32 protein-coding genes are annotated in these 44,498 nt (G+C 61.2%); 18 read left to right on the top strand and 14 right to left on the bottom strand.

Annotated elements, in window-relative coordinates:
- Nucleotides 1-35 precede the first annotated feature (35 nt).
- The 4 genes from K9857_RS12995 to K9857_RS12980 all read right to left on the bottom strand — a co-directional run bounded on the left by K9857_RS12995 (nt 36) and on the right by K9857_RS12980 (nt 4,621).
- Nucleotides 36-785: a FadR/GntR family transcriptional regulator gene (locus K9857_RS12995; RefSeq protein ID WP_224536315.1), complete on the bottom strand. Its 750-nt coding sequence runs from the start codon at nt 783-785 to the stop codon at nt 36-38.
- Nucleotides 786-980: 195 nt separating this feature from the next.
- Nucleotides 981-2,708, bottom strand: a complete 1,728-nt coding sequence (locus K9857_RS12990) for an ABC transporter ATP-binding protein/permease (protein WP_224536313.1) — start codon at nt 2,706-2,708, stop codon at nt 981-983.
- Between the two features lie 97 nt (nt 2,709-2,805).
- Nucleotides 2,806-3,366: a response regulator transcription factor gene (locus K9857_RS12985; protein WP_224536312.1), complete on the bottom strand. Its 561-nt coding sequence runs from the start codon at nt 3,364-3,366 to the stop codon at nt 2,806-2,808.
- Nucleotides 3,359-4,621: an ATP-binding protein gene (locus K9857_RS12980; RefSeq protein WP_224536310.1), complete on the bottom strand. Its 1,263-nt coding sequence runs from the start codon at nt 4,619-4,621 to the stop codon at nt 3,359-3,361. Before K9857_RS12980 ends, K9857_RS12985 begins: the two co-directional genes overlap by 8 nt.
- A gap of 331 nt (nt 4,622-4,952) precedes the next feature.
- On the opposite strand from K9857_RS12980, the gene K9857_RS12975 reads away from it, so the two are divergent.
- From K9857_RS12975 to K9857_RS12935, 9 genes are all read left to right on the top strand, one after another.
- A complete protein-coding gene (locus K9857_RS12975) occupies nt 4,953-5,669 on the top strand; it encodes an SIMPL domain-containing protein (RefSeq protein WP_224536309.1) in 717 nt (238 codons plus the stop codon).
- Between the two features lie 467 nt (nt 5,670-6,136).
- Nucleotides 6,137-7,762, top strand: a complete 1,626-nt coding sequence (locus tag K9857_RS12970) for an ABC transporter substrate-binding protein (RefSeq protein WP_224536307.1) — start codon at nt 6,137-6,139, stop codon at nt 7,760-7,762.
- A gap of 307 nt (nt 7,763-8,069) precedes the next feature.
- The gene (locus K9857_RS12965; protein WP_224536306.1) at nt 8,070-9,671 is read left to right on the top strand and encodes an ABC transporter substrate-binding protein; all 1,602 of its coding nucleotides are present in this window, start codon (nt 8,070-8,072) and stop codon (nt 9,669-9,671) included.
- Between the two features lie 174 nt (nt 9,672-9,845).
- Nucleotides 9,846-11,279, top strand: a complete 1,434-nt coding sequence (locus tag K9857_RS12960; RefSeq protein ID WP_224536304.1) for an OprD family porin — start codon at nt 9,846-9,848, stop codon at nt 11,277-11,279.
- Nucleotides 11,280-11,357: 78 nt separating this feature from the next.
- Nucleotides 11,358-12,953, top strand: a complete 1,596-nt coding sequence (locus K9857_RS12955) for an ABC transporter substrate-binding protein (RefSeq protein WP_224536303.1) — start codon at nt 11,358-11,360, stop codon at nt 12,951-12,953.
- Between the two features lie 73 nt (nt 12,954-13,026).
- A complete protein-coding gene (locus tag K9857_RS12950; protein WP_224536301.1) occupies nt 13,027-14,037 on the top strand; it encodes an ABC transporter permease subunit in 1,011 nt (336 codons plus the stop codon).
- An 11-nt stretch (nt 14,038-14,048) separates the two neighbouring features.
- A complete protein-coding gene (locus K9857_RS12945) occupies nt 14,049-14,978 on the top strand; it encodes an ABC transporter permease subunit (RefSeq protein WP_224536300.1) in 930 nt (309 codons plus the stop codon).
- A 10-nt stretch (nt 14,979-14,988) separates the two neighbouring features.
- Nucleotides 14,989-15,957, top strand: a complete 969-nt coding sequence (locus K9857_RS12940) for an ABC transporter ATP-binding protein (RefSeq protein WP_224536298.1) — start codon at nt 14,989-14,991, stop codon at nt 15,955-15,957.
- Nucleotides 15,957-16,925, top strand: a complete 969-nt coding sequence (locus tag K9857_RS12935; RefSeq protein WP_224536296.1) for a peptide ABC transporter ATP-binding protein — start codon at nt 15,957-15,959, stop codon at nt 16,923-16,925. Before K9857_RS12940 ends, K9857_RS12935 begins: the two co-directional genes overlap by 1 nt.
- Nucleotides 16,926-17,120: 195 nt before the next feature.
- On the opposite strand, the gene K9857_RS12930 is transcribed toward K9857_RS12935, so the two are convergent.
- Complete coding sequence (locus tag K9857_RS12930) at nt 17,121-17,378, bottom strand: hypothetical protein (protein ID WP_224536294.1); 258 nt, start codon at nt 17,376-17,378, stop codon at nt 17,121-17,123.
- Between the two features lie 564 nt (nt 17,379-17,942).
- Nucleotides 17,943-19,526: a peptide chain release factor 3 gene (locus K9857_RS12925; RefSeq protein ID WP_224536293.1), complete on the bottom strand. Its 1,584-nt coding sequence runs from the start codon at nt 19,524-19,526 to the stop codon at nt 17,943-17,945.
- Between the two features lie 315 nt (nt 19,527-19,841).
- Between K9857_RS12925 and K9857_RS12920 the strand changes: the two genes are divergently transcribed.
- The 5 genes from K9857_RS12920 to K9857_RS12900 all read left to right on the top strand — a co-directional run bounded on the left by K9857_RS12920 (nt 19,842) and on the right by K9857_RS12900 (nt 25,100).
- Nucleotides 19,842-20,558: an ABC transporter permease gene (locus K9857_RS12920; RefSeq protein ID WP_224536291.1), complete on the top strand. Its 717-nt coding sequence runs from the start codon at nt 19,842-19,844 to the stop codon at nt 20,556-20,558.
- A gap of 20 nt (nt 20,559-20,578) precedes the next feature.
- Nucleotides 20,579-21,472, top strand: coding sequence for a glycine betaine ABC transporter substrate-binding protein (locus K9857_RS12915; RefSeq protein ID WP_224536288.1), 894 nt, complete (start codon nt 20,579-20,581; stop codon nt 21,470-21,472).
- A 12-nt stretch (nt 21,473-21,484) separates the two neighbouring features.
- Complete coding sequence (locus tag K9857_RS12910) at nt 21,485-22,138, top strand: ABC transporter permease (RefSeq protein ID WP_224536287.1); 654 nt, start codon at nt 21,485-21,487, stop codon at nt 22,136-22,138.
- Nucleotides 22,135-23,292 (top strand): betaine/proline/choline family ABC transporter ATP-binding protein, encoded by a 1,158-nt coding sequence (locus K9857_RS12905; RefSeq protein ID WP_224536285.1) that lies wholly within the window; start codon nt 22,135-22,137, stop codon nt 23,290-23,292. Before K9857_RS12910 ends, K9857_RS12905 begins: the two co-directional genes overlap by 4 nt.
- 644 nt (nt 23,293-23,936) lie before the next feature.
- Nucleotides 23,937-25,100 (top strand): type III PLP-dependent enzyme, encoded by a 1,164-nt coding sequence (locus tag K9857_RS12900; protein ID WP_224536283.1) that lies wholly within the window; start codon nt 23,937-23,939, stop codon nt 25,098-25,100.
- Nucleotides 25,101-25,266: 166 nt separating this feature from the next.
- Here the strand turns inward: K9857_RS12900 and K9857_RS12895 are convergent, their stop codons facing one another.
- Nucleotides 25,267-26,022 (bottom strand): tetratricopeptide repeat protein, encoded by a 756-nt coding sequence (locus tag K9857_RS12895; RefSeq protein WP_224536281.1) that lies wholly within the window; start codon nt 26,020-26,022, stop codon nt 25,267-25,269.
- A gap of 10 nt (nt 26,023-26,032) precedes the next feature.
- The gene (locus K9857_RS12890; protein WP_224536280.1) at nt 26,033-26,713 is read right to left on the bottom strand and encodes a Fe2+-dependent dioxygenase; all 681 of its coding nucleotides are present in this window, start codon (nt 26,711-26,713) and stop codon (nt 26,033-26,035) included.
- Between the two features lie 207 nt (nt 26,714-26,920).
- On the opposite strand from K9857_RS12890, the gene K9857_RS12885 reads away from it, so the two are divergent.
- Nucleotides 26,921-29,245, top strand: a complete 2,325-nt coding sequence (locus tag K9857_RS12885; RefSeq protein WP_224536277.1) for a TonB-dependent receptor — start codon at nt 26,921-26,923, stop codon at nt 29,243-29,245.
- 408 nt (nt 29,246-29,653) lie between these two features.
- Entirely contained in the window at nt 29,654-32,179 is a 2,526-nt protein-coding gene (locus tag K9857_RS12880) for a PepSY domain-containing protein (protein WP_224536317.1), read from the top strand.
- A 131-nt stretch (nt 32,180-32,310) separates the two neighbouring features.
- Here the strand turns inward: K9857_RS12880 and K9857_RS12875 are convergent, their stop codons facing one another.
- The 4 genes from K9857_RS12875 to ptsP all read right to left on the bottom strand — a co-directional run bounded on the left by K9857_RS12875 (nt 32,311) and on the right by ptsP (nt 39,586).
- On the bottom strand, nt 32,311-33,852 hold the full coding sequence (locus K9857_RS12875) for an alkaline phosphatase D family protein (protein WP_224536275.1): 1,542 nt from the start codon (nt 33,850-33,852) through the stop codon (nt 32,311-32,313).
- A gap of 180 nt (nt 33,853-34,032) precedes the next feature.
- Nucleotides 34,033-35,772 carry a PTS fructose-like transporter subunit IIB gene (locus K9857_RS12870; RefSeq protein ID WP_224536273.1) on the bottom strand — a complete coding sequence of 580 codons (1,740 nt, stop codon included), beginning with the start codon at nt 35,770-35,772 and terminating at the stop codon, nt 34,033-34,035.
- 11 nt (nt 35,773-35,783) lie between these two features.
- Nucleotides 35,784-36,725, bottom strand: a complete 942-nt coding sequence (gene pfkB / locus K9857_RS12865; protein WP_224536271.1) for a 1-phosphofructokinase — start codon at nt 36,723-36,725, stop codon at nt 35,784-35,786.
- Nucleotides 36,725-39,586 carry a phosphoenolpyruvate--protein phosphotransferase gene (gene ptsP, locus K9857_RS12860; RefSeq protein ID WP_224536269.1) on the bottom strand — a complete coding sequence of 954 codons (2,862 nt, stop codon included), beginning with the start codon at nt 39,584-39,586 and terminating at the stop codon, nt 36,725-36,727. Before ptsP ends, pfkB begins: the two co-directional genes overlap by 1 nt.
- Before the next feature lie 304 nt (nt 39,587-39,890).
- Here ptsP and cra point away from each other — a divergent pair, with 304 nt between their 5' ends.
- Together cra and K9857_RS12850 are read left to right on the top strand one after the other, a co-directional pair.
- Nucleotides 39,891-40,886, top strand: a complete 996-nt coding sequence (gene cra, locus K9857_RS12855; protein ID WP_224536266.1) for a catabolite repressor/activator — start codon at nt 39,891-39,893, stop codon at nt 40,884-40,886.
- 3 nt (nt 40,887-40,889) lie between these two features.
- Nucleotides 40,890-41,666 carry a TatD family hydrolase gene (locus K9857_RS12850; RefSeq protein WP_224536265.1) on the top strand — a complete coding sequence of 259 codons (777 nt, stop codon included), beginning with the start codon at nt 40,890-40,892 and terminating at the stop codon, nt 41,664-41,666.
- Here the strand turns inward: K9857_RS12850 and K9857_RS12845 are convergent, their stop codons facing one another.
- The gene (locus K9857_RS12845; RefSeq protein ID WP_224536262.1) at nt 41,667-42,056 is read right to left on the bottom strand and encodes a hypothetical protein; all 390 of its coding nucleotides are present in this window, start codon (nt 42,054-42,056) and stop codon (nt 41,667-41,669) included. It abuts the gene before it with no gap.
- A gap of 256 nt (nt 42,057-42,312) precedes the next feature.
- The gene (locus tag K9857_RS12840) at nt 42,313-44,343 is read right to left on the bottom strand and encodes a methyl-accepting chemotaxis protein (RefSeq protein ID WP_224536260.1); all 2,031 of its coding nucleotides are present in this window, start codon (nt 44,341-44,343) and stop codon (nt 42,313-42,315) included.
- Nucleotides 44,344-44,498 lie beyond the last annotated feature (155 nt).

Genomic DNA, 44,498 nt, shown 5'->3' with positions numbered 1-44,498 from the left:
GATCTGTCAGAAAACAAACAACCAGAGGCCAAACACTACCCCCGCTGCGCCTCAGCCTCTTCATGGGCATGACGCAACCGCTCGCGGCTGTTGGTCAGGTGCAGGCGCATGGCGGCGCGGGCGGCATCGGAATCCTGGCGGGCGATGGCCTCGTAGATTTCCTCGTGCTCGCGGCTCAGGCGATTCATGTAGTGCTGCTGATCGTCATGGGCCAGGCGCGCGGAGTTCAGGCGGGTACGCGGGATGATACTGGTACCCAGGTGGGTCATGATGTCGGTGAAGTAGCGGTTGCCGGTCGCCAGAGCGATCTGCAAGTGGAACTGGAAGTCGGACGCCACGGCATCGCTGGCGTGGGCGACGCTTTCGTTCAGCGCATCCAGCGCCGCGCGCATCAGGCCCAATTGCTCGGCGCTGCGGCGTTGCGCGGCAAGGCCGGCGGATTCGGTTTCGAGGCTGATGCGCAGCTCCAGAACGGCCAACACGTCACGCAGCGTGACCACGGTGGCCGGATCGATGCGAAAGCCGCTCGGGCTCGGCGTGTCGAGCACGAAGGTGCCGATGCCGTGGCGGGTTTCCACCTGGCCGGCTGCCTGCAGACGGGAAATCGCCTCGCGCACCACGGTGCGGCTGACGCCATGGGCATCCATGATCGCCGACTCGGTGGGCAACTTGTCGCCGCGCTTGAGGTGACCGTCGCGGATCTGCTCGGACAGCACCGTCACCAGTTCCTGAGCGAGGCTGCGGCGCTTGCGAGGGAGGCGTGGTGCGTCGTTCGGGTTTTCCATGATGAACATCTGTCTCGAAGAATCGGATGAAATCGCATCATAGCTCAACGCGGTTGTACGATCACCACTGTGCCACCCCTCTCCCTGTAGGAGCGAGCTTGCTCGCGATGGATTCCAGACCACCGCGGGGTGTCAGGATGCCAGCGTCATCGTTGGCGACCATCGCGAGCAAGCTCGCTCCTACAGGGGTTCGAGCTATGCAGTCACGGTCTGATCTACCAAATGCCCGTTGTCGATCCGCACATGCCGCGGGTGGAAGCGCTTGAGGCTGCTGCGGTGGCCGACGCTGACGATGCTCAATCCCGGCAGCTCGTCTATCAATGCCTGGTACAGCGTCGCTTCGTCTTCCTCGTCCATCGCCGAAGTCGCTTCGTCCATATACAGCCACTGCGGTGCGTACAACAGCGCACGGGCGAAGGCCAGTCGCTGCTGCTCACCCGGCGACAGCATGCGCTGCCAGTGATTGGCCTCGTCCAGGCGCCCGATCAGATGCGGCAAGCGACAGGTTTCCAGAACCTGCTCGTAACGCTCGTTCGGGTAGGTGTCGCCGGCTTGTGGATAACTCAACGCCTCACGTAACGTTCCGATCGGCAGGTAAGGCTTTTGCGGCAGGAACAGGTATCGCGCCGCCGGCAGACGAATGCTGCCATGCCCCGCCGGCCATAGATGCCCCATGGCCCGCAACAGCGTCGATTTGCCGCTGCCGGAACGACCGCTTAGCATCACGCGCTCGCCCTCCTCCACGGTCATGTCGGCATTGGTCAGCAGATGACGACCATCGGCCAGATCCAGGCCCAGGTTGTGCACCTTCAATGCATCGCCCTGATTCTGCACATCGATGGCCGGTGCCCGTTGCTCATTGTCGGTCATGGCCTGGCGGAAGCTCAGAAGACGATCGCAGGTCGCGCGCCACGAAGCGAGGCTCTGGTACGCGCTGATGAACCAGCTGAAGTTGTCCTGGACATTGCCGAACGCCGAGCTGATCTGCATCAGCTCACCCAGTTCGATCTTGCCGGCCAGGTATCGCGGCGCAGCCAGAATGAACGGGAAAATCACCGCGGCCTGTTCGTAGCCGGAAGTGAAGAACGTCAGGCGCTTGGACACCCGCATGATGTCCCAGAAGTTGTGCCAGACCATCGAGAAGCGATTGCTCAAGCGGCGATGTTCATTGGGCTCGCCGTTGTACAGCGCGATGCTTTCGGCATTCTCGCGAATGCGCACCATGGAGAAACGCAGGTCCGCTTCGAAGCGTTGCTGGCGGTTGTTCAAGCCGATCAGACGACGACCGATCAGGTGAGTCAGCCAGCTGCCCACCACGGCATATAGCAGAACGCCCCAGAACATGTAGCCGGGAATGGTGATACCGAACAGTTCGATGCTGCCCGAGACACCCCAGAGGATGATCGAGAAAGACACCAGACTGACGATATTGCGCAGCAGACCGATGCCCAGGCTCAGGGTGTCGCTTGTGAAGTTGTTGAGGTCTTCAGAAATCCGCTGGTCCGGGTTATCCGTGTAGCCGCCTTGCTCCAGCTGGTAGTAGTTCTTGTCCGCCAGCCAGCGACCAAAATGCTTCTCCGTGAGCCAGGCACGCCAGCGGATCGTCAGCATCTGCGTCAGATAAAGCCGATATACCGCGCCGAGAATCGCCACGGTAGCAATGCCGCAGAAGTACAGGATCAGCTTCCAGAACGCCGCTTCGTCCTTCTGCTGCAGCGCGTTGTAGAAATCCTTGTACCAGCTGTTGATCCACACCGAAATCGCCACGCTGAACAGCGACAGCGCGATCACCGCGATCAGCAACGTCCAGGCCTTGCCCTTCTCTTCGCTGCGCCAGTAGGGCGTGATGATCGCCCAGACCTTGCGAAAAAACTGCCCGCGCACAGCATCGTTGACCGCGGAATATTCAGCGTTCTGATTCATGGATAAGGCTCGATAGGAAAAAGTACAGGCACGAACCGATCATAGATGATCGGTTCGGATTGTCGCGAGGAACGACCCGCATCTGTTCAGCGCAGGTTCAGCGGCGAACGGGACGTTTCTGCAGTTTGCGCTGCAGTGTGCGGCGGTGCATGCCCAGGGCGCGGGCGGTGGCGGAGATGTTGCCTTCGTGCTCGGTCAACACGCGCTGAATGTGTTCCCACTGTAGGCGGTCCACGGACATCGGGTTTTCCGGCACCAGACTGTCGAGGTCGGCATGTTCGGAGAGCAACGCAGCGAGCACGTCGTCGGCGTCGGCCGGCTTGCAAAGGTAGTTGCAGGCGCCGCGCTTGATCGCCTCCACAGCGGTGGCAATGCTCGAATAGCCGGTGAGAATCACCACGCGCATTTCCGGGTCCATTTCCAGCAGCTTGGGCAGCAGCACCAGGCCGGAATCGCCGTCCATCTTCAGGTCCAGCGCGGCGTAGTCCGGCAGGTCGCCCTGGGCCAGGATCAGGCCTTCTTCGGCGGAACTGGCGGTGCTCACGCGAAAACCGCGGCGAGCCATGGCGCGGGCCATGACCCGGGTAAAGGTCGCGTCGTCGTCGACCAGCAGCAAATGCGGCAGCTCTTCGCCTTCAACCTGGATGTCGTCACTCATGTTCGTCTCCTCGTGCGCCATGGGGCAGACGCAGCTCGGTGAGCGTGCCGCCTTCCTCATGACTATAGAGTTTCACTGAGCCGCCGGCGCGTGTCACGCTGGCCTTGCTCAAAAACAGGCCCAGGCCGAAACCTTTGCCCTTGGTGGTAAAAAACGGCTTGCCGATCTGCTCGGCGATGGCCAGCGGCACACCGGCACCGTGGTCGCGGATGCTGATGGTCAAATCTTCGGGATTCCAGTCCAGGGTAACTTGCAGCCCTTCGGGACAGGCGTCGGCGGCGTTGTTCAAAAGATTCAGCAACGCCTGGGTCAGGTCCGGCGGCGGCGCCATGCGCGGCACCGTGCCCTGGCCCAGGCGCTGGAAGCGGTAACTGGCCTCGGGGCGCATCAGGTGCCAGCGATTGAGCGCTTCGTCGAGCCAGTCGGTAACGTCCTGCATTTCCACCGCCAGACGGCGATTGGCCTCGGCGGCGCGCACCAGCTGCTGCAAGGTCTGCTTGCAGAGCTTGACCTGATCCTGCAGCACACTCAGGTCATCCTGCAGCATCGGGTCGTGATGGTCCTGGCGCATCTCCTTGAGCAATACGCTCATGGTCGCCAGTGGCGTGCCCAACTCGTGGGCGGCGCCGGCGGCCTGGGTCGCGACGGCCAGCAACTGCTGATCGCGCAGGCCTTCTTCGCGGCGAATGGCCCGCAGTTCTTCCTGACGTCGCAATTCTTCGGCCATGCGCGCGGCGAAGAAAGTGATCACAGCCGCCGCCAGGGCGAAGCTCAGCCACATCCCGTAGACCTGCAGGTTTTCCCGGGCGATCGGGAAGGTTTGCAGCGGATAGAAGCGCGCCAGCAGGAGGGTATACATCGTCAGCGCGATGCCCGACAGAATCACCGAATAGCGCCAGGGCAGCGTCACCGCGGCGATGGTCAGCGGCACCAGGTAATAAGAGACGAATGGGTTGGTCGAGCCACCGGAGAAATACAGCAAGGCGCTATGGATAAACAGGTCGCAGGCCAGTTGCACGGCGTATTCAAGCTCGGTGACCGGCCAACTGGTGCGCAGGCGAACCGCCGTGAAGGCACACAGCAGCATCGAGCAAGCCAGGGTCGCGGCCAGCTGGAACCACGGCAGCGGCAGCAGTTCGAGCCAGTAGGCCAGGCCCACGGAGCCAGCCTGAGCAGCCAGGACCAGGATGCGGATGAATGTCAGCCTCCAAAGGTTCTGGCGAGTGGCGGAAGTGATTTGAAGAGGGACGAGCATGAGCTCTCCTGATGAGCGCTCCAGGCGAATCGCTGGGAGTATAACCAAGCACGGGGGCTGACAGGCAAAAGTGCGGCAAAGCGCCACACGCCCCGTTGGTGCCGCCCAACCCACTGTAGGAGCGAGCACGCTCGCGATGGTCGTCAACGATGACGTTGGCTTCCTGACACCCCTCGGTGAATGGGAGCCCATCGCGAGCGTGCTCGCTCCTACAGGGGCCATATACACATGTATAGAAGTTGTAACTGTGCGAACCGGATCAATAAAGCTAGAGTCTGATGGTTTCACGCAGGCACGGACTATTTCCTGCGTATCATCTTTAGGAGCCTTCATGCACACATTCCGCCGCAGCGCCGCCCTTCTCGCCCTGAGCCTTGGCACCGTCGCCAGCCTCCCGGCCCTGGCCGCCGACGAACTTCATTACAATCAGATTTCCCTGCGCGCCGAAGTCAGCCAGGAAGTGGCTCGCGACCTGATGATCGTGACCCTCTACACCGAAGAGCAGAACACGGACCCGGCCAAACTTGCCGCAGACATCAGCACCACCATGAACAAGGCGCTGGCCCAGGCAAAACAGGTCAAGGACATCACCCTGCGCCAAGGCAGCCGCAACAGCTACCCGATCTACGATGCCAAGGGCCAGAAGATCACCGGCTGGCGTGAGCGCGCCGAACTGCGCATGGAAAGCACCGACTTCGCCGCCCTGTCGAAACTCACCGGCGAACTGCTCACCGACCTGAAAATGGGCGGCATGGACTTCGCCATCGCCACGCCAACCCGCAAGGCCAGCGAGGACACCCTGCTCAAGGAAGCCGTGACCGCGTTCAAGGCCCGCGCCCAACTGGCCACCGACGCTCTGGGCGGCAAGGGCTACAAGATCGTCAATCTGAACTTCAACAGCAACGGCTTCCCGCAACCGTACATGCGCGCACCGATGATGATGAAGGCCGCCGGCATGGATGCGGCTCCGGTAACACCGGAAGTCGAAGCCGGCACCAGCCAGGTCTCGATGACAGCTGACGGCTCGATCGAAGTGCTGATGCCCTGATTCGGTAGCGGCATACAAAAAAGGCGATTACCGCAGGGTGATCGCCTTTTTTTCTGCAGACTGCGTCTATGCTCAATCTCGGGACGGGCAGTTCAACCCCAAAAAACGACATTAGTTGCACTTGGTACAACCCACCGGCAAAGACCGGAATTGGTGCAACGATAACCACTCCGATTCAGCCCCACAGGACCGGGTTTAGATAGGTAACACCCACGCCCCGCCCACGGGCAACCCAATGCTTTTTCGCACCAAAAACGTGCACTGAAAGCACCGCAAAAACGCCTCGCAAACGGTCAAATGCGTCAAAAATTACACATATGCGACATTAAGGTACGTCCGTGCCACCGTTTAAGGCTTATAAACGCTCTGCGACTTGCATTGGGTATGGCCCCTGCATAAGTATCCGCAGGCACGACTCACGAGGTCGTCCTCAAAATCAAAAAATGACAACAAATCATGAGGCCACCATGCTCAAACAAGCGGTCATTCCGTTTTTAGTCGGCGCCAGCCTGTTGGCTAGTGCACCGTTCGCTCAAGCTGCGACTAACCTGGTGTTCTGCTCCGAAGGGAGCCCGGCCGGTTTCGATCCAGGTCAATACACCACCGGAACCGACTTCGACGCCTCTGCAGAAACCATGTTCAACCGCCTGACTCAGTTCGAGCGTGGCGGCACCGCCGTTATTCCTGGCCTGGCAACCAGCTGGGACGTCTCCTCCGACGGCCTGACCTACACCTTCCACCTGCGTGACGGTGTCAAGTTCCACACCACCCCGTATTTCAAGCCGACTCGTGAGTTCAACGCCGACGACGTGCTGTTCACCTTCAATCGCATGATTAACAAGGATGACCCGTTCCGTAAGGCGTACCCGACCGAATTCCCGTACTTCACCGACATGGGGATGGACACCAACATCACCAATATCGAGAAAGTCGACGACAAGACTGTCAAATTCACGCTCAAAGACGTCGATGCCGCGTTCATTCAGAACATGGCAATGAGCTTCGCCTCGATCCAGTCCGCCGAGTACGCAGCGCAGCTGCTCAAGGACGGCAAGGCTGCGGACATCAACCAGAAGCCGGTCGGCACTGGCCCGTTCGTGTTCAAGAGCTACCAGAAAGACTCCAACATCCGCTACACCGGGAACAAGGACTACTGGAAGCCTGATGACGTCAAGATCGACAACCTGATCTTCGCTATCACCACCGACCCGTCGGTTCGTATTCAGAAGCTGAAGAAAAACGAGTGCCAGGTCACCCTGTTTCCTCGACCAGCCGACCTGAAAGCGCTGCGCGAAGACAAAGCCCTGAAGCTGCCTGACCAGGCCGGTTTCAACCTGGGTTACATCGCCTACAACGTGATGCCGCAGGTCAAGGGTCAGACTGTTCCGAACCCGCTGGCCGAACTGAAAGTGCGTCAGGCGCTGGACATGGCGGTCAACAAGCAGCAGATCATCGACTCCGTGTACCAGGGCGCCGGCCAACTGGCTGTCAACGCCATGCCGCCGACCCAGTGGTCTTACGACACCACGATCAAGGATGCCAAGTACGATCCTGAGAAAGCCAAGGAGCTGCTCAAGGAAGCCGGCGTTAAGGAAGGCACCGAAATCACTCTGTGGGCGATGCCGGTACAGCGTCCTTACAACCCGAACGCCAAGCTGATGGCAGAAATGCTGCAGTCCGACTGGTCCAAGATCGGCCTGAAGGTCAAGATCCAGAGCTACGAGTGGGGCGAGTACATCAAGCGTTCCAAGGGTGGCGAGAACCAGGCGATGCTGATTGGCTGGAGCGGTGACAATGGGGACCCCGATAACTGGCTGAACGTGCTGTTCGGCTGCGACTCGCTGGAAGGCAACAACTTCTCCAAGTGGTGCTACAAGCCGTTCGACGACATCGTCAAACAAGCCAAGCGCACTTCGGATCAGGCCAAGCGCACCGAACTGTACAAGCAGGCGCAACACATCCTGAAAGATCAGACTCCAATGACACCTATCGCGCACTCGACGGTGTTCCAACCCATGCGCGCCGAAGTGCAGGACTTCAAGATCAGCCCATTTGGCTTGAACTCCTTCTACGGCGTCGGCATCAGCAAGTAAGGTATTGCAACGGCGACGTTTCTGACGTCGCCGTTGCTTTTATCTACCGAGAAAGCAGGAAACCGCCTACATCCTAATCGTCTGTTGCCTACAGCAGCGAGCTAGGACACGTCGTCTTTTCCCACACGTCTTTCGGACTATTCGTATTTACTGCCGAGCTCACGGTTCTTACCGTCGAGACCCGACCAGCTCATGCGTGGGTCATCGGTCACTACTGCTGTACGTCAATGGCTTGAAACCAGTGAGGCCTGCACGTTCCCGGACGGGACGAAGGCTCATTGTCAAAAACTGAACAAGAGGGAGCGTCATGCGCCATACCTTGGTTTTATCCGCATTGCTGGGCACCGGCCTGTTGGCCGCCACCTCCATGAGCCAGGCCGCCAACAACAGCCTGGTGTTCTGCTCCGAAGGCAGTCCCGCCGGTTTCGATACCGCGCAGTACACGACCGCGACCGATAACGACGCCGCCGAGCCGCTGTACAACCGCCTGGCAGAGTTCGAAAAGGGCGCGACCAACGTAGTACCTGGTCTGGCGACCAGTTGGGATATTTCCGAGGACGGCCTGCAGTACACCTTCCACCTGCGTCCAGGAGTGAAGTTTCATACCACCAAGTACTTCACCCCGACCCGCGACTTCAATGCCGATGACGTGCTCTTCACGTTCAATCGCATGCTCGATCCGCAGCAACCTTTCCGTAAGGCCTACCCGACTGAATTTCCGTATTTCAACGGCATGAGCCTGAACAAGAACATCGCCAAGGTCGAAAAGACCGGGCCGCTGACCGTGGTCATGACGCTCAACAGCGTGGACGCCGCGTTCATCCAGAACATCGCCATGAGTTTCGCCGCCATTCTCTCCGCCGAGTACGCCGACAAGCTGCTGGCGGAGGGCAAGCCGAGCGATATCAACCAGAAGCCGATCGGCACCGGGCCGTTCGTGTTCAAGAGCTATCAGAAAGACTCGAACATCCGTTACACCGGCAACAAGCAATACTGGGATCCGAGCCGCGTGAAGCTCGACAACCTGATTTTCGCCATCAACACCGACGCCTCGGTACGTGTGCAAAAGCTCAAGGCCGATGAGTGCCAGATCACCCTGCACCCGCGCCCCGCCGACGTGCCTGCGCTGAAGAACGACACGGCCCTGCAACTGATCGAGAAACCCGGCTTCAACCTCGGCTATATCGCCTACAACGTGCGCCACAAGCCGTTCGACCAGCTCGAAGTGCGCCAGGCGCTGGACATGGCGGTGAACAAGCAAGGCATCCTCAACGCCGTTTACCAGGGCGCCGGCCAACTGGCGGTCAACGCCATGCCGCCGACTCAGTGGTCCTATGACGACACCATCAAGGACGCCGCCTACAACCCGGAAAAGGCCAAGGAACTGCTCAAGGCCGCCGGCGTCAAGGAAGGCACCGAAATCACCCTGTGGGCCATGCCCGTGCAGCGCCCGTACAACCCGAACGCCAAGCTGATGGCTGAAATGCTCCAGGCGGACTGGGCCAAGATCGGTCTGAAGGTAAAGATCGTCAGCTACGAATGGGGCGAGTACATCAAGCGCACCAAGAACGGCGAGCACGACATCAGCCTGATCGGCTGGACCGGTGACAACGGTGACCCGGACAACTGGCTCGGCACGCTCTATAGCTGCGATGCCATCGGTGGCAACAACTACTCCATGTGGTGCGATCCGGCTTATGACAAGCTGATCAAGCAGGCCAAGGTCGTGACTGACCGCGAGCAGCGCACCGAGCTCTACAAACAGGCGCAGCAGTACCTCAAGCAGCAGGTACCGATCACGCCGGTCGCCCACTCGACGGTTAACCAGCCGTTGAGCGCCAAAGTCGAAGGGTTCAAGGTCAGCCCGTTCGGCCGCAACGTTTTCTCGGGTGTCAGCATCGAAAAATAACAAAACCGTGTAGCCAAACGCTGGGGGCGCAATGCGCCCTCACGCAAGCTTGTTGCCGTAATTCGCCTATTCGGCGCAGAGCAAACGTTTGCAAAGCGTAAATGAGTTCCAAAGCAAATAGCCGGATCACCCAATAAGACCGGCATTAAAAAAAGAAAGTAAGGAGCTTCACCCATGAAACTGAGCAGCACTGCGATACTGGCCCTGGCCATCAGCAGCGTGACCGCAACGGCTTACGCTGAAACCCAAAGCCAGGCGTTTACGCCGGTAACTGTTAACGAGAAAAGTGCCCAGGCGGAAGCGACTGGCTTCCTCGAAGGCCAGTCGATCAGCGGCACTACCCGTAACTGGTACGCCAACGAACAACTGAAGCGCGGCGGCACGTTTTCCTACAAGAAAGACGGCGTATCGACCCCGACTGATCGTCGTATCAACTGGGTTCAGGGCACCATCGTCAAGTACAACTCGGGCTTTACCGAAGGCACCGTCGGTTTCAGCACCGAAGTGGCGGCCTACAACGCCATCGCCCTGGATCAGGACCGCAAGGACCTGGCGTCCAACAACGGTGGCGCACCGGGCACTCGTCCAGGCGCTGGCAACAACCGTACCCTGACCCGTGAAGGCGGCGACGCTGTCGGCCAGTGGAGCAAGCTGGGCCTGGCCAACGTCAAGGCTCGCATCTCCAACACCACGCTGACCGCCGGTCGCATGAACTTCAGCAGCCCGATGGTCGACGTCATCGGTAACCGTGCGCTGCCTTCGAGCTTCGAGGGTGTGGCGATCCACAGCGAAGAGCTGAACAACCTGCAATTCGACCTGGCCACCTTCGACCGCAACTCACCGCGTACCGAAGAAAGCCAGCGTAAATTCCGCACCGAATACGCCAACGGCATCGTCGAGACCGATCACGTCTACACCGGCGGTATCACCTACACGCCGTTCGCCAGCCTGACCACCAGCCTCTGGGCCACCCAGGCTGAAGATATCTGGAACCAGTACTACTTCGGCGCCACTCACGTACTGGGCGACAGCCAGGTACTGAGCCTGACCACCGGCCTGAACTACTACAAAACCCAGGACGAAGGTAAGAAGCTGATCGGCGACATCGACAACGACACCTACTCCCTGTCGCTCGGTCTGACCCATCAGGCTCACAGCCTGACCTTCTCGTATCAGGAAGTGAACGGTAACGAGTACTTCGACTACCTGCACGAAACCAACGGTATCTACCTGGCCAACTCCCTGCTGTCGGACTTCAACGGTCCGAACGAGAAGTCCTTCCAGATCGCCTATGGCCTGAACATGGCCGAATACGGCGTCCCGGGCCTGAAGTTCAACATCTATCAGGCTCGCGGCTGGGGCATCGACGGTACTCACTACACCGGCAACGGTGGCGTGGCCGGCAAAGGTTACGACGGCATTCAGTCGATGGATGGCGAAACCCACTACGAATACGGCATCGGTACTTCGTACGCCGTGCAGAGCGGTCCGCTCAAGGCCACCACTATTCGCGCGACCTACACCGCTCACCGCGCCAGCGACAACCAGGCTGATGGCAGCATCAACGAGTTCCGTCTCGTGACCACCATCCCGTTCAACATCCTGTAATGCACCGGCCGAACGGCTGATTCCACGAGGAATCGGCCGTTCGGCTTTTGTCCTTTAACCGATTGCAGAGGGTTCTTGATGAAAATGCTTCCCCTACGTGCGGCCATCGCGGCCGCCTTGCTGAGTGTCGCGGTTGGCGTATCGGCCAAGCCGCTGGTGGTTTGCACCGAGGCCAGCCCCGAAGGCTTCGACATGGTCCAGTACACCACTGCAGTCACAGCCGACGCGGTGGCCGAGACCATCTTCAATCGCCTGGCGGACTTCAAACCCGGCACCACCGATGTGATTCCGGCGCTGGCCGATTCCTGGGACATCAGCGATGACGGCCTGAGCTACACCTTCCACCTGCGTAAAGGCGTCAAGTTTCACACCACCGAATACTTCAAGCCGACCCGCGACATGAATGCCGACGACGTGGTCTGGAGCTTCCAGCGCCAGCTGGACCCGAACCATCCATGGCACAAACTCTCGAGCGTGGGCTTCCCGTACTTTGAAAGCATGGGCTTCAAGGAACTGCTCAAAAGCGTCGAGAAAGTCGACGACAACACGGTCAAATTCACCCTGACCCGTCAGGAAGCGCCGTTCCTGGCAGACATCGCCATGGCGTTCTCCTCGATCTACTCCGCCGAGTACGCCGACCAGTTGCTCAAGGCCAACAAGACCGGCGATCTGAACAGCAAGCCGATCGGCACCGGTCCATTTGTCTTCCAGCGCTACAACAAGGATGCCCAGGTTCGCTTCAAGGCCAACCCGGACTACTTCCGCGGCCAGCCACCGGCCGACTCGCTGATCCTGGCCATCGCCACCGACAACAACGTGCGCCTGCAGAAGCTCAAGGCCAACGAATGCCAGATCGCGCTGTATCCCAAGCCCGATGACATTCCGAGCATCAAGAAAGATCCAAAGCTGAAGGTCGACGAACTGAACGCGATGACCGTTTCGTACATCGCTATGAACACCACGCACAAGTACATGAGCGACGTGCGGGTGCGCAAAGCCATCGACATCGCCTTCGACAAGGAAGCCTATGTCAACGCGCTGTTCGGCAAGGGCAACGCCACCGTCGGCGTCAACCCGTACCCGGACACCCTGCTGGGCTATAACACCGCCCTGAAAAACCCGGCCCGCGACCTGGACAAGGCACGCGCCCTGCTCAAGGAAGCCGGCGTTCCGGAAGGCACCACTTTCACTCTGTTCACCCGCAATGGCGGCGGCCCGACCAACCCCAATCCGATGCTCGGCGCGCAAATGATGCAGGCGGACCTGGCCAAGGTCGGGATCAAGATCGACATCCGCGTGATGGAATGGGGCGAAATGCTCAAGCGCGCGAAAAACGGCGAGCACGACATGGTTTCCGCCGGATGGGCGGGCGATAACGGCGACCCGGATAACTTCCTTACGCCTATGCTCAGTTGCGAAGCGGCCAAGAACGGCGAAAACTATGCACGCTGGTGCAACGACAAATTCCAGGCCCTGATCGATCAGGCCCGGGAAAAGACCGACCCGGCCGAGCGTGCAGCACTGTACGAACAGGCTCAGGTTATTTTTAATCAGGACCAGCCATGGATCAGCATGGCGCACACTAGAATGTTCACCGCAATGCGCAACAACGTAGAGGGCTATCACATTAGCCCTCTCACCACGAATAACTTCGCCACCACCCAGGTGAAGTAAATAAGAAAACTCCCGGCACGCCTGACCCAGGCCTGCCGGGCACGCCTAACCGGCTGATGAGGTACAACCCACGATGTTTAGTTTTATTGCCCGCCGACTGGGGTTACTGATCCCCACGTTCTTCGGCATTACGTTGCTGACTTTCGCGTTGATTCGCATGATCCCGGGCGATCCGGTGGAAGTCATGATGGGAGAACGTCGGGTCGATCCCGAAATGCACGCTCAGGCAATGGAACGCCTTGGTCTGAATAAACCGCTGTATGCCCAGTATCTGGACTACGTCGGCAAACTGGCCCACGGCGATCTGGGTGAATCCCTGCGTACCCGTGAAAGCGTGTGGACCGAGTTCACTTCCCTCTTCCCCGCGACCCTGGAACTGTCCATGGCCGCTCTGCTGTTCGCCGGCATCTTGGGCCTGCTGGCCGGGGTGATCGCGGCACTCAAGCGAGGATCACTGTTCGACCACGGGGTGATGGGCATCTCCCTGGCGGGCTATTCGATGCCGATCTTCTGGTGGGGCCTGATCCTGATCATGTTCTTCTCGGTGTCCCTGGGCTGGACCCCGGTATCCGGGCGGATCGACCTTCTGTATGACATCGAGCCGCGCACCGGCTTCATGCTGATCGACACGCTGCTGGCTGACGAGCCAGGCGCGTTCGCCGACGCCCTGCACCACCTGATCCTGCCGGCCATCGTGCTGGGCACCATTCCGCTGGCGGTGATCGCGCGGATGACCCGTTCGTCGATGCTCGAAGTGCTGCGCGAGGACTACATCCGTACCGCCAAGGCCAAGGGCCTGTCGCCGGCGCGCGTGGTATTCGTCCACGGCCTGCGTAACGCACTGATTCCGGTATTGACCGTGGTCGGCCTGCAAGTCGGCACTCTGCTGGCCGGTGCGGTCCTGACCGAAACCATCTTCTCCTGGCCGGGCATCGGCAAATGGCTGATCGAAGCCATCGGCGCCCGTGACTATCCAGTCGTACAAAACGGCATCCTGTTAATCGCTTGCCTGGTGATCCTGGTCAACTTCGTAGTGGACATCCTCTACGGCTTTGCCAACCCACGCATCCGTCATCAGCGCTGAGGTCAATATTCATGAGCACTCCAACTACTTCCTCAGTAGCCACCGCCGCACCTGCCGCGGATCAAAGCCTGCTGTATCCGTCACCGTACAAGGAATTCTGGCAAGCCTTCGCCAAGAACAAGGGCGCCGTCGCCGGCCTGCTGTTCATGCTGCTGGTGATTTTCTGCGCCATCTTCGCCCCATGGGTTGCCCCCCATGACCCGAGCGAGCAGTACCGCGACTTCCTGCTGACCCCGCCAGCCTGGCTGGAAGGCGGGCAGATTCAGTTCCTGCTGGGTACCGATGAACTGGGTCGTGATTTGCTGTCGCGTCTGATCCAGGGCTCGCGCCTGTCGCTGCTTATCGGTTTGTCGTCGGTAGTGATGTCGCTGATCCCGGGGATCCTGCTGGGTCTGTTCGCCGGTTTCTTCCCGAAAATGATCGGCCCGACCATCATGCGTCTGATGGACATCATGCTGGCCCTGCCCTCTCTGCTGCTGGCCGTGGCGATTGTCGCCATCCTCGGCCCAGGCCTGATCAACACCGTGATCGCCATCGCCGTGGTGTCCTTGCCGTCCTACGTACGTCTGACCCGCGCCGCGGTGATGGGCGAGCTGAACCGCGACTACGTGACCGCAGCGCGCCTGGCCGGTGCCGGCCTGCCGCGCCTGATGTTCGTGACCGTGCTGCCCAACTGCATGGCGCCACTGATCGTTCAGGCCACCTTGAGCTTCTCCTCGGCGATTCTCGATGCCGCCGCCCTGGGCTTCCTCGGCCTTGGCGTACAACCGCCAACCCCTGAGTGGGGCACCATGCTGGCCTCGGCCCGCGACTACATCGAACGCGCCTGGTGGGTAGTGAGTCTGCCTGGTTTGACCATTTTGCTCAGCGTGCTGGCAATCAACTTGATGGGTGACGGCCTGCGCGACGCGCTGGACCCGAAACTCAAGAACGCCGCCTGAGGAGATTCCAATGTCATTGCTAGAAATCAAGAATCTCAACGTTCGCTTCGGCGACAAGAACGCCACGCCAGTCGTCGACGGTCTCGACCTGAAAGTGGACAAGGGCGAAGTCCTGGCCATCGTTGGCGAGTCCGGTTCCGGCAAGTCCGTGACCATGATGGCGCTGATGGGCCTGATCGAGCACCCGGGGATCGTCACTGCCGATTCCCTGAGCTTCGACGGCCAGAACATGCTCAAGCTCAGCAACCGTCAGCGTCGTCAGATCGTCGGCAAGGACCTGGCCATGGTGTTCCAGGACCCGATGACCGCGCTGAACCCGAGCTACACCGTCGGTTTCCAGATCGAAGAAGTGCTGCGCCTGCACCTGAAACTGTCCGGCAAGGCCGCGCGCAAGCGTGCCATCGAACTGCTGGAAAAAGTTGAAATCCCGGGCGCCGCCAGCCGTATGGACGCCTACCCGCATCAACTGTCCGGCGGTATGAGCCAGCGTGTCGCGATCGCCATGGCGATTGCCGGTGAACCGAAACTGCTGATCGCCGACGAACCGACCACTGCACTGGACGTAACCATTCAGGCGCAGATCATGGAACTGCTGCTGGCGTTGCAGAAAGAACAGAACATGGGCCTGGTGCTGATCACCCACGACCTCGCGGTCGTGGCCGAAACCGCCCAGCGCGTGTGCGTGATGTATGCGGGCCAGGCCGTGGAAGTCGGCCAGGTGCCGCAACTGTTCGACATCCCGGCGCATCCGTACAGCGAAGCGCTGCTCAAGGCGATTCCGGAGCACAGCCTGGGCGCCTCGCGCCTGTCGACCCTGCCGGGCATCGTGCCGGGTCGTTACGACCGTCCACAGGGCTGCCTGCTGTCGCCGCGCTGCCCGTACGTGCAGGACAACTGCCGCGCGCAGCGTCCAGCCCTTGACCCGAAAAGCAACAGCCTCGCCCGCTGCTTCTACCCGCTGAACCAGGAGGTGGCGTAATGGCCGTCGTACTTACCGCCCGCGACCTCACCCGTCACTACGAAGTGTCCCGTGGCCTGTTCAAGGGCCACGCCACCGTGCGCGCCCTCAACGGCGTGTCGTTCGAGCTCGAAGCCGGCAAGACCTTGGCGGTCGTGGGCGAATCGGGCTGCGGCAAATCCACCCTGGCCCGTGCTCTGACCCTGATCGAAGAACCGTCCTCGGGCTCCCTGAAAATCGCCGGCCAGGAAGTGGCCGGCGCCGACAAGGCCCAGCGCAAGCAACTGCGCAAAGACGTGCAGATGGTGTTCCAGAGCCCGTATGCGTCCTTGAATCCGCGGCAGAAGATCGGTGATCAACTGGCCGAGCCACTGCTGATCAACACCAGCCTGAGCGCTGCGGAACGTCGCGAGAAAGTTCAGGCGATGATGAAGCAGGTGGGTCTGCGTCCGGAGCATTACCAGCGTTATCCGCACATGTTCTCCGGCGGTCAGCGCCAGCGGATCGCCCTGGCTCGCGCGATGATGCTGCAACCCAAAGTGCTGGTGGCGGACGAACCGACCTCGGCGCTGGACGTGTCGATCCAGGCGCAGGTGCTGAACCTGTTCATGGACATGCAGCAGGAGTTCAACACCGGTTACGTGTTCATCTCCCACAACCTGGCCGTGGTGCAACACGTGGCTGACGATGTGATGGTGATGTACCTCGGTCGCCCGGTGGAAATCGGTCCGAAAGAGGACATCTACGCCCGTCCGCTGCACCCGTACACCCAGGCCTTGCTCTCGGCGACGCCGACCATCCACCCGGATCCGTCCAAGCCGAAAATCAAGATCGTGGGCGAACTGCCCAACCCGCTGAACCCGCCACCGGGCTGCGCGTTCCACAAACGCTGCCCGTACGCGACCGAGCGTTGCAGCGCTGAAGTGCCGGAACTGCGCCTGCTCGACAACCGCCAGGTGGCTTGCCACCACGCGGAGCAGTTCCTGTAACACGGACTGAATATGGTCTGAAAAAATGTGGGAGCGGGCTTGCTCGCGAAAGCGGTGTGTCAGATGACACAAATGTCGACTGACACGACGCCTTCGCGAGCAAGCCCGCTCCCACACTAGATTTGCGTACACCCCGCCCCTTCCAATTCGATTGCGCATCAATCAAGGCAGAAGGGGTTTTCTTTTACCTGCTACCTACGTCTGGCTATCGCCTTCATCCGGATCATCGGAATCCGGCTCATCGGTGGTCGAGTCATCATCACCCGCGCTGCCACCCTGCCCCTTGTCCCCCGCCTCGGAATCGGACGCGGCAATAATCATCCCCGCCTGCCCCACCGACCCGCTCGATGCCTGCGTCTCGTGATCCTCACATTCCGCCCACGCCATCGACGTCCCGAAAGACAGCATCACCAGCACCTTCAACATCAACAAAACCCGAAACAATCTGTTCATCACCGATTCCCTCCTACCAAGGCATGCCAGTCCGGCGCTGAATAAAATCTAGTTCCGAACAGCGCGGTTCTCCAGATAGGACGCTAACGGCCCAGCGGAAATGCCCTGCTTGCAGAGATTGCTTTCGAATAACGATTATTCCAATTTGCACGCAACCAATCTGTAGGAGCCGAGCTTGCTCGCGATGGTGGTCAACGATGACGCTGGGTGCTTGATGCCCCGCGGTGTTCTTTGGTTCATCGCGAGCATGCTCGCTCCTACAGAGTTTTGTGTCGTTCACAGATTTTGTGGCCGGCAAAGGAACCTGTGGGAGCGGGCTTGCCCGCGAAGGCGGTGGCACATCCAACATCCATTCAACTGACATTCCGCATCCGCAGGGCAATGCGATCACCTGTAGGAGCGAGCATGCTCGCGATGGTGGTCAACGATAACGCTGGGGGCCTGATGCCCCGCGGTGTTCTTGCGTTCATCGCGAGCATGCTCGCTCCTACAGAGGATTGGAGTCAGCCAACAAAAAGCCCCGGCGCTTTCGCTACCGGGGCTTTTGGTGTTTCTGGTCGAAGCTTAGTGATGTTCACGCGTTGCGCGGAATTTCACGTCTGGCCAGCGTTCTTCCATCAGGGCCAGGTTGACGCGGGTCGGGGCGAGGTAGGTCAGGTGACCGCCGCCGTCGACAGCGAGGTTTTCCACAGCCTTGTTGGAGAATTCCTCGAGCTTCTTCTTGTCGCTGCAATCAACCCAACGAGCGGAGTACACGGTGATCGGCTCGTAGGAGCACTCGACCTTGTATTCCTCTTTCAGGCGGCTGGCCACCACATCGAACTGCAGCACACCGACGGCACCGAGGATGATGTCGTTGCTGCGCTCGGGGAAGAACACCTGGGTCGCGCCCTCTTCCGCCAACTGCTGCAAACCCTGACGCAGCTGCTTGGATTTCAGCGGATCGCGCAGACGCACACGACGGAACAGTTCCGGGGCGAAGTGCGGAATGCCGGTGAAGCCCAGGGTTTCGCCTTCGCTGAAGGTGTCGCCAATCTGGATGGTGCCGTGGTTGTGCAGACCGATGATGTCGCCTGCATACGCCTCTTCCAGTTGCTCACGCTCGGAGGAGAAGAACGTCAGGGCGTCGCCGATGCGCACGTCCTTGCCGGTCCGCACGTGGCGCATCTTCATGCCTTTTTCGTACTTGCCGGAGCAGATACGCATGAAGGCGATGCGGTCGCGGTGCTTGGGGTCCATGTTCGCCTGGATCTTGAAGATGAAGCCCGAGAACTTCTCTTCCACCGGCTCCACGGTGCGCTCGTTGGCCACCCGTGCCAACGGACGCGGCGCCCAGTCGACCACGGCGTCGAGTACATGATCGACACCGAAGTTGCCCAGCGCGGTACCGAAGAACACCGGAGTCATCTGGCCGTCGAGGAATTCCTGCTGGTTGAACTCATGGCAGGCGCCCTGAACCAGCTCCAGCTGCTCAAGGAAGCGCTCGTACTCATCGCCCAGGTGCGCGCGCGCCTCGTCGGAGTCGAGCTTCTCGATGATCTTGGTCTCGGTGCGCTCGTGACCATGACCAGGGGTGTAAACAATGATGTAGTCGCCAGCCAGGTGATACACGCCCTTGAAGTCGCGGTAGCAACCGATCGGCCAAGTGATAGGCGCCGCCTTGATCTTGAGGACCGCTTCGATTTCGTCGAGCAGTTCGATCGGGTCACGGATATCACGGTCGAGTTTGTTAATGAAGCTGACGATCGGCGTGTCACGCAGACGACAGACATCCATCAGGGCGATGGTCCGTGGCTCTACACCCTTACCGCCGTCGAGCACCATCAACGCCGAGTCCACCGCGGTCAGGGTGCGGTAGGTGTCTTCGGAGAAGTCTTCGTGGCCCGGGGTGTCGAGCAGGTTGATCATGTGCTCGCGATACGGGAACTGCATGACCGACGTGGTAATCGAGATGCCCCGCTGCTTTTCCATTTCCATCCAGTCGGAGGTGGCATGGCGGTCGGACTTACGGGACTTCACCGTACCGGCTACCGCAATCGCCTTGCCCATCAGCAAAAGCTTCTCGGTGATGGTGGTTTTACCGGCGTCGGGGTGGGAAATGATGGCAAAAGTGCGGCGCTTCGCGACTTCGGCGGCCTGTCTGGTCATGGGAAATCGCCTGGCGGTGATCAAAAAAGGGCGGCGAGTATAGCGCAAAGCGGCCTCCACGAACCACCGTTCGCCCGGGGTCAATCGCGATCAGGGGTGGCCAAACGCTTACAAATATGGAACCTTTTAAAAGGTGAAGACGTCCACTCCCCTGTTACGACCACTCGTCAGGGAAGCTGCAACATCCGCAATTCAGCCTGACGAGGCTGTGCTCATGGCTCATTGAGCCGCTTCTCGCGAACGCCCTGCCCGGCAGCCAATGACGGCCTGCCACACGGGACTGCGTTCGCCGACAAAGAAAAAAGGAGTCCGCCTGTGGCTATCCACTATGGCAAAGGGCTGATAGGAGGCGCGTTGGTGATCGCCCTTCTGGCCCTGCTGATCCACTGGATCGGCGTCGATACGATCGAACATTACCGCGACGATTTGCTGTTTTACCTGCAAGCTCATCTGCTGCTTGTCCTCGCGTCCATGCTGGCCGCTCTTGTCGTGGGCCTCCCCGCCGGCATCCTGCTCAGCCGTCCGGGCATGATCGGCCGCGCCGAACGCTTCATGCAGTTCTTCAACATCGGCAACACCGTGCCCCCTCTCGCCGTCCTCGCCATCGCCCTCGGCATACTCGGCATCGGCAGCGGTCCGGCGATCTTCGCCCTGTTCCTCGCCTCGTTATTACCCATCGTGCGCAACACCTTCGAAGGCCTGAAGAACGTTCCGGCCTCGCTCAAGGAAGCCGCCACCGGCATCGGCATGACCCCGCGCCAGGTGCTGTGGAAAGTCGAATTGCCCAACGCCGTGCCGATCATCGTCGGCGGCGTGCGGGTGGCGCTGGCGATCAACGTCGGTACCGCACCGCTGGCGTTCCTGATCGGCGCCAACAGCCTGGGCAGCCTGATATTCCCCGGCATTGCCTTGAACAATCAGCCGCAACTGCTGCTCGGCGCGGCCTGCACCGCGTTGCTGGCATTGCTGCTCGACGGTCTGGTGACAATCGCCAGTCGACTTTGGCTCGAACGCGGTCTGCGCCCGTCTTAAGCCTGAGCAAAGGAATAGTCATGAAAAAAATATGCTTGATTCTAGGCGGCATCCTGCTGCTCGCGGGAATTGCCCAAGCGGCTGAAAAGCCCCCGATCCGCATCGGCGCCCGGGTGTTCACCGAACAGACCCTGCTGGCGGAAATCACCTCGCAATACCTGCGCGCCAAGGGCTACGACGTGCAGGTGACCGGCGGCCTGGGCAGCAACCTGGCCCGCAGCGCCCACGAAAGTGGCCAGCTGGACATGCTCTGGGAATACACCGGGGTGTCGCTGGTGGCCTACAACCACGTCACCGAAAAACTCGACAGCGAACAGTCCTACGCCCGGGTGAAAGAACTCGACGGCAAAAAAGGCCTGGTCTGGCTGACCCCGTCGAAATTCAGCAACACCTACGCCCTCGCCCTGCCGAAAAACGTCGCTGACGAATACCCGCAGATCAACAGCATCAGCGACTTGAACAAGGTGCTGCGCGAGCAAGACAAGGCCAGCAACCTGGTGGCGCTGGACACCGAATTCGCCAACCGCTCCGACGGTCTCGACGGCATGGTGCAGCTGTACGACATGAACCTGTCGCGCAAGAACATCCGCCAGATGGACGCAGGCCTGGTTTACACCGCACTACGCAACGGCCAGGTGTTCGCAGGACTGGTCTACACCACCGACGGCCGGCTCAACGCCTTCAAGCTCAAATTGCTGGAAGACGACAAGCACTACTTCCCCGACTACACCGCAGCGCCGGTTGTCCGCCAGGCCACCCTCGACGCGCACCCGCAACTGGCCGCACAGCTCAAGCCGCTGGCTGAGCTGTTCGACGACAACACCATGCGCGAGCTGAACGCGCGGGTCGATGTCGACCACCAGAGTCCTTCCACCGTGGCCGCGGATTTCCTGCGCCAGCACCCCATCAATTAAGGAGGAAAAGTCATGGAATTCTTTAACGCCTTTTCCCACCTCGACTGGTCGCAAGTCCTGCACCTGACGTGGCAACACATCACTCTGGTGGGTATTGCCGTGACCCTGGCGATTACCGTCGGTGTGCCGCTGGGCATCCTGATGACACGCTTCCCGAGCCTCGCTGGTCCCTTGCAAGCCAGCGCCACAGTGCTGCTGACCGTGCCGTCGATTGCCCTGTTCGGCCTGCTGCTGCCGTTCTACTCCAAGTTCGGCCAGGGCCTGGGACCGATGCCGGCCATCACCGCGGTCTTCCTTTATTCATTGCTGCCGATCATGCGCAACACCTACCTGGCCCTGACCAACGTCGAGCCGGGCATCCGTGAAGCCGCGCGCGGCATCGGCATGACCTTCGGCCAGCGCCTGCGCATGGTCGAGCTGCCGATAGCGGTGCCGGTGATCCTCGCCGGCGTACGTACCGCCGTGGTGATGAACATCGGCGTGATGACCATCGCCGCCACCATCGGCGCCGGCGGTCTTGGTGTACTCATCCTCGCTTCCATCAGCCGCAGCGACATGTCGATGCTGATCGTCGGCGCCGTACTGGTCAGTGTGCTGGCGATCTTCGCCGACCTGATCCTGCAACTGCTGCAACGCTCGTTGACCCCAAAAGGACTCCTGAAATGATCGAACTTCAAAACCTCAGCAAGACCTTCCAGAGCAACGGCAAAGACGTGAAAGCCGTGGACTCGGTGAGCCTGACCGTCAATGAAGGCGAGATCTGCGTGTTCCTCGGGCCATCGGGTTGCGGCAAAAGCACCACGCTGAAGATGATCAATCGCCTGATCAAGCCGACTTCGGGCAAGATCCTGATCAACGGCGAAGACACCACCGATCTGGACGAGGTGACGCTGCGGCGCAACATCGGTTACGTGATTCAGCAGATCGGCCTGTTCCCGAACATGACCATCGAGGAAAACATCGTGGTCGTGCCCAAGCTGCTCGGTTGGGATAAACAGAAATGCCACGACCGTGCTCGCGAACTGATGAGCATGATCAAGCTGGAGCCCAAGCAGTACCTGCATCGCTATCCGCGCGAACTCTCCGGCGGCCAGCAACAGCGCATCGGCGTGATCCGCGCGCTGGCGGCCGAGGCGCCTCTGCTATTGATGGACGAACCCTTCGGTGCGGTCGACCCGATCAACCGCGAGATGATCCAGAACGAGTTCTTCGAGATGCAGCGGGCTCTGAACAAGACCGTGATCATGGTCAGCCACGACATCGACGAGGCGATCAAGCTGGGCGACAAGATCGCGATCTTCCGCGCCGGCAAGCTGCTGCAGATCGATCATCCGGACACCCTGCTGGCCCATCCCGTGGACGACTTCGTCAGCAACTTCGTCGGCCAGGACAGCACCCTCAAGCGCCTGCTGTTGGTGAAGGCCGAAGACGCGGCGGACAACGCACCGTCCGTCAGCCCGGAAACCCCGGTGGCCGAGGCGCTGGAGTTGATGGACGAGCATGACCGTCGTTACGTCGTTGTCACTGATGGCGAGAACAAAGCGCTGGGTTATGTAAGACGTCGCGACCTGCACCGTCAGACCGGCACCTGTGGACAATACCTGCGCGAGTTCAACGCCACTGCGGCGTATGACGAGCATCTGCGCATTCTGTTGTCGCGGATGTACGAGTTCAACCGGGCCTGGTTGCCGGTGATGGACGCCGAGCGGGTGTTTCTTGGGGAAGTGACGCAGGAGTCGATTGCCGAGTATCTGAGCTCGGGCAAATCCCGTGGAGGCAAGACCAGTATCGTTTCGCCTGCGGAAGCTGTGGCCGTCTGACCACACAACTTCAATTGTGGGAGCGAGCCTGCTCGCGATTGCCATTCAGCGGTCAGCGCCTCTGTCGGCTATGAAATTGCTATCGCGAGCAGGCTCGCTCCCACAGGTTCATGTGCAGTTTTTCCGACTTTCGTCTACCGGAAAGAAATATCAACACCTGCTCCCGTCCATCGCCCTGAAAAACAGCCCTCGCCTCAATCAAATCGCACCCCAAACGACCTTCTAGCCGCTAACGTCGCCGATATGACCTCCATCACACTTACCTGCGATCAAGCTCACAACGGCGTCGAACGTGCAGGTATTTTTAACACTTCAAAAATACCGGGGAACATCTGCCCGTCATCTCTGTCCGCTACAAAGAGTGATGTCCGCCACGCACGTCAGAAGAGTGCAAAAACGCGACATTTTTAGTTGATCTCAGGCCCCTCACGCCCTAAAGTTCGCGCCGAACGTCCATGCTGGAAACGATCCATCCGGCTCAAGTACTGACGACGAGACAGCAAGGCCAAGGGATAGCGACACATCCCATGGCCTTTTTGCTTTCGGCGACATGCCTTGGGAAGTAGGCGAACCAAAGTGGGGATACGGAGGACGTTCATTTGCACCCATTGATTTTTCGAGTTTGCCAATAGGAGCTCCCAAGTATGTCGATCCAGGTCGAAGACTATTTCGCGCGCGAAACCTTTCATAAAATGAAGGCGTTCGCCGACAAGCAAGAAACCCCGTTCGTAGTGATCGACACCGCGATGATCGCCCAGGCCTACGATGACCTGCGCGCAGGTTTCGAATTCGCCAAGGTCTACTACGCGGTCAAGGCCAACCCGGCCGTCGAAATCATCGACCTGCTCAAAGAGAAAGGCTCGAGCTTCGACATCGCCTCTATCTATGAGCTGGACAAAGTGCTGGATCGCGGCGTCAGCGCCGATCGCATCAGCTACGGCAACACCATCAAGAAATCCAAGGACATTCGCTACTTCTACGAGAAGGGCGTGCGTCTGTTCTCCACCGACTCCGAAGCCGACCTGCGCAACATCGCCAAGGCCGCACCGGGTTCGAAAGTCTACGTGCGCATCCTGACCGAAGGCTCGACCACCGCCGACTGGCCGTTGTCGCGCAAATTCGGCTGCCAGACCGACATGGCCATGGACCTGCTGATCCTGGCCCGCGACCTGGGCCTGGTGCCTTACGGCATCTCGTTCCACGTCGGCTCGCAACAGCGCGACATCAGCGTCTGGGACGCCGCGATCGCCAAGGTCAAAGTGATCTTCGAGCGCCTGAAAGAAGAAGACGGCATCGAGCTGAAACTGATCAACATGGGTGGCGGCTTCCCGGCCAACTACATCACCCGCACCAACAGCCTGGAAACCTACGCCGAGGAAATCATCCGTTTCCTGAAGGAAGACTTCGGTGACGACCTGCCGGAAATCATCCTGGAACCTGGCCGTTCGCTGATCGCCAACGCCGGCATCCTGGTGAGCGAAGTGGTACTGGTCGCCCGTAAATCCCGCACCGCCGTCGAGCGCTGGATCTACACCGACGTGGGCAAGTTCTCCGGCCTGATCGAAACCATGGACGAAGCCATCAAGTTCCCGATCTGGACCGAGAAGAAAGGCGAGACTGAAGAAGTGGTCATCGCCGGCCCGACCTGCGACAGCGCCGACATCATGTACGAAAACTACAAGTACGGCCTGCCCCTGAACCTGGCCATCGGCGACCGCCTGTACTGGCTGTCCACCGGCGCTTACACCACCAGCTACAGCGCAGTTGAATTCAACGGCTTCCCGCCGCTGAAATCCTTCTACGTGTAAGGCTTGCCGCAAATGAAAAGCCCATGACATGTCATGGGCTTTTTTATGCCTCCAAGAACAACACGTTCCCCTGTAGGAGCGAATTCATTCGCGATGGACTCCAGAACACCGCGGGGCGTCAGGCGTCACGCGTTATCGTTGACGACCATCGCGAATGAATTCGCTCCTACAGGGGTTCGAGTTCGGCCTGGCGGCGGGCGTAGTCTTGCGCCAATGTGCGAATGCGGGGGTCGGTGGCACTGGCCAATGCTGGTGCCGCGACTCTCAGGAAATTCAGGTTTCCTCCTGCCAGCGCCTTGTGCAGCCAGACCAGCGCTTCATCGACATTGCCTTCACCCGCGAGCACTGCGGCGTAGCTGAATTGACCACGGAAATCGCCGCCAACCGCCGAGTGTCGATACCAACTGCGAGCCGCCAATGGATCCGCCGGGCACACCCGCCCTTCTTCCAGATAACGCCCCAACAGGTTCATCGATTTCGCATGACCCAGCTCGGCTGCCTGTTGATAAAACATTAACGCCTGCACCTGATCCTCGACCACACCACGCCCGGTCGCCAGCAGGTTCGCGAGGTTGTACATCGCCCAGTCCAGGCCGCCTTGCGCCGCGACCCGGTAATGCCGCGCGGCAACTGAAGCGTCCGCCTCACAGCCCCAGCCATGCTCGTGACAACGGCCGAGCATGTTGCGCGCCATCAGGTGTCCCTGGCGGGCGGCGATGTCGAACCAGCGCAGCGCCAGCGGTTGATCCTGTGCGATGCCCTGCCCGTCCAGCAGGATTTGCCCCAGCAGCGCCTGGGCCTCGAGCACCTCTTCGCGAGCGGCGACAAGGATCGCCTGGGCTGCGCGGGCCGGGCTTTCGTCGAGCATGGCCTTGAGGCGTTCGCCGTCCAGCGCTTCTTCGCGGCGCAATTGGTAACTCATATCTCACCCCTCATACATCAACCCAGCGGCGCAGCAGGTTGTGATAGGTGCCGGTCAGGCGCACCAGCGACGGGTGATCCGGCACGTCCTGGGTCAGTTGGCGGATCGCCCCGTCCATCTCGAACAGCAGCGCACGCTGGCTGTCTTCGCGCACCAGGCTCTGAGTCCAGAAGAACGAGGCATATCGGGCGCCGCGAGTCACCGCATTGACCTTGTGCAGGCTGGTGCCGGGGTACAGCACCATGTCGCCGGCGGGCAGTTTCACCCGCTGGGTGCCGTAGGTGTCCTGAATCTCCAGTTCGCCGCCGTCGTAGTCCTCGGGCTCGCTGAAGAACAGAGTGGCCGACAGATCGGTGCGCACCCGCTCGACGCTGCCCTGGGGCTGGCGCACGGCGTTGTCGATGTGAAAGTCGAAGCTGCCACCGGCCGTGTAACAGTTCACTAACGGAGGAAAGACTTTGTGCGGCAGCGCCGCGGACATGAACTGCGGATTTTTCCACAGGCGGTCCAGCATCGCCGCGCCGATCTCCTTGGCCAGTGGATGACCTTCAGGCAGCTGCAAATTGTGCTTGGCCTTGGCCGACTGGTAGCCGGCGGTGATCTTGCCGTCGGCCCAATCGGCCTGTTCCAGAGCCTCGCGGATGCGCTGCACTTCTTCTTTGTCGAACACGCCGGGAATGTGCAGCAGCATGGAAAGGACGCCTGAAAACCAAAGGGCGCCAATGGTATTGATTCTTATTGCCTGTGTAAAACCCGGCAGACGAATGAAACTGTAAAAACCGTAAGGATAAATTGTAAAGAATGTAAATTATCTGCGAATAGTAACGTTTCGCAATTGATACAAATACGCGTCTCCCCTATATTCCGCGGCCTCAAATCCTTGGGGAAGGGGAATCACATGTCACGGCAATACCCACAACTACCGGTCAGTTCACCACGTCTGCTCGCCTCCGCCATTGGCGTTGCGATCACTGCCGGTTCTGCGGGCCACATGGTCTTCGCTGCTGAACAAACCGACCAGAAAGCACCGCGCAGCACTCTGTCGCTGGGCGCTACCGCGATCACCGGCGAAGCCCAGGACGAGACCTCCTACAACGTCGAGAAAGCCTCTTCGCCCAAGTACACCGCGCCGCTGGTCGACACTCCGCGTTCGATCACCGTCATCCCGCAACAGGTTCTGAAAGACACCGGCGCCCTGAACATGCAGGACGCGCTGCGCACCGTCCCGGGCATCACCTTCGGTGCCGGTGAAGGCGGCAACCCGCAGGGCGACCGTCCGTTCATCCGCGGCTTCGACGCTCAGGGCGACACCTACCTGGACGGCGTGCGCGACACCGGTTCCCAGAGCCGTGAAATCTTCGCCGTCGAATCGATCGAAGTCAGCAAGGGTCCGAACTCCGCCATCGGCGGTCGTGGCGCAGCGGGCGGCAGCATCAACCTGGTGAGCAAGAAAGCGCACCTGGGCAACTCCTTCGACGGTGGCTTCACCTGGGGTTCGGACCAGACCCAGCGTTACACCCTGGACGGCAACTATCAGTTCTCCGACACCGCCGCCGGCCGTCTGAACCTGATGAGCCACGAAAGCAACGTCGCCGGCCGCCAGAGCGTCGATTACGACCGTTGGGGCGTCGCGCCTTCCCTGGCCTTCGGCCTGGGCACCGACACCCGCGTCAACCTCGACTACTACCACCTGGAAAGCAACGACACGCCGGATTCGGGCATCCCGTACTCGATCCCGACCGCAGGTTCGGCTGCCCGTACCAAGTCCAACCCGGACAAACCGCAGGACGGCGGCGACAGCAGCAACTTCTATGGCTTGACCGACCGCGATTTCCGCAAGGGTCGTACCGACACCGCGACCATCGCCATCGAGCACGACCTGACCGACGCACTGACCGTCAAGAACACCCTTCGTCACGGCTCCAGCATGCAGGACTACATCCTGACCCAGCCGGACGACAGCAAGGGCAACGTCAACAACGGCAGCGTCTGGCGCCGGGCCAACACCCGCGTGAGCAACACCGAGACCACCACCAACCAGACCGACCTGTTTGGTGATGTGTACATCGCAGGCTTCAAGAACAGCTTCGCCACCGGTATCGAGTTGAGCCGCGAGGAAAGCGAAAAGTCCTCGTACAACGTCAACACCGACACCACGCCGGGCACCGCAGCCGCCACCACCAACTGCTCGCCTGCGCTGATCGGCGCGCCAAGCGGCTACAACTGCACCTCGCTGTCCAACCCGATCCCGAGCGATCCATGGAACGGCGCGATTTCGCGCAACTACGCCGGCACCGACACCAAGGCCAACACTTACGCGCTGTATGTGTTCGACACCCTGGAGCTGTCCGAGCAGTGGCTGGTTAACATGGGTCTGCGTTACGACCACTTCGACACCGAATACAAGACTTACACCGCCGCCGGCGCCACCACCGCCAAGGGCGATGACGTCAGCGAGTTCGTGACGGGTCAGTTCGGCGTGGTCTACAAGCCGGCGGAAAACGGCAGCATCTATGTGTCCTACGCCACCTCCGCCACGCCACCGGGCGCGACCCTCGGCGAAGGCCAGGAAGGCAACCCGCTGGGCGGCACGCCGGATCGTAGCGGCAACCTGCTGAGCAGCGACATGGAGCCGGAAACCACCAAGAACTACGAGATCGGTACCAAGTGGGACCTGTTGAATGATCGTCTGTCGCTGACCGCCGACATCTTCCGCACCGAGAAAGAAAACGCTCGCGTGCAGACCAACACCACTACCTACGAAAACGTCGGCAAGACCCGCGTTCAAGGCTTCGAACTGTCGGCCACCGGCAAGCTCACCGACAAGTGGCAAGTGTTCGCCGGCTACGCCTACATGGACAGCGAGCAGGTTGACGGCGGTGATCTGCCGGCCAACCGGGCGAACAATGGCAACGAGTTGCCGAACACACCGAAGAACAGCGCCAGTCTGTGGACGACCTACCAGGTCACGCCGAAGCTGACCATCGGTGGCGGTGCGTTCTACGTCGACGACGTCTTCGGCAGCGTGGCCAACACCACCATGGTCGATTCCTACGTTCGTTACGACGCGATGGCGGCCTACAAGCTGACCAAGAACATCGACCTGCAGCTGAACGTGCAGAACCTGACCGACGAAACCTACTACGACAAAGCCTTCTCGACCCACTTCGCCAACCAGGCGGCGGGCCGTACGGCGCTGTTGAGCACCAACTTCCACTTCTAATACAGAACCGGCGCAATACCTGTAGGCCCCCCCAATCCCTGTGGGAGCGAGCCTGCTCGCGATGGTCGTCAACGATGACGCTGACAGCCTGACACCCAGCGGTGTCAGCACCTCCATCGCGAGCAAGCTCGGCTCCTACAGGTACGGAGTTGCGGTGGTGTTGGTGCCCCGCAATCCCTGTGGGAGCGTGGCTTGCCCGCGATGGTCGTCAACGATGACGTTGGCGGTCTGACACCCCGCGGTGGTCTTGCGTGCATCGCGAGCGTGCTCGCTCCTACAGGGATCCGGTTGAGCCCCGTTCATTCAGGTGAACGGGGCTTTCGTGTGTAAAAAAGAATGTTTCTCGACAACCCGCGGCAGCATAATGCGCGCCGTGATGATTATCTTCGAATGAACAAGGCGAGCGACGTGTTGAAGAAAACCCTGTTCCAGTTGCACTGGTTTTTTGGCATCAGCGCCGGACTGGTCCTGGCCCTGATGGGCATCACCGGGGCGACGGTGTCGTTTCAGGATGAAATTCTGTACGCAATAAACCCTTCGGTATTGCAGGTGCAGAAACAGGTCGCCGGTGTGCTGCCGCCCGCCGAACTGGTGGAAAAGGTCCAGGCCGCCACGGGCCTGAAAGTCGCCATGCTCTCGGTGGACATCGACAGCGACGTTGCCGCCCGCGCGTTCTTCACCCCGCCGCCAGGCGAGCGCCGCGGCCCGATGCGCTTCTTTGACCCGTACACCGGCGAGCTCCTGGGCGATGCCACCGGCCAGCAATTCTTCGGCCTGATGCTGCAACTGCACCGCTTCCTCGCCATGGGTGACACCGGTCGCCAGATCACCGGCGCCTGCACCCTGATCCTGGTGTTCTTCTGCCTGTCCGGCCTGTACCTGCGCTGGCCGCGCCAGTGGAACAGCTGGCGCGTCTGGCTGACCCTCGACTGGAAGAAAAAAGGCCGCAGCTTCAACTGGGATCTGCACTCTGTCGCCGGCACCTGGTGCCTGGTGTTTTACCTCCTGTCAGCGTTGACCGGGTTGTTTTGGTCCTACGAGTGGTACAGCAAGGGCCTGACTCAGTTGCTCTCCGATTCGCCTCAGAACGAACGCGTTCGCAATCGCGGCCCGGCACCCAGTGGTCCGGCGCCAACCGCCGACTATTCAGCCATATGGAGCAGCATCTATAGCGCGGCCGGTCCCGACCTCAGTTTCTACAACACCCGCATGCCACCCGTGGCCGGCCAGCCGGCAACTGTTTACTACCTCTTGAAAGATTCGCCCCACGACCGCGCCCTCAACCAGATCACCCTGGACCCGGTCACCGGTGCGATCAAACGCCACGACCGCTACAGCGACAAGAGCTTCAAGGCGCAGTTGCTGACCAGCATCTATGCACTGCACACCGGGAGTTACTTCGGCATCGGCGGACGCGTCATCCTGACCATCACCGCCCTGACCATGCCGCTGTTCTTCGTCACCGGCTGGATGCTCTACCTCGACCGTCGACGCAAGAAGCGCCAGATCAAGGACGCGCGCATAGGCCTGGCGCAACCGGGCAGCGATGCTCCTGCGTGGCTGATCAGCTTCGCCAGCCAGAGCGGTTTTGCCGAACAGCTGGCGTGGCAGACCGCCGGCCAATTGCAGGCCGCCGGGTTGCCGGTGAAGGTGCAGCCGCTGGCGAACACCAGCGAACAGGACCTCAAGGACTCGAGCAACGCACTGTTCGTGGTCAGCACCTTCGGCGACGGCGAAGCACCGGACAGCGCCCGTGGTTTCGAGCGCAAGGTGCTGGGCCGGGCGCTGAGCCTGGACAGCCTGAACTACGCGGTGTTGGGCCTCGGCGACCGTCAGTACGAGCACTTCTGCGGCTTCGCCCGCCGCCTGCACAACTGGCTGGGCGAGCACGGCGGCAAGACGCTGTTCGCCCCGGTGGAAGTCGACAGCGGCGATCCGTACGCCTTGCGCCACTGGCAGCAGCAACTCGGCATGCTGACCGGCCAGGCACCGGTGGATACCTGGCAAGCCCCGAGCTACGACAACTGGACCCTGACCCGTCGCGAGCTGCTCAACCCGGAAAGCGCTGGCGCGCCTGTCTACATGTTGGGCCTTACCGCACCGAACACCAGCAGTTGGCTGGCCGGTGATCTGGTGGAAGTGCTGCCGCGCAATTGCCCTTGGGCTATTGAACATTTCCTCGAAGGTCTGGGCATCGATGGTCGCGCGAGCATCACGCTCGACGGCTTGTCGCAACCGCTGGAGCAAGCCCTTGCCAGCAAACAGTTGCCCGAGAACCGCAGCCATCTGGTCGGCCTGCACGCCCAGGCGCTGGTCGATGCGCTGGTGCCACTGGCGATGCGTGAATACTCCATCGCCTCGATCGCCGCCGACGGCATTCTCGAACTGATCGTGCGCCAGGAAATGCACCCTGATGGCAGCCTCGGCGTAGGCTCCGGCTGGCTTACCGAGCATGCGCCGGTCGGCGGCAGCATCAGCCTGCGGGTGCGCCGCAACAGTGGTTTCCATCTGCCGAACGAAGCGGTGCCGATGATCCTGTTGGGCAACGGCACCGGCCTTGCCGGACTGCGCAGCCTGCTCAAGGCGCGGATTGCCGATGGTCAGCAACGTCATTGGTTGTTGTTCGGCGAACGCAATCGCGAGCACGATTTCCTGTGCCGCAGGGAGCTGGAAGACTGGCTGATTGAAGGCGACCTGCAGCGCCTGGATCTGGCGTTTTCCCGGGACCAGGCGGAAAAGATCTACGTCCAGGATCGCCTGCGCGAATCGGCCGCTGAACTGAGGAAGTGGCTGGCGGACGGTGCCGTGATCTACATCTGCGGCAGCCTGCAAGGCATGGCCTCGGGGGTGGATCAGGTGTTGAACGAAATTCTCGGCGCTGCCGAAGTCGAGCGTCTGATCGAACAGGGCCGCTACCGCCGCGACGTTTACTGATTCAACACCCACCCTGTAGGAGCCGAGCTTGCTCGCGATGGTCGTCAACGATAACGCTGGGAATCTGATACCCCGCGGCGTTCTCGAGGGCATCGCGAGCAAGCTCGGCTCCTACAGGGGACGGGTGTAGATCAGGTTGGTTGCAGCTTCTGCTCAAAAACCAAAACCCCATCCAGATCCCGCAACACCACGCTCATCTCCCCGCTCTGCCCCTCGATGTTCACCTCACCGAAAAACTGAAATCCGGCAAACGGCGAAACGTTCTGCGCCGTCGGTGCTTTCTGGAACACCACCTCCGGACCAAAGGTTCTGTCCAGCGCATTGGGCCCGAATGTCCCGGCGTTCAACGGCCCGGCGACGAACTCCCAGAACGGCTCGAAATCCTGAAACGCCGCGCGATCCGGGTGGTAGTGATGGGCCGCGCAGTAATGCACATCCGCCGTCAGGAACACGAAGTTGCGCACCTGCTGCGCCCGCAGAAACCCCAGCAACTCGGCCACTTCCAGCTCCCGTCCCTGGGCAGGCCCCGGGTCACCGTTGGCCACGGCTTCCCAACGAGCCACACCGGGACTGACCTCGCCATCGGGCACGCCGAGGCCGATGGGCATGTCGGCGGCGATCACCTTCCATTGGGCGTTCGAGGCCTTGAGCGACGCCTTCAACCAGTCCAGTTGCTCGCGCCCCAGGAAAGGCTTGGCATTGCCCAGATTGTCGTCGTTGGCGCCGCGATAACTGCGCATGTCGAGCACGAACACATCCAGTAGCGGCCCATAACTGAGCTGTCGATAAATGCGCCCGCCAGCACCGGCGCTCTGCAAACGCATCGGTGCATATTCGAGCCAGGCCTGACGCGCGCGATCCACCAGGCTGTGGATATCCTTGCTCTTGTAGCGCTCATCCAGCTGCTTGCCCGGCGACCAGTTGTTCACCACCTCGTGGTCGTCCCACTGCCAGATCTGAGGCACTTCGGCGTTGAAGCGGCGGATGTTTTCGTCCATCAGGTTGTAGCGGTAATTGCCACGGTAATCATCGAGGGTTTCGGCGACTTTGCTCTTGGCCTCGGTGGTGATGTTGCGCCACACCCGCCCGCTCTCGGTGACCAGTTGCGCCGGCACAGGGCCGTCGGCGTAGATGGTGTCGCCGCTGTGGATAAAGAAGTCCGGCAGGCGCAGACGCATGGCTTCGTAGATGCGCATGCCGCCGATGTCCGGGTTGATGCCGAAGCCCTGGCCGACGGTGTCGCCGCTCCAGACGAAACGGAGGTCGCGACGGGTCTGCGGCACGCTGCGCAGATGGCCGAACCAGGGTTCACTGGCGACACCGCTCTGGGCGTCTTCGAATTGCACGCGGTAGAAAATCGCCTGGTCGGCGGGCAGCCCGGTCAGCTCGACCCGAGCGGTGAAATCGCTGCGGGCATCGGCCAGCGGCGAAACGAATCGACGGGGATTGGGAAACAGGCTGCGGGTGTCCCACTCCACCACCATCCGCGCCGGACGATCGCAGCGGCTCCAGATGATTGCGCGGTCACCGAGCAGGTCGCCGGACTGCACGCCATCGGTGAGTTTTGGACGATCCTTGACCGAAGCGATCACCGCCGGCGCCAGCCCCGGCAACAACAGCCCGGCGCCGACGGCCTGCACGACACGGCGACGTCCGAGGTTGAATTCGCTCATGGTGTTCTCCCTGAAAAAGGAAAAACTAAAGCACGGCTGGATGTCTCACAGATGACACACCCCTGACCCTGTAGGAGCGAGCATGCTCGCGATGGTCGTCAACGATAACGCTGGAGGCCTGATGCCCCGCGGTGTTTATGCGTTCATCGCGAGCATGCTCGCTCCTACAGTAGAGGGCGATTATGCGCTCACGGGCTCGACCGCCAGCTCCACCACCTCCGGCCGCTTGACCAGCGCATACACCACCGCCGTCAACAAACTCCCCGCCACGATCGCCAGCAGATACAGCAACGCATGGTTGATCGCATTCGGGATCGCCAGCACGAACAAACCACCGTGGGGCGCCATCAGCTTGCAGCCGAAATACATCGACATGGCACCGGTCAACGCACCGCCGGCGATGCTCGCCGGGATCACCCGCAACGGGTCCTTGGCGGCGAACGGAATCGCACCTTCGGAGATGAAGCACAACCCCAGCACCAGCGCCGCTTTCCCGGCTTCACGTTCAGTCTGGGCGAACTTGCGCCGAGCGATGAAGGTCGCGATCCCCAGGCCAATCGGCGGCACCATGCCGGCAGCCATGGTCGCGGCCATCGGTGCATAACTCTGCGACGCCAGCAGCCCCACCGAGAAGGCATACGCGGCCTTGTTGATCGGCCCGCCAAGGTCGACGCACATCATCCCGCCCAGCAACACGCCGAGCAGAATCGCGTTGGTGGTACCCATGCTGTCGAGGAAATGCGTCAGCCCTTCAAGCATCCCCGCCACCGGTTTGCCAACCACGTAAATCATCACCAGACCGGTGAACAGACTGGCCAGCAACGGGATGATCAGGATCGGTTTCAGCGCCTCCAGACTCTGCGGTAAGCGCGCATAACGGTTGATCGCCTGGGCCGTGTAGCCGGCGATGAAACCGGCAATGATCCCACCGATGAAACCGGCGCCCAGGGTGCTGGCGAGCAGACCGCCGATCATCCCCGGCGCCAGGCCAGGACGGTCGGCAATCGAGTAGGCGATGTAACCGGCCAGCAACGGCACCATCAGCTTGAACGCAGTGTCGCCGCCGATCTGCATCAGGGCGGCGGCAAGGGTGCCCTGCTCCTTGAACGCGGTGATGCCGAACACGAACGACAGCGCGATCATCAGACCGCCCGCCACCACCATCGGCAACATGAACGACACACCGGTCAGCAGGTGTTTGTAGATCCCGGCCTTCTCTGACTTGGCCGGGGCTTTCGCGCCGGTCGATGCGCTTTCCTGCACGCCTTCGGCCAGCGCCTTGTTCAGGGTGGCCTCGGCCTGCTTGAGGGCGATGCCGGTGCCGCAGCGGTAGATTTTCTTGCCGGCGAAACGCTCGGTGGCGACTTCGATGTCCGCCGCCAGCAGCACCACGTCGGCATCGGCAATTGCTTGGGCACTGAGCGGATTGCGCGCGCCGACCGAGCCCTGGGTTTCCACCTGCAGGTCATAACCCAGGCGCTTGGCCGCCTGTTGCAAAGCTTCGGCGGCCATGAAGGTGTGGGCGACACCGGTCGGGCACGCGGTGACTGCAACCAGTCTCGGGGCGTTGGCGGTGACCGGCGCAGGTGCGACGACAGCTTCAGGTGCGTGATACACCGTCGCCTCTTCGGCGCCTCGGCGCAGCACCGCCTCCACGTCCTGCAGGGCCTGGGCCGGGGTGCTCTGGTAGACGCGTTTGCCGACGAATCGCGACATGTCCACCGGGGTGCTGGTCACCAGCAACACCCACTCGGCCGCCTCCAGCGTGGCCGCCGACAACTGACGCTCAGGATGCGTTGCATCGCTGACTTCGACGCAGGTCATCCAGCCCTGGCGCTGGGCCGCCGCGTCCAGCAGACGGGCGCACAGCACACTGGTGACCATGCCGTTGGGGCAGGCAGTAACAATGGCTAACTTCATGACCAACCCTCTTATTGTTCTGTCAGGGGGCGCACGCGCACACCCTGTTCAAGCAGCGCCAGTTGCGCCGTATCGCCGATGCCGAAACCGATCTGGGTCACCGCCATCGCGGCAATCGCCGTGGCCGTGCGCAGGGTTTGCTCAGGGGTGTCGGCACTGAGTAAACCGTGGAGCATGCCTGCCAACAGCGAGTCTCCCGCGCCCACCGTACTGGCGACGCTGACCTTGGGCGGCGTGGCATGCAGCGCCGAGCCGACGCTGAACCAGTTCACACCATCGGCACCGTGGGAAACCACGACATGTTCGATGCCTTGCGCATGCAGACGATTCGCGGCCTCGGCCTGTGCCAGCACCGATACCACTTCGCAACCGAGCACTTCGGCAAGCTCTTCGGTGTTGGGTTTGATCAGCCAGGGGCCGGCCTTGAGCGCGGCGGCCAACGCCTCGCCGCTGGTGTCGAGGGCGACTTTCAAACCGAGGTTTTTCAAACGCAGGATCAAACCCTGCAACCACTGCGGGCTGACGCCCTGGGGCAGACTGCCGGCGACTACGACCGCGTCATGCTCCGGGGCAATCTGCTCCAGACGCTCGAGCAAGGCCTGCTGCGCCTCTGCGCTGACCTTGGGTCCGGGACCGTTGAGATCGGTGATGCGTCCGTCGCCTTCCGCCAGCTTGATATTGCTGCGGGTCTCGCCGGGCACGCGGATGAACGCGTCGGTGAAACCGCGTTTGGCGAACAGGGTTTCGAACGCCTGCAGATTGTCTTCACCGAGAAAACCGCTGACCGTCAGCTGATGCCCGAGGTCCGCCAGCACCTGCGCCACGTTCACCCCTTTACCGGCGGCGTGGGTGTGCATGACGTCGCTGCGGTTGACCTGACCGGGTTCCAGGCGCGGCAACTGCACCGTCAGATCCAGCGCCGGGTTGAGGGTCAGGGTCAGAATCCTGGCCATTACAAGGCCTCCACTAATGCACGTACTTCATTGGCGCTGCCCACGGCGAGCGCTTCCTGGGCGAGATTTCTGGCCTGGCTCAGGCTGAGTTCGCGAACCCGCGCCTTGACCTCGGGAATGCTGCGCGCGCCCACGCTCAGCTCATCCACTCCCAGCCCGACCAGCACCGGCACCGCCAAGGGATCCGCCGCCAGCTCGCCGCACACGCCCACCCATTTGCCATGGGCATGGGCCGCGCGCACGGTGATGTCGATCAGTTGCAGCACCGCCGGGTGCAGACCATCGGCCTGGGCCGACAGGGTCGGATGACCGCGGTCGATGGCCAGGGTGTATTGCGTCAGGTCGTTGGTGCCGACGCTGAAGAAGTCGACCTCCTTGGCCAGCACCGGCGCCAGCAGGGCGGCCGACGGCACTTCGATCATGATCCCCAGTTGCAGGTCAGCCACCGGGATTTCCCGGCGCAGGCGCTGGGTCATGTCCCGGGCCTGGCGCCACTCGTCGACGCTGCCGACCATGGGAAACATGATGCGCAGCGGGCGGTTGTCGGCGGCTCGCAGCAGGGCGCGCAATTGCGCCTCCATGATCTGCGGCCTTTGCAGGGTCAGGCGAATGCCGCGCACGCCGAGGAACGGGTTTTCTTCCTTGGCGATTGGCCAATAAGGCAAGGGTTTGTCGCCACCGACATCGAGGGTGCGCACCACCAGCGGCCGCCCGGCGAGGCCATCGAGCACGCGACGGTATTCGGCTTCCTGGGTGGCTTCGTCCGGCGCTTGTTGATGGGCCATGAAAATCAGTTCGGTACGCAGCAGGCCGATGCCTTCGGCGCCCTGCTCCACCGCCGCCACCACCGCTGAGCTTTCGCCGATATTGGCCACCACTTCGACGGCATGACCATCTGTTGTATGTGCTGGTTGATGACGTTGTTCGGCGGCCGCCTTGAGCCGTTGTTCGCGGGTGTCGCGCTCTTCGGTGGCGCGCTGCAAGGTGCTTGCGTCGGCATCCACATGCAGTCGACCGCGCTGCCCGTCGAGCAGCAACGGCGTGCCTGGCGCCAGCAGCAATACCGCCGCGCCTGCTCCGACCAGCGCCGGAATGCCCAGGGCACGGGCGACGATGGCGCTGTGGGCCGTGGCGCCACCGCGCGCGGTGAGAATGCCGGCGACCCGGGCCGGGTCCAGGCGCGCCACGTCGGACGGGCCGACTTCATCCATCACCAGAATGTAGGGTTGCTCGGGTTCGCTCGGGGTTTGCACGCCACACAATTGCGCCAGCACCCGACGCCCCACATCACGCAAATCGGCGGCGCGCTCGGCGAGCAGCGCGTCATGCAGGGCTTCCTGCTGCCGGGCGGCCGCTTCGATCACCGACATCCACGCCGCTTCCGCGCTTTCGCCCTGCTTGAGGCGAGTGTCGACTTCATCGGTCAGTTCCGGGTCGTCGAGCATTTCCTGGTGGGTGATGAAAATCTCGCGAATCGCCTTGGCCTTGCTGCGTTCGATCAGGCCCTGAATGTCGGCACGCACCTGCACCAGCGCCTGCTTGAGACGCTCACGCTCGACAGCGGCGGACTCACCGCGCAAAGGGTAATCGATGGCCTGCTGCACCTGAATGTGCGCCGGGCCGATGGCGATACCCGGTGCGGCGGCGATGGCCTGAATCAGGCTGCCGGAGGCCGGGGCCAGCAACACCTCGGCAATATCGGCCACTTCTTCGACTGGCTGGCTCACCGCCGGCAATGGCTCGACCTCTTCGCCCAGGCCTTCTTCGATGGCGGCCAGCAATGCGGGCAACGCATCGGCGGCGATGCTCGGCTCGGCGATGATTTCCAGCACCTGTCCGCGCCGGGCGCCGAGGCTGAGCAGCTTGCTCAGGCTCTTCACCGACACGGCGCTGTCCTGGCCATCGACGATGCGGATGCGGATTTCGCCTTCGAAACTCTTGGCCAGCTGCGCGAGGATTTTCGCCGGCCGCGCATGCAGACCATGGGCATTGGCCAGGGCGATACGGGCGCTCGGCCAGTCCGCCGGCAATTCACCGCCGAGCACTTCGAGCACCGCGCGGCAACTGGTGGCGCGGCCCAATTCATTGCCGCGACCTTCAATCAGCAGCGCGCACAGGCGTTCGAGCAGGGCCTGATGCGCCTCGCCCAGGCTGGCCAGACAGAACAGACCGTTCAGCGGCTGGCCGAGGTAGCGCAAGGGCTTGTCCGGGGTTACGAAGGCCAGGCCTGGACGCTTGACGGTCTGCTCGCTGTGCAGCCACCACAAGCCATCGCCCAGCGGCAGCGCTTCGACCTGCTGCAACACGGCGGAGAAACCGTTGCTGACGCAGTCGGCCTGGCGCAAAAGACGTGCACCGCGCCACACCAGTTCTTCGAAATCCTCGGCGGCAACGGACAGGCCGATCATCTGCGCATCCAGCGCCAACTCCTGGGGCGCGCCTTGCAGCAGTTTCAGCAACGCTTCGGGAGAGCTGGCGCGACGCAGGGCCTGGCCCAGATCGGTCTCGCCGAGGGCGCGGGTCAGCAGTTGCAGCAGGCGCAGGTGTTCGTCGGATTTGGCGGCGATACCGATCGCCAGGTAGACGATCTGCCCGTCCCCCCAATCCACGCCCTCGGGAAACTGCATCAGGCGCACGCCGGTTGTGAACACCTGATCGCGGGTTTGCGGAGTGCCGTGGGGGATGGCAATACCTTGACCAAGAAAGGTCGAGCCCTGGGCTTCGCGCGCCTGCAAGCCGGCGAGGTAACCCTCGGCGACCAGGCCGTCGGCCACCAGGTGGCTGGCCAGCAACTGCAACGCCTCGGACTTATCCACAGCCGACTGGCCCATGGATATCTGCTCCACTGTGAGCTCGAGCATGATTTCTCCTTTTTGGCGCCCTGTGGACACCAGGTATTGTTTTGAATGATTCAGCTTAGGCGCCTGTCTCAGGACAAGATTTGGCAGTTTCGCGGCAGAACCGAGCACAAATCAAAAAAGGGCACCAATCACCTTGAAAATACGCTTGCTGAAACGTTTAATCTAGCATGATTGGCACGTTAATCGATAACCGTGAAATCGGAAAGTCCAATTGTCGGATGCGCTGCGACAAGGGTCGACTATCTGAATCGGTTAGGATTGGCGAAACTGTCGGGCAAGCTCGAAAAAACAAGGAAACAACGGGTTGAAACTCAGTGATATCGCCCAGTTGGCCGGTGTGTCCGTTACCACCGCCAGCTATGTCATCAACGGCAAGGCCGAACAGCAACGCATCAGCAGCGCGACCGTCGAGCGCGTGCGTGCGGTGGTCGACCAGCACGGCTTCACGCCCAATCCCCAGGCCGCCGGACTGCGCAGCCGGCATACCCGCACGTTGGGCTTCATTCTGCCGGACCTGGAAAACCCCAGTTACGCGCGCATCGCCAAGCTCCTTGAACAAGGCGCCCGGGCGCGCGGTTACCAACTGCTGATCGCCAGCTCCGACGACGCGCCAGACAGCGAGCGACAATTGCTCCAACTGTTCCGCGCCCGGCGCTGCGATGCGCTGATTGTCGCCAGTTGCCTGCCCGTCGGTGACGACAGCTATCGCCAGTTGCAAGCCAAAGGCATCCCGATCATTGCCGTCGACCGGGTGATGGAGCCAGAGCACTTCTGCTCGGTGATCAGCGACGACCGCGAGGCCAGCCTGCACCTGACCCAGAGCTTGCTGGATCCACTGCCCAAACAGATCGCCCTGATCGGTGCCCGTCCGGAACTAAGCATCAGCCAGGAACGTGCCGCCGGTTTTAAACAGGCGTTGAGCGGTTATACGGGTGAAGTGATGATCGAACACGGCGAATCCTTCAGCCGTGAATGCGGCAAGCAGTTGATGGAGGAAATGCTCCAGCGTGTCGGCCATTTGCCGGAAGCGCTGGTGACCACTTCCTACGTGCTGCTCCAGGGCGTGTTCGATGCCTTGCATGATTTCCCGCTGAAAACCCGCCCGCTACGCCTGGGCACCTTTGGTGACACTCAACTGCTGGACTTCCTGCCGTTGCCGGTCAACGCCATGGCCCAGCAGCACCAACTGATCGCCGACAAAGCCCTGGCCCTGGCCCTGGCGGCCATCGAACAGTCTGATTACCAGCCCGGCGTACAGGCCATCGCCCGTACCTTCAAGCAGCGTATTCGCCAGGATTGAACCGTGGAACTGATCGACACCCACACCCATCTGGACTTCCCGGATTTCGACGCCGACCGTCAGGCGCTGATGAGCGAAAGCCGCGCCCTCGGCGTGCGCCAGATGGTGGTGTTGGGGGTTTATCAGGGCAACTGGCAGCGGGTCTGGGAGTTGGTGCAAGACGATCCGGATTTGTACGCCGCGTTCGGCCTGCACCCGGTGTATCTGGACGATCATCGCCCCGAGCACCTGACTGAACTGGGTGACTGGCTGACGCGCCTGGCCGGTCATCAACAGCTGTGCGCCGTGGGCGAAATCGGCCTGGACTACTTCATCGAAACTCTGGATCGCGATCGTCAGCAGGTATTGTTCGATGCACAACTGCAGCTGGCGGCGGACTTCAACCTGCCTGCGCTGATCCACGTTCGACGCAGCCATGCGGCGGTGATCGCCACGCTCAAACGTTTCAAGCTCAAGCGCGCCGGCATCATCCACGCCTTCGCCGGCAGCCGTGAGGAAGCCCGGGAATACATCAAGCTGGGTTTCAAGCTGGGATTGGGCGGCGCCGCCACCTGGCCCCAGGCCCTGCGCATGCATCGGGTGCTGGCCGAGTTGCCGCTGGAGACGGTGGTGCTGGAAACCGATTCACCGGACATGGCGCCCGCCATGTTCCCCGGTCAACGCAACAGCCCGGCGCACCTGCCGGCGATCTGCGCGGCACTGGCCGAGATCATGGCCATCAGCCCCGAGCAATTGGCCGGCGCCAGCACGGCCAATGCGCGAGAGCTGTTCAACTGGTAGTCAGTCAGCGTGGGCCTTGGCGGCCTCGAGAATCAGCGTCATGTGCTGACGATGGCGGGCAAATCCTACGGCGACGAAATACACGAAAATCGCCAGCAATGAGTAATTCAACTGCTCGACGACGCTGATCAAACCCACCCACTCCAGCACCAATGCCACCAGCAGCGCGGTACAGATCATCACCAGCAGACTCGCCTTCAACATGGCCAGGGAATCGAGGGATTTGAAGCGCTTGATCTGCTTCGGATCGCGCAGTTGCAGGGCCTTCTGGCAGTTGGAACAGGTAAACGACTCGTTGATGGAGATGGCATTGAGCTGCCAGGGTTCGAGCGTCATCGTACGCTGGCAATGGGCGCAGCGGCCCTGAATTCCAAGCGATGCAACAGCCATGACCCTGCCTCCTTTTTGTGTCAGTGAACTGAATCATCTTTCATTGAAGACGAAAAACCAGCTCGCGGATTAAATCAGGAGCTTGCCTACTGACAGAAGGCAAAAGTATTACGGGAAATTCGGAGATTTGGCCTGTGGGACCCGAGCTGTGGGAGCGAGCCTGCTCGCGATAGCGGTTTTGCAGCCAACACAATGTTGAAGCTGAAAACGCCATCGCGAGCAGGCTCGCTCCCACAGTTTGAGGTGTGGTGTCTGTTTAAACGCGGAACGCGCCGATCAGCTGCTTGAGCTCCACCACCTGCATCGACAGCGCACGACTGGCATCCTCGGTCTGGTGCGCGCCTTCGGCGGTACGCTCGCCGGCGCGGTTGATCTCGACGATGTTCTGGTCGATGTCGTGGGCCACAGCGGTCTGCTGCTCCACGGCCGCCGCGATCTGCTGGTTCTGATCGACGATCATGCCAACCGCGCCGAGGATGTTTTCCAGGGCCTGCTGGACCTTTTCCGACTGCCCCACGGTGCCATTGGCCATTTCATGGCTGATGCCCATGGCCTTCACGGCGGCACCGACACCGCCGTGAAGCCTGGCGATCATCTGTTCGATTTCTTCGGTCGATTGCTGGGTGCGCTTGGCCAGGGTCCGCACTTCGTCCGCCACCACGGCGAAACCTCGCCCCTGCTCCCCGGCCCGCGCCGCTTCGATCGCCGCGTTGAGCGCCAGCAGGTTGGTCTGCTCGGCGATGCTCTTGATCACTTCCAGCACACGGCTGATGGACTGGCTGTCGCTGGCCAGTTGATTGATCACCAGCACCGATTGATCGATCTCGCTGGCCAGCGCGGCGATGCTGCCCTGCTGGGACTGCACCAGGCCACGGCCGCTGATGGTTTCGTCATTGACGCTGTGGGCGCTGCTAACCGCCGCAGCGGCACTGCGCGCCACCTCAAGCGAGGTGGCGGACATCTGGTTCATCGCCGTGGCGACCTGCTCGATCTGCGTGCGCTGCCCGGCCACGGCCTGGTTGCTCTGCGCCGAAACATTCTCCACCTGTCCGGCCTGGCGCTCGACTTCGCCGACGGTGTGCCCCACGCGCTCGATCAGGTCATGGATTTTTTTCACGGTGCCGTTGAACACCTCACCCAATTCGCCCAGCTCATCCTTGCTGTGAGCACTGAAAGTGACCGTCATGTCGCCGGCCGCCACCTTGTCCATCACCCCGCCAAGGCGTTTGAGGGTGGTGCGGGTCGAGGCGTAGAAGCCGCCGTACAGGTAGAAAATCAGTACAAACACCACCGACAGCGCCACCGCCTGCAGGATCATGTGGGTGCGATTCTGCTCCAGGCGTTGTTGCAGCTGGATGTCGAGAAATTTCAGGGTGGCGTCGTTCAGCTGGTAAGTCTGATCCATCAACCCGGTGACCTGATCGTAAAAACCCTGCCACGGCGTATCCAGGGTGTCGGCCATCACCACTTTCTCTTCGAACAGCTCACTGGCCTTTTTCAACGAGGCCTTGCTGCTGTCGGCCACGACGCTAAGGGTGTCCCGCGCGGCCTTGCTGGAGGCCAGGGTGTCCTGCAGCTTCAGGCTGTATTCGCCCTGGAGTTTTTCGATCTGCGACAGCAGCTCATCGAATCGGGTGCTCGACGCGGAATTGAGAAACCCTTGGCCCAGGGAAGAAGAACCGATGGCCCGGCCCTCGCCCAGAATCTGGGTAATGCGCGGTGTCACGGTGGTGGCGAGTTCGCTGAGCTGACGCATGTCGCTTTGATTGTCGCGGCTCAGGCCCGCCTGACTGGCAATGATCTGACTGAAGATCTGCGCGCTGCCGAGCAATTTGCCGGTCAGGGCACTTTTGCTTTGCAGGGATTTTTCCGCTTGCTGCGCCTTGAACGCCGCGATCATTTCATCGCGCTTGCCGTTGAATACCGCGATCTGCTCCGGATCGGTGGTCATCGCCGTCAGTGCTTGCATGCGGGTCAAAATGCCCTGTTCCAGCGTGCTGATCTGCGATTCGAGATTGCCCGCTTTGGCCGACTGACCGAGGGCGACGTTGATCTGCACCAGGTTGTTCAAGGTCTCCAGATCGCGCCGTAGCTCCACGCTTCGACCCAACAGATCGAGGCTCTGCAGTTCAATGCGGGTACCCTGGAATTCGCGATAGGAATCACGGACCAGATAGAAGTTGGTCACCAGCATCGGCACCAGGAACAGAACACTGATCAGGCTGAACTTCATGCCGAAGCTCAAGCGGTTCATCAGCGCGACGGCGGGATAGAGCAAGCTCTTCACTGGAAGTCTCCCTTGGTTTTCTTATTTTTATTCGCGGGCGCAGCCAGACAGCAGATAGCCACTATTGGGCGCTATCCGTATATAACTCAAATTTGGGGATGGTTTTGTAACTTAAGGTTAACGGGAAAGCTTCGCGGGCAAGCCTCGCTCCTACC

The sequence above is a fragment of the Pseudomonas sp. REP124 genome (assembly GCF_020164475.1).
In the GTDB taxonomy this organism is placed as follows: domain Bacteria; phylum Pseudomonadota; class Gammaproteobacteria; order Pseudomonadales; family Pseudomonadaceae; genus Aquipseudomonas.
Note: the sequence above shows the minus strand (reverse complement) of the source record. Positions and strands in the feature narration are given on the sequence as shown.

Excerpts from the sequence above, each read along its gene's own strand:
- K9857_RS12980 (WP_224536310.1), bottom strand. The coding sequence starts at position 4,621 with ATGCTCGTCCCTCTTCAAATCACTTCCGCCACTCGCCAGAACCTTTGG.
- K9857_RS12990 (WP_224536313.1), bottom strand. The coding sequence starts at position 2,708 with ATGAATCAGAACGCTGAATATTCCGCGGTCAACGATGCTGTGCGCGGG.
- ptsP (WP_224536269.1), bottom strand. The coding sequence starts at position 39,586 with ATGCTCGAGCTCACAGTGGAGCAGATATCCATGGGCCAGTCGGCTGTG.
- K9857_RS12895 (WP_224536281.1), bottom strand. The coding sequence starts at position 26,022 with ATGAGTTACCAATTGCGCCGCGAAGAAGCGCTGGACGGCGAACGCCTC.
- K9857_RS12925 (WP_224536293.1), bottom strand. The coding sequence starts at position 19,526 with ATGACCAGACAGGCCGCCGAAGTCGCGAAGCGCCGCACTTTTGCCATC.
- K9857_RS12900 (WP_224536283.1), top strand. The coding sequence starts at position 23,937 with ATGTCGATCCAGGTCGAAGACTATTTCGCGCGCGAAACCTTTCATAAA.
- K9857_RS12985 (WP_224536312.1), bottom strand. The coding sequence starts at position 3,366 with ATGAGTGACGACATCCAGGTTGAAGGCGAAGAGCTGCCGCATTTGCTG.
- K9857_RS12870 (WP_224536273.1), bottom strand. The coding sequence starts at position 35,772 with ATGAAGTTAGCCATTGTTACTGCCTGCCCCAACGGCATGGTCACCAGT.
- K9857_RS12935 (WP_224536296.1), top strand. The coding sequence starts at position 15,957 with ATGGCCGTCGTACTTACCGCCCGCGACCTCACCCGTCACTACGAAGTG.
- K9857_RS12905 (WP_224536285.1), top strand. The coding sequence starts at position 22,135 with ATGATCGAACTTCAAAACCTCAGCAAGACCTTCCAGAGCAACGGCAAA.
- K9857_RS12965 (WP_224536306.1), top strand. The coding sequence starts at position 8,070 with ATGCGCCATACCTTGGTTTTATCCGCATTGCTGGGCACCGGCCTGTTG.
- K9857_RS12955 (WP_224536303.1), top strand. The coding sequence starts at position 11,358 with ATGAAAATGCTTCCCCTACGTGCGGCCATCGCGGCCGCCTTGCTGAGT.
- K9857_RS12995 (WP_224536315.1), bottom strand. The coding sequence starts at position 785 with ATGGAAAACCCGAACGACGCACCACGCCTCCCTCGCAAGCGCCGCAGC.
- K9857_RS12915 (WP_224536288.1), top strand. The coding sequence starts at position 20,579 with ATGAAAAAAATATGCTTGATTCTAGGCGGCATCCTGCTGCTCGCGGGA.
- K9857_RS12885 (WP_224536277.1), top strand. The coding sequence starts at position 26,921 with ATGTCACGGCAATACCCACAACTACCGGTCAGTTCACCACGTCTGCTC.
- K9857_RS12845 (WP_224536262.1), bottom strand. The coding sequence starts at position 42,056 with ATGGCTGTTGCATCGCTTGGAATTCAGGGCCGCTGCGCCCATTGCCAG.
- K9857_RS12910 (WP_224536287.1), top strand. The coding sequence starts at position 21,485 with ATGGAATTCTTTAACGCCTTTTCCCACCTCGACTGGTCGCAAGTCCTG.
- K9857_RS12945 (WP_224536300.1), top strand. The coding sequence starts at position 14,049 with ATGAGCACTCCAACTACTTCCTCAGTAGCCACCGCCGCACCTGCCGCG.
- K9857_RS12890 (WP_224536280.1), bottom strand. The coding sequence starts at position 26,713 with ATGCTGCTGCACATTCCCGGCGTGTTCGACAAAGAAGAAGTGCAGCGC.
- K9857_RS12940 (WP_224536298.1), top strand. The coding sequence starts at position 14,989 with ATGTCATTGCTAGAAATCAAGAATCTCAACGTTCGCTTCGGCGACAAG.
- K9857_RS12930 (WP_224536294.1), bottom strand. The coding sequence starts at position 17,378 with ATGAACAGATTGTTTCGGGTTTTGTTGATGTTGAAGGTGCTGGTGATG.
- K9857_RS12975 (WP_224536309.1), top strand. The coding sequence starts at position 4,953 with ATGCACACATTCCGCCGCAGCGCCGCCCTTCTCGCCCTGAGCCTTGGC.
- K9857_RS12875 (WP_224536275.1), bottom strand. The coding sequence starts at position 33,852 with ATGAGCGAATTCAACCTCGGACGTCGCCGTGTCGTGCAGGCCGTCGGC.
- K9857_RS12950 (WP_224536301.1), top strand. The coding sequence starts at position 13,027 with ATGTTTAGTTTTATTGCCCGCCGACTGGGGTTACTGATCCCCACGTTC.
- K9857_RS12960 (WP_224536304.1), top strand. The coding sequence starts at position 9,846 with ATGAAACTGAGCAGCACTGCGATACTGGCCCTGGCCATCAGCAGCGTG.
- pfkB (WP_224536271.1), bottom strand. The coding sequence starts at position 36,725 with ATGGCCAGGATTCTGACCCTGACCCTCAACCCGGCGCTGGATCTGACG.
- K9857_RS12970 (WP_224536307.1), top strand. The coding sequence starts at position 6,137 with ATGCTCAAACAAGCGGTCATTCCGTTTTTAGTCGGCGCCAGCCTGTTG.